Consider the following 56,265-nt stretch of genomic DNA (forward strand, 5'->3'; position numbering starts at 1 on the left):
CTGAGCACGTTTACCGCGAACTGCTCGGCTACACCGAAGAGCAGCTGGCGGAGCTGGTGTCGGAGGCGGTGATTTGAGCGCCCCGGTCGTCGCTCGGCCGGGGTGGCCGCGGCGGCGGGGCGGGCGGCCGCGGCGGCGGCCGCCAGGATCTTCTCGAGCGTGGCGGCGTCGGTGGCCTGGCTCATGTGGGGTACAGCTCCTCAGTTCTCATGGGCGGCGGCGGTGGCCGTGGCCAGGTCGCTCCAGCGACCCGGACCGGCCAGTCCGAGGTGGTACAGGTGCAGCTCCGCGGCGCCCGCCTTGGCCAGCTCGCCCGCGTACGCGGCGATGTCCGGCACCGGGGCGGCGGCGACCGCGGTGATGTAGCTGCCGATCGCGACCCGCTCGGGCAGGGCCTCCCGGGCCGCCGCGACGGCTTCGGCACCCGTGGCGGGCGCCCAGCCGAACAATACGACCGCGTCGACGTCCTCCGCGGCCGACGGCGTCAGCCCCGGCAGCGCGCCGGTGACCCACGGGTCCAGCGCGCCGTGCAGCACGATCCGGATGCCCGCCGGCAGCGTCGCCAAAACGGCGGCCCGCAAGGCATCGGTGGCGTCCTGCCGGACCCGCAGCAGCATCGAGGTCAACGACGGCGGCAGACCGTCGGCCGTGACGCCCAGGTCACCGGTGGCGACCAGCCGCCGGACCTCCTCGACGAGCTGGGCCCGGACGGTGTCCGCGTCGACGTCCCAGGCAGCAGCGCACGCGTCGCAGCAGCAGACCGAAAGCAGCCGGGCCACCGCGGGCGCCCACACGCCGTCGGTCTTCTCGTGCTGGTGCTGGTGCACCGCGCCGAGCGGCCCGCAGGCTTCGAGGATCACCGACGACAGCTCCAGCCCGGCGACGGCCTGCGCGGTCACTGTCGCCGCGTACTCGCGCACCGCGGGCTGCGACGGGCACAGCGCCCACGGGTACGGCTCGCCGAAGCAGTTGCGCACCACGACGTCCGGGTGCTCGTAGCCGAGCCGGGAGTTGTGGGTCAGCACGATCCACGCGGCGGCCGGGATCCCGGCCTCGGTGAGCAGCCGGACGGCGTCGCCCCCGGAGTCCTCCGGCGAGACCCAGTCCGGAGTGGACGGTCGCAGTGTCCCCCACCCCTCGGAAACCGGCCGGTAGAACGCCGCGTGCCGGGCGACGACCGAAGTCCGCGAAGCCGACCACGGCGTAGCCGCGCGGGCGCTGTGGTAGGACAGCGCGACGGCCACCTCGTCGACGCCCAAGTCCTGGACGCGCGAGACGAACCCGGACTCCAGGACGTCCCAGGGGTAGGCGTAGCCCGTGACCTTCACCGGGTCACCACCTCGCCGTGTTGGGCTCGAACCCGGCAACGTACTTGCGCATGTAGGTCACGTCGTCTCGTTTGGTCAGTCCACATCGGACGTAGTTCTCGTGCAGCCGCGCCAGCGCGTCCTCGTCCAGCTTCACGCCGAGACCCGGCGTCGTCGGCACCTCGACGGCCCCGCCCCGGAAGGAAAGCACGCCCGGCTCGATGACGTCCTCGACCTTCCACGGCCAGTGCGTGTCGCAGGCGTAGGTCAGGTGCGGGGTGGCCGCGGCGACCTGCACCATCGCGGCCAGGCTGATCCCGAGATGGCTGTTGGAGTGCATCGACAGGCCGACGCCGAAGCTTTCGCACGTCGTCGACAGCGACTGCGTCGCCCGCAGGCCGCCCCAGAAGTGGTGGTCGGACAGCAGGACGCCGATCGCGCGCGCCCGGAAGCCCGGCTCGATGTCGCCGAAGTTGACCACGCACATGTTGGTGGCCAGGGGCATCGACGCCTCGGCGGCCACCTGGGCCATGCCCTCGATCCCCGGCGTCGGGTCCTCGAGGTACTCGAGGACACCGTCGAGCTCGCCGGCCACCCGGATGCCGGTCTCGACCGTCCAGGCGCCGTTCGGGTCGATCCGCAGCGGGTGCCCGGGGAACGCCTCGGCCAGCGCGCGGATGCCCTCGACCTCCTGCGCCGGTTCGTAGACGCCGCCCTTGAGCTTGATCGAGCGGAAGCCGTACTCGTCGATCATCCGCTTCGCCGACCCCACCAGGGTCTCCGGTGTGGTGATCTCGCCCCAGGAGTCCTCGCGGCCGTCGACGTGCTTGCCGTACTTGTAGAACAGGTACGCGGAGAACTCGACGGCGTCGCGCGCCTTGCCGCCGAGCAGGTCGGTGATCGGGCGGCCGAGGTACTGCCCCTGCGCGTCCAGGCAGGCGACCTCGAACAGCGAGTACACGCTCGCCACGGTCTTACGGATGGAGAACCCGCCGATCAGCCCGTGCGCGTCCGTCAGGACCGTGCCCGACAACGCCTGCGCGACCAGCCGCTGCAGACCCGGCAGGTCGAAGACGTCGTGGCCGCGCAGCTGCGGCAGCACCTTGCGCACCTCGCCGAGGAACGCGGAGTCGCCGTAGGACTCCCCGAGCCCGACGATGCCGTCTTCGCACTTCACCTGGACGACGCTGCGCAGCGCGAACGGCTCGTGCACGCCCATGACGTTGAGCAGCGGCGGGTCGGCGAACGCGACCGGCGTCAGCACCACATCGAGGATCTTCATCAGCCGAGGCCCTTCAGCGTGACGAAGCCGTCCTCCACGATCTTCTCGAGCCGGTGGATCTGCTCCGGCGTCGGCTCCACCAGCGGCGGCCGGACCGGGCCGACCTTGTCGCCGCGCAGCCGGGCGGCCGCCTTCACCAGCGAGACGGCGAAGCCGGGCGTCTCGTCCCGCAGCGCCACCAGCGGCAGGTAGAAGCCGGTCAGCAACGCGTCCATCACGCGGGTGTCACCTTCGCCGAGCGCGCGGTGGAACCGGTGCGCGATTTCCGGGGCGAAGCAGTGCACCGCCGAGGAGTAGCGGGCGACGCCGATCGAGGCGTACGCCTTGGCCGAGACCTCCGCGGTCGGCAACCCGTTGAAGAACAGGAACTTCCGCGCCCGCTCGGTGTCCAGCGCGCGGATGGTGGTGACGATCCGGGTCATCACCTCGACGTCGCCGTAGCCGTCCTTGAGGCCCACGACCGAGGGGATGTCGAGCAGCGCCGCCGCGGTCTGCGCCGTGAAGACGCCGGTGCCGCGGTGGTAGACGATCACCGGCACCGACGAGTCGCCGACGGCGTACCGGACGAAGTCGACCAGTCCCGCCGGCGGCCCGGTGACCAGGTACGGCGGCAGCAGCAGGACGCCGTCCGCGCCACCGGCCTCGGCGAGGGCGACGCCCGCCCGCGCCGAGGCGGCACCGCCGCCCGCACCCACCCAGACCGGGACCCGGCCCGCGGCGACCTCACGGGTCTTCGCGAGCACCGCGGCGTGCTCGGCCGGCGACAGGGAGCTGAATTCCCCGGTGCCGCACGCGACGAACAGGGCGCCGGCGCCCGCCGCGATGTGGCTCTCCACGTTCTCCGCGAGCGCGTCGAGGTTGACCTCGAGGTCCTCGGTGAACGGGGTCAAGGGGAACGCCAGCAGGCCGTCCAGCGCGATCTCGGTCTGTGCCATCTGTTTTCTGCTCTCCGTTTGTCGGGTGCGGCCGGGGGTGGACCGGCGTCGGTCAAGCGGGCACGGTCGTGCCTTCCTTCGTGCGGTCGACGTCGTCGTCGGCGTTCACGGTGTCGACGATCTCATCGGCGGCCGCGCTGCGCTCGGGGGCGAGCAGGCCGAGACCGACGTAGAGGGCGAGCGAGACCAGGATCGGTGTCGCGATCAGCACGGTCTGGTTCGCGTTGAACACGTAGTACACGAGGGCGTAGTCGATCAGGCCGCCCGCCCAGGAGATCAGCGCCGCGCGGGGGCCGCACTTGCGGAACCACGGCAGCATGCCCAGCAGCAGCGGGATCGAGATCGGGCCCATCAGCGCGGCGACCCAGTTGACGACGATCTGCAGCACGCCGCCGAGGTTCTGCGCCTGCGTGGCCACGAGCATCGTCAGCGCCACGAAGATCACCGTGGTGATCCGGGCGGCCTTCAGGCCCTGGACGTCGGTCCAGCCGCGGGCGCGGCGGACCATCGCCGGGATCATGTCGCGGGTGATCACCGCGGAGATCGCGTTGGCGTCGGAGGAGACCATCGCCATGGTGTGCGAGAAGATGCCGGCGAGCACCAAGCCCACCAGGCCCGGCGGCAGGAACGTCGTCGTCATGATCGCGTAGGACTGCGTCGGGTCCTTGATGCCCGGGATGAGCAGCGGCGCCGCGAACATCGGGAACATCAGCACCAGCGGCCACAACAGGTACAGCGCGGACGAAAGCCGCGCGCCGCGCTTGGCCTCGTGGGTGTTCGGCGCGGCCATGTACCGCTGCGCCAGGTTCCACATGCCTCCGTTGTACTCCAGCGTTTTCACGAGCACGTAGACCAGGAGGAAGATGGTGGTGTACTTGGACGTGACCGGGTTCACGTGGCTTTCGGGCAGCTTGTCCCAGATCGTCCAGAGCGCGGAGATGCCGCCCAGCTTGCCCAGCACGACGACGATCATCACGACGGCCGCGATGGCCTGGATGACGAACTGGCCGAAGTCGGTGAGCGCGTCGGCCCAGAGCCCGCCGATGGTGCAGTAGACGAGGGTGACCGCGCCGGTGATGAGGATGCCGAGGTTGTAGTCGAGCCCGGCGAAGACGTGCAGCAGCGTCGCGACGGCGAACCACTTGGCCGCGATGTCGAAGATCTTCAGCAGGCTGCCGCTCCACGCGAGCGCCTGCTGCGTCGGCACGTTGTACCGCTTGGCCAGGTACTCCAGCGGTGAGGCGACGCCGAGCTTCGAGCGCAGCCGGTTCCAGCGCGCGGCGAACAGCCAGCTGCCGATCCCGACGCCGATGCCGATGCTGGCGAAGCCCCAGAAGTACACGGTGACGCCGCTGGTGTACGCGACGCCCGCGTACGCGACGAAGAGCACGGCGCTGTAACCGGACATGTGGTGCGAGATCCCGGCCAGCCACCACGGCATCTTCCCGCCGGCCGTGAAGAAGTCCTTCACGTCGCTGACCCGTTTGTGCGACCACCAGCCGATCACGATCATCAGCGCGAAGTACGCGCAGACCATCGTCCAGTCGAGTGCGTGCACCGCAGGCTCCCTTCCGCGTCCACGACGATGTGGTTTCACTGTTCACATCTATGAACGGAGTCTGTTATAGTGATTATGTTCATCCATAAGAACGTTGTTCGGGACGCTAATATGGCCGGAGTCACAAGTCAACGGCCGGACGGAGGAGCACAAATGCCGCAGAAGGTGGACACGGCCGAGGGTGCTCCCGCCGAATCGTCGGGCGTGAAGTCCGCGCGCCGGGCGGTCGACCTCATCGAGACGTTCGCGGCGAACGACGTCTGGCTGTCGCTGTCCGACCTGCACGCGCGCACGGGTTTCCCGCGCTCGTCGCTGCACGGCCTGCTGCGGACGCTCCTGGAAGCCGGCTGGCTGGAGGCGGACACCAACACCGCCCGCTACCGCCTCGGCGTCCGCGCGCTGATCTGCGGCACGGCGTACCTGGACCGCGACGCCGTCGTCCCGTTCGCCACCGAAGCCCTGGAGCGGATCCGGGAGAAGACCGGGTTCACCGCGCACTTCGCGCGCCGCAACGGCACCGAAGTCGTCTACCTGGAGACGCGCGAGTCGCAGCGGTCCACGCACCTCGTCTCCCGCGTCGGGCGCACGCTGCCCGCGCACGCGACCGCGCTGGGCAAGGCGCTGCTGGCCGAGCTGACGCACGACGAGATCGAGGCGCTGATGCTGCCGGCGTCGCTGACCGCGCTGACGCCGAACACCATCACCACCCTCGAAGGCCTGCACGCCGAGTGCGCCGCGACCCGCGAGCGCGGGTACGCCGCCGAGGTCGAGGAGGGCACGCTGGGCGTCCGGTGCGTCGCCGCGGTGATCCCCTACCGGATCCCGGGCACGGACGCGATCAGCTGCTCGATGCCGATCGCCCAGGTGACCGACGCCGACGCCCGTCGCGTCGGCGAGCTGCTCGCCGAAACCACCGCCGAGCTCGGGCAGCAGCTGCGCCGCGCCGGAATTCGCTGACCGCCGCCCTTACCGAGAGGAACCCCATGACGGACCAGCGTGTGCTCATCACCGGGTCGGCGGGTGTCGTCGGCACCCTGATGCGCCCCCGCTTGAAGCGCGAAGGCCGGGTGCTGCGCCTGCTCGACGTCGCCTCGCAGACGGCGTCGGACGCCTCCGAGGAGATCGTGACGGCCTCGGTGACCGACGCGGCGGCGATGGCTTCGGCGTGCGAAGGCGTCGACGCGCTGATCCACCTCGGCGGGCACAGCCGCGAAAACTCGTGGGAAGCGACCCTGGACGTCAACATCAACGGCACGCACACGGTGCTGGAGGCGGCCCGGGCGGCGGGCGTGCAGCGGGTAATCCTGGCGTCAAGCAACCACGCCGTCGGGTTCCGCCGCAACGACGAGGACCTCCCGGCGGACTCCTCGCCGCGCCCGGACACGTACTACGGCGTCTCCAAGGCGGCGATCGAGGCGCTGGGCAGCCTCTACCACTCGCGGTTCGGCATGGACGTGATCGTCATCCGGATCGGCTCGTGCTTCGAGACGCCGTTGCCGCTGGGCCCCCGGGGGCTGACGACATGGCTGTCCCCGGACGACGGCGCCCGGCTGTTCGAGGCGTGCCTTTCGGCGCCGTCGCCGGGGTACCGGCTGATCTGGGGCGTCTCGGACAACACGCGCCGGATCTACTCCCTGGCCGAGGCGGAGGCGCTGGGCTACAAGTCCCTGGACGACGCCGAGGTGTACGCGGAACAGCTGGCCGACCGCCCCGCACCGACCGGGATCGCGGCCGAGTACGTGGGCGGCCCGTTCTGCACCGCTCCCCTGGGTGTCTTCAACCCGCTGTGAGCCGCGGCCGCCGTGAAGGCGTCTCCCGACCCCGATGGGCCGGTGGGGCGCCTTCACGGCTTTCTGGGTTACGCGCGGCCGCGAAGAATCACCGAGCGCGTCCGAAAGCGGAAATCAACGCGCAGCGGAATATGACGTTTTCGGCCGGCAACGACATTGAGCCGATCGGTTGATTCATCAGAATCAACCGCCGGAACCGTAATAACGGGCACCCGCATGGACGACTTCAACCCTGCACCCCTCGAACGCCGTCGCATCGGAAGGTGATGGATCATGCCGACACCGGGTGAAGAACTGTCCAGCATCAACTTCGAGGCCATGCTCGGCGGCCCGTTGATCGCGGTCGTGAACGCTCAGGCGCAAGCCGCGATCAGTTCGGTCAACTTCATCAAAGAAGTCGGGTTCACGAAGAGAGCCTCGGAACAGGATCCGGACCGGACGGTGACCGGTGATCCCATTTACGTCAGTTTCAGATACCCGAAGGAGATCGCCCCATACCGACCGGCCGTGGGCGCGGGCGACGGCAGCATCGCCTCGATCGCGGTGACGAACGGCGGCTCCGGCTACACCGGCCCACCGACGGTCCAGATCGATCAGCCGGGAGACAGCGGCACGCAAGCGTCGGCCACGGCTGTCGTGGACGGCGGGACGGTCAAAAGCATCACGATCAACAACGGCGGGACCGGCTACACCACGAATCCCCAGGTCACTCTCAGCGGCGGAGGCGGCACCGGCGCCACGGCGGCGGCTATCGCGAACACCCCGGCCGTCGCGGCGCAGATCCAGCAGATGCAACTCGAGGTGCCGATCCTGACTCTGCTGCCCATCCCGTACATCCGGGTGGAGAGCACGACGATCGATTTCAACGCGAAAATCAACTCCGTCGAATACCGCAAGACGGATCAAAGCGTCAAGGTCGACGGGGAGCTCGAAGCCCGCGCCGGCTGGCTGTGGGGATCGGCGAGGCTGAAGGTGTCGGCGTCCTACCAGAAGACCACCCAGGAAGGAATGAACGTCGAACGAACCTACACCCTGGCCGTGCACATCTCCGCCGTTCAGGACGAGATGCCGGCGGGAATGGAACGGATGCTCGGGATCCTCGAGGACGCGATCAAGTCGCAGCCCGTCTCGGCGCCCGCACCGGTCGTGCAGTAGGAGGCGCAGCCCATGCCGTATCTGGGAGACTTCCTCGGTCGGCTGATCTCGGAGATCACGTTGGCACGGATGCACAGTGACCAGGAAGCGATCCGCGCCGCCGAGCTGTACGCCCGCGACCCGCTGCTCAAGCACTTCCCCGTGCCGCGTTTCCGGCTGCCGACCCTGACCATGCGAGTCCCAGTGGCGGTCTCCGGTTCGGAACCAGCCGGAACCGACCAGCCTCAGCGCGTCGATACGCAGCAGCTGAAGCCCCTCTTCACCGCCGTGGTGAACGATCACCTGGCGAGGAACGCCTTGACGATCAGTCAGGCCGCTCGGCGGCGGGTGGACAAGGTGCTCGACGCCAGGATCGACGCGCTCGAAGCGGCCCCGGATGCCGTGCCGTCGCCGACGGAGCTCGCCGCCGACCTCAGCAACGCCGTCACCAAAGAGCTTCCGGACGCACCCGATGCCACGATCGGCGCTTTCACCGCAGGGCTCGAGAGCAGCCTGCGGACAACCCTGAACGCCCTGCGCCCCACGCCGCCGCGGATCAACGTGCTGGTCACCGACGCCCAGTTGCAGGAGGCGACCCACATCGTCCAGATGGAACTCTCGCTGACCGAGAACGCCGTCGAGTGGGTGGTGGTCGACGAACTCGCCCCGGACTCCGCTCGCCTGCTCCCGGAGTGACGTTGTGCTCGGCATACTCCAGGTCGAGGAGCTCGAGCAGATCGTCCTCGATGCCGCCCAAGTGCTCGAGCTGCGCGAGAACGACGCCACCGCGTTCGTTCCGGCAACGCAGCAGTGGCTGCATCGGCTGCAGGTAGCGCTCGGCAACAACCGGCTGCCCGCCTCGGCGCGGGTCGCAGCGGTGCGGGCCCTGCTCGACACGGCGTCTCCCGCGAACACCACCACCGGTCCCGCCAAGCCGACCCGGCGGCTCCGCGGCATCGAACGTGCGAACACCGCGGTGCGTGCCATCAAGGAGGTCGTCGAACTGGTGCACGACCAGGTGGCCCCCACCCGGACCCGCTTGGACGAGGCCGACGTCCTCGCCCGGCGGGTGGTCGTTCTCGCCGTGCACAAGGGCATCGTCGTCCCGCGCGCGGGCCAAACCGATTCCCGTCAGGCTCAGGCGGTTTACCGGGCGGTCTTCGACGATCCCGAACTCCGGGTCGGGATCATCCAGCTCGACGCCATCCTCGGCAGCCGGGACACCGTCATCGCGCTAAGCCGGCGGTTCGCCGACCTGACACCGTAGTGCACCCGAACGGCCAGGAGATCCCATGCCCCTCAAGCGCAACCTCAGCGGCGGTGAATGGTGGAAACTCCACGCGCGTGACTACCCGAACAGCCGATCTCTCGACGACCTGAAGCCCGCTTTCGCGAGATCGGTGAGGCAATTCGTCGACGCCCTCAGGCTCGGCGGTGCCTCCGTCTCGGTTTCCAGCACGTTGCGCCACCCGGCCCGCGCCTACCTGATGCACTACAGCTGGAAGGTCGCGCACGGCATGATCGAGGCCGCCCGCGTCCCCCGACGCGGCGACGTGCCGATCGACTGGGACCACGGCGACGAGCGCGTATCCCGGGCCGCGGCCATGGAAATGGTGCAGCTCGCGAACATAGTCCACATCGCCAGCCTGACGTCGAACCACACGCGCGGCACAGCAATCGACATGACCATCGGTTGGAAAGGGGTGCTCCTCCTCCGGATTCCCGGCACGGCGAGGTTGTGGGAGATCGCCACCGCGCCTCGGACCGGGAGCGGCAACGCGGAACTGCACACGGTCGGAGCCGACTTCTTCGCGGTCCGCAAGCTGAAGACCGATCCACCGCACTGGTCGCTCGACGGTCGCTGACTTCGGTACTAGTACCTTCGCGGCTTCCCGCGTTACCGGGTCCTCGCCAGGGTGGCCGCATGATCTTGAAATCCCGCCGCGCGCGGAAGTGGGCCATCGTGGTGGCGTGCGCGCTGGTCGTCGTGCTCGCCGGCGCGGGCTCGCTGTTCGAAATCTCGAAGTCGCGGACGTTCCAGTTCTTCGGCAAGCTCGTCGACCGCGTCGAAACGACGGAGAAGGTCGTCGCGCTCACCTTCGACGACGGGCCGGACCCGGCCGGCACGCACGCCATCCTCGACACCCTGAAGAGCCGTCAGGTCCCGGCCACCTTCTTCCTCATCGGCCGGGACATCGCCGCGCACCCCGCGCTCGCGCACGACATCGCGGCCGCGGGGCACGAGATCGGCAACCACAGCTTCAGCCACGAACGGATGATCGGCGTGACACCGGCCTGGGTCGCGGACGAGGTCGAAGCCACCGACGCCCTGATCCGCACGACGGGCTACACCGGCGAGATCCTCTTCCGGCCGCCGAACGGCAAGAAGCTCTTCGCGTTGCCGCATTACCTGGCTTCGCACGGCCGGACGACGATCACGTGGGACGTCGAGCCGGACTCCGACGGCACGCCGGACGCGGCGACCGTCGTTTCGGCGACGGTGGACCGGGTCCGGCCGGGCTCGATCGTGCTGCTGCACGGGATGTACGCGAGCCGGAAGCAGACCCGGCGGGCGATCGGGCCGATCATCGACCGGCTCGCGGCGCGGGGCTACCGGTTCGTGACGGTGTCCCGGCTGATCGGCTGACGTCGGGTGGTCACTCCGGCTCGCCGCCCATCGCCAGCCGGGTGAACGCCGCGAGCGCGCCGTCGATCGGGTGCGGCTGGGGCCGGCCCGACTCGTCGAGCCGGTTCCAGCGCTGGAGGTTCACCGCCACCGCGAACTGCCGCTCGCCGTCCGCGCGGGCCGCGGCCAGCGTTCCGCCGCCCCAGACCGTGCCGCCGTGGCCCCAGAACCCCGTGGACTCCACCGGGTGCAGGCCCAGTCCGTAGTCGATCAGCTTGCCCTCCTGGGAAACGATCCGGACCGTCCGCCGCATCTGCGCCAGCGACGCCGGGGAGACGATCTCGCCCGCCAGCAACGCCGCGAAGAACCGGTTGAGATCCGAGACCGTCGAAATCAGGGAAGCCGCCGGCCCCACCCACGACATGTCGAAGACGCTGTAGTCGCGCGGCGGGTCGACCATGCCGAACCACGACTCGTAGAGCTTCGAGTGCGGCCCCTCGACGTGCGTTCCGGTGGGAAACCCCGTGTGCTGCAACCCCACGCGGTCGATGACGTCCCGGGTGATGCAGTCCTCGGCGCTGCCGCCGGTCACGTGCGCCAAGAGCCGGCCCAGCAGCAGGTAGTTGGTGTTCGAGTACACCCCGGGCGGGCCGACCGGCGGCGCGCCGACGCCCAGCCCGATCAGCTCGACCGGGTCGAACCGCGTGCACCGGTGGTCGTCGAGGCTGTCCGGCCGGGTGGACGCCAGGTCCGGGAACGCCTTGAGGCTCGGGTAGGCGTACGGGAGGTACTCGGCGAGCCCGCTCGTGTGGTCGATCAGCATCCGGACCGTGATCGCCCGCCCCCGGTCGCCGGGCACGAGCGAAGGCAGGTAGTGGCCGATCGGGGTGTCGAGCCCGATCCGGCCGGCCTCGACCTGGCGCAGCACCGCGGCGGCGGTGAACGTCTTCGTGACGCTGCCGACGCGGTGGCGCAGGCCGGCGGTGACCGGGCGGCCGGTCTCGACGTCGGCGACCCCGGCGGCGCCGCGCCAGACCCGGTCGCCGGCCCGCACCTCGGCGAACACGCCCGGCACGCCGGCGTGGTGGACCGCGGCCAGGGCGGCGTCCAGCTGCGCGTGATCCATGGGGACTCCTTTCGGAAAGGGAAGTGTCCTCATTATGCACGCACCGCGTGCAACAGCAAGTGCATAGGCTATGCTGACGGTCGGCGAAAGGACGAGATGGCGAACCGAAGGCGTTGGACGACCGAGGAGATCCTGGACACGGCGGCGGACCTGCTGCGGCGCGGCGACGCCGAGTCGTTCAGCGTGCGCAAGCTCGCCGCGGAGCTGGGGACCGACTCCTCGAGCCTGTACCGGCACTTCCGCACCAAGACCGAATTGCTGCGCGCACTCGCCGACCGGATCCTCGTGGGCGCCATGACCGGGTACCGCCCCGAAGGCGACTGGAAGCAGCGTCTGACCGCGCTGGCCCTGCGCCTGCGCGAGGCGTTCGGCGAGCAGCCGCAGATCGCCGTGGTGTGGGGCCGCTACGCCTCCAGCGGCGCGGGGTCCCGGCTGGTGATGGAGGAGGTGCTGCAGGCGCTGCGCGCGTCAGGGCTGCCCGACCAGCAGATTCCGGCGCGCTACCACCGGATCGCCATCCTCTTCGCCGCGCTGATCTCGTCCGAGGCCGGCGTCAGCACCGTCACCCCCGAGGAACACGAGCAGGGCATGGAGCTGTTCCGCGTCGCGGTGCTGGGCGCCGACCCCGAGCGCTTCCCCGCCCTGGCCCACTTCGCCCGCGACGTCCGCCCGCTCGGGGCCGACCGCCGCGCGGCCTTCGAAGAGCTCGTCGCCGCCCAGCTCGCCGACATCGAGGCCGCGGTCAGTGGGCGACCCGCAGGGCCGGCACCTCGAGACTGACCACCCACTCGCCCTCGCGCGGCCCGTGCCGCACCGCTCCCCCGGCCGCCGCGGCCTGCTCCGCGAGTCCCGCCAAGCCGTACCCCGCACCGGTGCGCGGAGTCCCCTTCAGGGTGTTGCGCGCGGTGATCGTCACCCCGTCCCCGTTTTCGACGTCCAGCCGCAGCCGGACGCCGGGGCCGTTGTGCCGCAACGCGTTCACCGCCGTCTCCGCGACGAACCGCTCGGCCAGCTCCCGCACCGGGGGCGGCAGGGCGGGCAGCACCGGGTCGCGGTCGAGGACCAGGCCCGCCGTGCGCAGCCGGGCCAGCACCTCCGCGAGGTCCGGGGGCCGGTCGGCGTCGTCGCGCAGGTCGTCGAGCGTGCGGCGGACCAGCGTGAGCGCGCCACGGCCGGCGGCCAGCAGCGTGTCGAGGCGCTCGCGGTCGGCTTCGGTCAGGTCGCCGACCGCGCGCAGCGTCTCCGCCTGCACCAGCATCACGGCGGTGGTCTGGGCGAGCGTGTCGTGCAGCCGCCGGGCGGCGCGCTCGGCCCGGTCGGCGAGCGCGCGGCGGCGTTCGGCGCCGAGCAGCCAGGCGACCGCGCAGATCGTCACGGCCAGGAGCGTGCCGTCGAACGGACCTTTCGCCGGGTAGACGACGATCCCCACCGTCAGCGCGGCCGCGGCGGCGAGCCACCGCTGCGGCGTGCTGTACAGCGCGAGCAGCACCGGCACGTACATCGTGTTGCGCGGATGGTCGAGCAGCAGGTGCCCGGCGGTGGCGAGGGTGACGACCACGAGCACGACGGCGGGCGCGCGCCGCGACCACAGCAACGGGACCAGCTGTACCGAGCTGAACAGCGCCGCGATCCACCCCTGGTGTGGTGTCCAGGCGCCACTGGCGAAGAACACCGCGCCGGCCGCGGCCGTCGTGACGGAACTCTGGCGCATGCCGCCGACAGTAGAGTGCGCCCATGATCCGGGTTCAGGTCGTCGACGACCACGCGCTGGTGCGCGAGGGCATCGCCCTGGTCCTGGGGGCGCGGCCGGACCTCGACGTCGTCGCGCAGTACGCGAGCGGCCCCGAGCTGCTCGCCTCGCCCGTCACCGCGGACGTGGTGCTGCTGGACCTGTACCTGCCCGGCATGGACGGCCTCGAAGTCCTGCGCCGCCTGCCGCCGGCGGCGCCGCGGGTGCTGATGCTGACCACGGTCGGCCGGCCCCGCGAGATCCGCGAAGCCCTGGCCGCGGGCGCGGCCGGGTTCGTGCTGAAGGACTCGAGCGGCGACGAGCTGGCCGCCGCGGTCCGGGCCGCGCACCAGGGCGTCACCGCGCTGAGCCCGGCGGCGGCGAGCGCGTTGAGCACGGGCGGCTCGCTCACGCCGCGCGAGCGGGACGTGCTGGAGCTGCTGGGCGAAGGACTGTCCAACCGGGACATCGCGAAGCGGCTGCGGCTGGCGGAGCGGACGGTCAAGGTGCACGTCGGGAACGTGCTGGCCAAGCTGGGCGTCACGAGCCGCACCCAGGCCGCGCTCGTGGCCAGGGACCGATGATCCCGGCGTGGTGCACCTCGGGAGCGTCCCGGTCGAAGTGCTTTTCGAGCGCCGTTCGCTGTCGGAGGTGGTCGGGCTGCGGCTGGCCGACGGCGGCTCGCTGGCCGTCCACGCGGAAGAATCGCGGCCCGGTGGCGAAATGCTGCTCGGCGTGCCCGCTCACGTCGTCGAGACGGCGAAGCGGGCCCGCGCGCGGTTGCTGGCCACGAACCTGCCGCGCGTGCTGGGCCACACCGACTTCGAGGCCCAGAACCTTCGCTGGCGGGAGCGGCGTCCGGGACGTTCGCCGGCGCCTCGCCGCCGACGCTCGCTCCGATCGGGAGCTCGGGGACGGCGGTTCACCGAGGAGGAGCAGGAGACCGCGTGGGCGGCGAGCCTCTGGCCCGCCGTGCACAACGCCCGCTGGGAAGCGCTGCACGGCGATCCCCCGGTGTGCGGCGCGAGGCCGTCCGCGTCCAGGCGGCCGAGCGCCTGGCTAAGTCCCGTACGCGGCCATGAACATGTCCAGCAGGGCGTCGACGGTCTTTTCGTCGGCGACGCGCGTCGACAGCAGGTAGCGGTAGTAGAGCGTGCCGCACAGGACTTCGGCCGGGAACGTCAGGTCGACGCCGCCGACGAGCTCCCCGGCCTCCTGGGCCCGGGTGATCCGGGCGAGGGTGCGTTCCTCGACGGTGTGCAGGAATCTCTCGTGCAGCGTGGCCCGCAGCGCCTCGTCGGCCTGCGCCTCGGCGATCACCGCGCGGTAGACCGGCCCGATCGGCGGGGCGGCGAGCGCGGGCGCCGACCGCAGGAACTGCTCGCGCAGATCCGCGCGGACGTCGCCGGTGTCGTGGTAGTCGAGGTCGGTGGTCCACACGCGGCTGAGCGCGTCCAGCAGGAGTGCCGCCATCGAAGGCCAGCGCCGGTAGATCGTGTGCTTCCCGACGCCGGCCCGGCGCGCCACGGCCTCGATGGTGAGACCCGCGTACCCGACCTCGGCCACCAGTTCGAGGGTCACGCGGAGCAGTTCGTCGGTCCGGGCGGCGCCGCGACGGCGCGGTTCCTCGGCCATGCCGCCGATCCTAACGGCACGCACCGTGCCATTGACAGGTCGGCCACCCCTCTCCATGATGACGCTTAACGGCACGCACCGTGTCGATGCATCGAAGGAGAGCCACCATGGGGACGTTCACGGCCGAAGAGCGCGCCGCGATGAAGGAGCACGCCAAGGAACTGAAGACCGCCGCCCGCCGCGCCTCCCAGGCGGACAAGGCGGCTCAGGCGGAGCGGGACGTGCTCGAGAAGATCGCCGAACTGGCCCCGGCGGACCGGGTGCTGGCCGAGCGCGTCCACGCGATCGTCACGGCGCACGCCCCGGTCCTGGAGCCGAAGCTCTGGTACGGCATGCCGTCCTACGCGCTCGACGGCAAAGTGGTCTGCTTCTTCCAGAGCGCGGAGAAGTTCAAGGCCCGCTACGCGACCCTCGGCTTCAGCGACCAGGCGAACCTGGACGACGGCCCGATGTGGCCGGCCGGCTTCGCCCTCACCGACGTGACGCCCGCGGTGGAGAAGAGAATCACCGAACTGGTGACCCGGGCGGTGAGCTGAGGCCGCGCCCGTCGGCTCACCTCGTGACGTAGCGGGTCAGCATCGCGACCATCTCGTCCTCGAGGCGCCGGGCGTCGATCGGGTCCGGCTCGGCCAGCAGGTCGTGGACGGCCAGCTCGACCGTCGCGATGACCAGGCGGGCCGCCGTGGCGGTGTCGGCGACGCGGACCTCGGGGTGGCCCTCCAGGAGCTCGCGGGTGTGGCCGACCATGTCCCGCTTCACCCGGCCGATCCGCTCGAGCAGCTCGTTCGAGCGCGGGGCCTGCTCGATCAGCATGCGCAGCAGGTGGGGGTCGTCGAGGTGGGCTTCGACCGCGAGCCGGACGAAGACGCGGAAGATCTCCTCGATCGACTCCGGCAGCGGGCCGGTCAGGACCTTCGCCGCGGCCGCCGTGCCGTCGTCGAGGTGGCGGGTCAGCAGCTCGGCGAGGATCGCGTCCTTGTTCGGGAAGTACTGGTACAGCGAGCCGATCGAGATCCCGGCCCGCTCGGCGATGCGGTTGGTGGTGCCGGCGGCGTAGCCGTGGTCGGCGAAAACGTGAGCAGCCGCGGTCAGGATCCGCTGCCGGGTCAGCTCGGCGCGGATCTGACGCGGCTGTTTACGTGGCTGGATGCGGCGCTGGTCCGGCGTCACGGCCCCTCCTGCGGCGAGCGTGGAAAGCGAGTAGTCAAGATCTGAGTATTTACTCATAATTGTGTCATGACCAGCATAAACACGCTGCCCCGAGTGACCATGGACGAGGTGCGGGCCCGCCTGGGCGCCCCCGACGCGATGATCGAGGCCAAGATCGGCGACCGCGTCGACCGGCACGCCCGCCGCTTCATCGCGCACTCGCCGTTCCTCACGCTGGCCACCGCCGACGCGCACGGCCGCACCGACTGCTCGCCCCGCGGCGACTACCCCGGGTTCGTGAAGGTCCTCGACGAGCGCACGCTGGCGCTGCCCGACCGGCCCGGCAACAAGATCGCCGACTCCTTCCGCAACATCGCCGAGAACGACGGCGTCGGCCTGCTGTTCTTCGTCCCCGGGATGCGGGAGACGTTGCGCGTCAACGGGAGCGCGTACGTCACCGACGACCCGGACGTGCTCGCCCGGATGCGCACCGAGGCGAAGTCGCCGATCCTCGCGATCGTCGTCGACGTCGCCGAGGTGTACTTCCACTGCGGCCGCGCGCTGATCCGGTCGCGCCTGTGGGACCCGGCGAGCCAGGCCCTCGCGGCGGAGCTGCCCTCGGTCGGCGAGATCGCCGCCGAGCAGATGGGCGCCGACCCCGAACTCTTCGAGCAGCTGCTCGAAGACGGCTACCGGAAGCTGTACTGACATGCAGAAGACGGTTCTGGACCGCGTCGAGCGCGTCGCCGACGACGTCGTCTCCCTGGTGCTGCGCGGCGACGAAGGGCTTTTGGCGCCGTGGGAGCCGGGCGCGCACATCGACCTGGAGCTCCCCAACTGGCTGACCCGGCAGTACTCGCTGTGCGGCGACCCGGCCGACCGCTCCGCGTACCGGATCGCCGTCCGGCACGACCCGCTCAGCCGGGGTGGCTCCGAGTACGTCCACCTGTTCCTGCGGCCGGGCCGGACGCTCTCGGTTTCCCTGCCGCGCAACCACTTCCCGCTCGTGCCCGCGCCCGAGTACCTGTTCCTGGCCGGCGGGATCGGGATCACGCCGATCGTGCCGATGCTGCGGGCCGCCGGCCCCGCGGCGACGCTGGTGTACGCGGGCCGCTCGCCTTCGGCCATGCCGTTCGCCGCGCAACTGCGGGCCGAGTACGGCGATCGCGTGAGGCTGTTCGACCACGGTCGCCCGGATCTCGCGGCGCTGGCGGCGGAGTTCCCGGCGGCGGAGGTCCACTGCTGCGGCCCGGCGTCCATGGTGGACGCGGCCGAAGCGCTGTTCCCGCGCGTGCACACCGAACGCTTCCAGCCCGCCCAGCGCGCCTTCCGGCCGGACACCGCGTTCGAGGTCGTGTGCGCCCGCTCCGGGCAGACCCTCCCGGTCCCCGCCGACGAGTCCCTGCTGGACGTGCTGGAGCACGCCGGGAAGCCGGTGCCCGCCGGCTGCCGCGAGGGCGTCTGCGGGAGCTGTGAACTGTCCGTTCTCGACGGCGATCCCGAGCACCGCGACGACATCGGCGCGCCGGCGGGGCGGATGTACCCGTGCGTGTCGCGCGCGCTGTCGCCCCGGCTCGTCCTGGACGTCTGATGCTCCCGAAGGTGCGTCGCCCCGCCTCACGCCGGATGCGGCGCCGCGCTCGAGGACCTCGACGTCGTGGGCGACGACCAGGCTGGATGGCCGAGGTGCTGATGATGCCGAAGTCGCGGCGGCGGTGATCCGGCGGGCGTGTTCGACCTGGGCGTGAGCTACCTGCCGCCGCCCGGGGTGTCGTGGCAGCTGCTGGCCGGCGACGAGAGCGCGCTGCCCGCGATACCGGCGATCCTCGAAGGCGCACCGTCCGACCTGGTGGCGGAGGTGTTCCTGGAGGTGCCGTCGACGGCGGACGTCCGGCCGGTGCGGGCCCCGCCGGGGGCGCGGGTGCACTGGCTGCCGCGGGACGAGCCCGGCCGCCGTCCGGGCACGCCGGCGCTCAAGACGATCGAGCCCGCGGAGCTGCCGGAGGAACGCTCGTACACGTGGGTGGCCGGGGAAAGCGCGCTGGCGACGGGCGTCCGGCGGCACCTGGTCCGCGAGCGCGGCCGGCCGAAGGGCGACATCGCGTTCTTGGGCTACTGGCGCCAGGGCCGGGCCGCGCCCGGCTGATCCGCGGCCCCGGCCGGACCGCGACCCCGGGCTGTCCCACCGGCCGAGCACCGAGCCGGGCGCGAAGCTGCCGCACGGGGCCGGCCGGCCCGCACGGCCGCCGGGTGTCCACTTTGGACGTCGTCGGCCGCCGGGGACGGCGCTGACCGGGCCGACCGGCACGGCAGGGCGCGACGCCGCGGCCAAGGTGGGCGCGGAGCTGGGCCTCGACCTGCGCGCGTACGGCGACTGGGCGCGGCTAGGCGGCATCGACGAGGACGGCTGCCTCCTGGTGCGCCCGGACGGCTACGTCGCCCGGCGCCACCGCACGACGTCCCCGGCAGCGGCGGGCTCGCTGGTCACGGCGTTGCGGACGCTGCTCGACCGGCCCTGATCACGGTGTGGTGACCCGGGTGCAGGTGACCGGGACCTTCGGGGGGCCGCTGCCGTCGCCGATGCCGGGCTTCGCCGGGTCGATGCCGCCGCGGGCGACTTCGTCCAGGACGGCGAGGCCGGCGTCGTCGATGCTGCCGAACACCGTGTACTCCGGCGAGATCCGCGTGTCGCCGAAGACGAGGAAGAACTGGGAGCCGCCCGAGTCGGGCTGAGCCGACTTCGCCATCGCGAGAACGCCGCGGCCGTACGTCAGCCCGGGGAACACCTCGTCGCGGATCGTGTAGCCGGGGCCGCCGGTGCCGTCGCCCGCCGGGTCGCCGCACTGGAGCATCTGCAGCCCGGACGTCACGGACAGCCGGTGGCAGGACGTGCCGTCGTAGAACCCCTGCTGCACCAGGCTCAGGAAGTTGACCACGGTGCACGGGGCGAGCGCACGGTCGAGCGTGAGCCCGATGGTGCCGGCGCTCGTCGCGAGCCGCACGGGGACGGTGCCGGACGACGGCGCCGGGCCGTCGGGCGGCGGGGCGACCTCCTTCGGCGCGGGTGACGTGGGATCCGGGGTGAACGCACAGGTCACCGGGTCAGCGAGCGGCTTCGGCCGCCGCGGCATCCGGGCCCGGCCGTTGGTGGGCAACGTGTACGCGGCGCTCGGGGCGGACGTGGTCGCCGACGGCGGGGACGACGACCGCGCCGGCCCGGTCCCGAGCGCGGCCTCGGGGAAGTCGTCGCGCAGGAACCCGGGAGAGCCCCAGGCCAGGAAGGCCAGCGCCATCACGATGACGACGACGACCGAACCGGTGATCAGCACGACGGCGGCGGGCGAGGTCTTCTTCGGCGGCACCGGCGGCTGCCACCGCGGATACTGGTGGGGCTGCCGCGGGTAGTGCGGCCCACCGCCGTACCCCGGACCCGGCGGCGGTGCCCCGTCCCGCCGATCCCCTGGCTCGCTCATCCGCGCTCCCCTCGTCAGCCGCCCATTGTGCCGGGCGGGTCCGCCCGCCGTGGGGGAATCCGGAAAGGAGCCGCGAATCACCTCACGGCAGCCCCCACGGTGTGCTCGCCCCGCCGGGCGCGACCGGGCGCACCGCGAAGTCCGGCCGATCGCCCTTCCGGTACACGAAGGCGTCCTCGCCGCGCCCCAGCTCGACCTGGACGTCCCCGTTCGCCAGCCGGCGCCAGCGCCGCGACCGGCCTCGCGCGTCGGTCACCGCCAGTTCGCCGTCGATGCCCGGCCGCAGCACGCACGGCGCCCCGGCTTCGCTGTGCACCTTCAGCCACCGCGTCTTCCCCGCCGCCCGGGACGCGCTGAGCAGGAACGCCCCCTCGGTCCGGAAGTCGCGCAACGCGATGTCGCCCCAGGCCGCGGGCACCGCCGGGAACAGCCGGAGCACCCCACCCCAGCTCTGGACCAGCATGTCCTGCACGGACTTCGCCGCCGACAGCGGAGTCTCGATGACCGGCCCGGACTCCTTGTACATCGTGTTGGGCTGGATGAACCGCTGCTGCAGCTCGCCGAGGTAGAACGCCGCCTGCTCACCGCGCAGCATCTGGGCGGAGATCGACGCCGCCCCGGTGAACGTGTAGCCCTGCAGCGCGCCTTCGAAGCCCACCCAGTGGTTCAGCGACGTCTCGATGATCGCCCGGTGCTCCGGCTGCTCCCACGTGATGTCGTAGAGCGGGTAGATCTGCAGCAGGTGCGAGTAGTGCCGGTGCGACTTCGCGAACGGCACGCCGGCGCCGATCATGTACCCGTTGGCGTCGGCCGGGTAGTCGACCAGGTTCGCCAGGACGTTCCGCCACTTCGGCGCCAGCGGGTCGCCGGGCGCGTGCTGCAGGAGCGTCTTGCAGCCCCAGCGGATCAGCGAGAGGTCGTAGTTGCAGTCGGGAGCGTTGACGCCGTACTCGGGCGAGAACGTCGGCGGCAGGTGGAGCCGTCCGTCCGCGCCCGGGGCGAGGAAGTGCAGGTAGTAGTTGATCGCCTTGCGCAGCAACGGGATCAGCGTGTCCGACAACAGCCGCCGGTCCATCGTGTGCCGGTAGGACAGCCACACGTTGTGCAGCGCCCACGTCAGGTTGCCGACCTCCGGGGTCGGCGTGGCCTGTCCGGGGATGCCGACCGGGAACCCGCTGGTGGCGTTCGAGAGGCCGTTGAGCAGCGTCATGTCGGTCGTGCGTGGGATGCCCGCCGAATCCACCTGGTACGGTGCGGCGACCTGGCTCGTCAGGTTGCTCCGGTACTTGTCGAGCGCGTAGCTGACGGCGTCCAGCTCCAGGTGGTTCGAGCCGTGGATCAGCCAGTATTCGAGCTGGACGTTGAGGTTCCACCACGTCGCCGGCCACGGTGTGTTCTCCAGCCACGGCCCCGACGTCGCCATCACCGGGGCTTCGCGCCGGGCGGCCGAGGCCACCTTGTACAGCTGGATCCAGTAGAAGCTCTGCAGCCTCGTGTCCGGAATGGACAGGAAGCTCGCCCGGTAGTGGTCGTGCCACCAGCGCCGGTGGTCCTGGGTCAGGGCACCGAAGGCGGGAGCCCGGCGGACGGTCGAGAGCGCCCGCGCCACCGCCGTCTTCACCGGGTGCGACCACGCCACCGACGTGTACAGCGTGCGGGCGCCACCGCGGGTGGTTTCGCGCCACGCCGTCACGTGCTCGCCGCCGGCCAGCAGCGGCTGGACGGCCAGCCGCGCGTCGCCGCTGCCGCTCAGCTGTACCGGCGGGTTCGCGGTGTAGCCGTCCGGTGGCGGCTTGTTCCACACCGGATCGGCGCGCGGGCTGACCGCGACCGCCGGGTGGAACACCCACCCGAACCCGCGTTCCCCTTCGGAAGGCCGGACTTCGACGGCGAGCAACGACTGTCCGGTGTGGACGATCGCGCGCAGGCTCAGGCTGCCCGCGGCCGTGGTGATCGTGCCGGTCAGCTCGGCGTTCCACAGGTCCATCCGCCAGTCGACCGCGGTGATCGCCCCGACCGGCTCGAGGGTGAAGTACCCGATCGGCAGCCGTGCCAGGCCGAACAGCGAGCCGAACTCCGGCCGGTGGTCCTGCACCTGGCTGTGCTGAACGGTGAACCGGATCGCGTTCGCCCCCGGCTCGGCGTAGATGCCCGAACCGAGGAACCCGTTGCCGAGGAACGGCCCTTCGTACCAGGCCTTCGGCATTCGCCGCCAGTACAGGTCGGCCGTACCGAGGAATCCGGCCCAGCCGAAGTCGTCGCCGCCGGGCGCCGCTTCGGCGAACGCGGGGGTCAAGCCGGCGGCGGCGATCCCGGCGAGGGCGCCGCCGAGCACGGTTCTGCGGGTGATGTCCATTCGACCTCCTTGTCGAAGAGCGGGTTCAGCTCGGCAGGCCCCACGCCGGAGCGGGGCCGAGCGCGGGGACGTCCCGCGGCGCGCAGTCCGGTCGCCCGCCCCTCGGGGTGACGACGGCGGTGCCGCCGCGGCGCAGCCCGATCGCGATCCGCCCGGGCCCGGCCGGGCGCCACGGCAGGCGGCGGCCGTGCTCGTCGCGGACGTCGACGTCGCCGGCGACACCGTGCTGCAGGACCAGGGGTGCACCGGCTTCGCTGTGCACGCGGACGAACTCCGTCCGGCCGTCGCGGCGGGAGGCGTCCACGAGGAACGCGCCCTCCGCCCGCAGGCCGTCGATCGAGGCGTCCCGCCAGGTCGCCGACACCGACGGGAAAACCTTGAGCACACCACCGGAACCCTGCAGCAGCATGTCCACCACGGACTGGGCGGCGGTGATCGGGCTTTCGACGGCGAAATTGGCGCCCTCGCGGTACATCGTGTTCGCGGTCAGCTCGGTGTCGGCGACGATGGTGCGGTCGAGGAAGACCTTCAGGTAACGCAACGCTTCCTCGGGCGCGTCCATCACGGACTTCATCGAGGACGCGGCCGCGTAGCTGTAGCCGTGCCAGGCGGACTGGTCGGCGGCCCAGTGGTCGAACGTCCGGGTCATGAGATCGCGGTCGGCCGGTGCGTCCCAGACCTTCTCCCGCAGCGGGTACAGCCACAGCAGGTGCGAGAAGTGCCGGTGCGACGCGGCGAGCGGGACACCGTCGCCGATCAGCACGCCGTTCGCGGGATGTTCGTGGTAGGACACGAGTTTCGCGCCGATCTCCCGCCAGGCCGGCACGCGCGGTTCGTCGAGACGCAGGATCCGCGCGGTGTCGACGAGCGTCCGGGCGGCCCACCGGATCAGCGACAGGTCGTAGGTGCAGTCGGACGCGTCGGCGTACTCCGGCGACCGGGTCAGCGGCAGGTGCAGGAGCCCGTCCGGGCCGGTGACCAGGAAGTGGCGGTAGAAGTTGAGGGCCTTCGCCAGCGTCGGGTACAGGACGTCGCGCAGGACGCGGGTGTCCAGGTGGTGGCGGTAGGCGAGCCAGACGTTGTGCAGGCCCCACAACAGGTTCCCGGTTTGGTCGGTCTTCGACGTCGTCCCGGGGACGCCGACCGAGCGCGTGCCGCCGGGCCGCAGCCGCCAGTCTCCCGGGTGGGAAAGCGCGTAGGTGCCGCCGTCGCGGTAGGCGGGCGGCACCGACGTCTCGAGATTCGCGTGGTCGCGGCGGAAGGTCTCGGTGACGGCGTCGAGCTCGGGGTGGTTGCTGCTGTTGACGATCGGATAGGTGACCTGGACGTTGAGGTTCCACCAGACCGCGGTCCAGCTGTTGCCGACCTCGGGGAACCACGGTCCCCACTCGGACACGACCGGCCCGTGCGCGCGGGTGGCGCTGGCGATCTTGTACAGCTGGATCCAGTAGAAGCGCTGGACCTGCTTGTCCGGCACCGAAACGAAGCTGCGGCGGTGGTAGTCGTTCCACCAGCGGCGGTGCCGGGCCAGCAGGGCGTCCGGGTTCGCGGCAAGCGCTTTCCCGACCGCCCCGACGGCGTCCGCGGTGTGCGTGGTGCCCGGGAAGCTGTAGGCGACGGTGGCCGCGAGCAGCCGTCTCGTGCCGATCGCCCGCTCGCGCCACGCCGTGGTGTACCCGCCGCCGGCGAGCAGGGGCTGCGCGCAGTACCCGTCGGCGGTCTCGGGGGCGGGGTTGGCGACGTACTCGGGCGGCTTGCGGACAGTCCGGGTCGTCGCGGACTCCAGCGGCCGGAAGGCCCAGGCGGCGGTGGCTTCGCCGGCGCTCGGGGTCAGCGAGACGAGCAGCACGCCGAGGTCGTTGTGCACGACGGCGGAGAAGGCGACCGAGCCGCGGGTGGTGGTGATGGTGCCGCCGAGCTCGGCGTTGTAGAGGTCGAGCGTCCAGTCGACGGCGGTGACGGCGCCGGCCAGGGTGAGCGTGAGGTAGCCGATCGGCAGGCGGGACAGGCCGATGCCGGCTTCCCACTGGATCCGCTGGTCCTGCACCTGGGTGTGGCTCAGCATGACTTTGAGGGTGCCGGGCGTGTCGCCGGCGTAGACCTGGGCGCCGAGGAAGCCGTTGGCGAGGAACGGGCCTTCCTGCCAGTTCCGGGGCAGTCGCTTCCAGACCATGCGCGCATCACCGGCGACCTCCCGGTGCGGGTTCCCGGCGGCGAGCGCGGGCGCGGCTCCGCGGGCCCAGAGCCCACCGAAGGCAGCAGCCCCCACCGCTACCGATGCCGAGCGAAGCACCGTACGCCGCGACACTGCGTCCATGAAGCATCCCTTCGGATACATACTACGTTTGACGAGATCAGCTGGCGGCGTGCGGCCATACTTGCAGAGGGGGTCCCGAAAAGCCAGGAGGATTCACCCGGAAAGCGGCAGATACATCCGATGTATGCCGTGGCTGGGCGAGGTCAGGCGCTGGGCAGCGGGGGCAGTGCCGGGGTGAAGAGCCAGCGTTCGAAGAACGGGTCCAGCGACCGGGCCGCGTAGGCCTCGGCCATCGCCACGAACTGCTCCGTCGTCACCAGCCCGTGCCGGTGGTCGCCCGTCCACGCCTTCAGCAACGCGAAGAACGCCGGATCCCCGATCTCCGCCCGCAGCGCGTGCAGCGTCAACCCGCCGCGCTTGTACACGCGCTCGTCGAACATGCGCGCCACACCGGGATCCGCGATCCGGACGTCGGCCGGCTTGGCCTTGATGCGCGTGTGCCAGCTGCGGGCCAACGCCGAAGCCGGCTGGCCGCCCGACTCCTCCGACCACAGCCACTCCGCGTACGTCGCGAAGCCCTCGTTCAGCCAGATGTGGCGCCAGTCCGCCACCGTCAGGCTGTTGCCGAACCACTGGTGGGCCAGCTCGTGCACCACCAGCCGCTCGTACGTGCGGCGGCCGTCGACGTGGTTGGCGCCGAAGATCGCCATGCCCTGTGCCTCGATCGGGTCGTCGAGGTCGTCGTCGGTGACGACGATGACGTACTCCTCGAACGGGTAGGGCCCGAACAACCGCTGCAGCATCTCGATCATCCGGCCCTGCCGCCCGAAGTCGCGCTCGAACGCCCGCCGCAGCCGCGGGGGCACGGCCGCCCGCTGCGGCACCGTCTGCAGGACCGAGTCGACGTGACCGCGGCCGAAGCCGAGCGTGAACCGGCGCGCGCCCACCCCGGTGTGGGGGAACCAGCCGCGGCCGGTCAGCTCCAGCTCGTCGTACCGGCCGATCTGGACGCTCATCAGGTACGTCGCCGTCGGCTCGGGCCGCTCGAACACCCACCGCGTGGTGCTGCCGCCGATGACCCGTTCGACCAGGTCGCCGGTGACGGCGACCTGGTACGGCGACGCCGTCGTCAGGGTCACCCGGTACGACGCCTTGTCCGACGGGTGGTCGTTGCAGGGGTACCACGACGGCGCCCCGACCGGCTGGCTCGCCACCAGCGCGCCGTCGGTCAGCTCGTCCCAGCCGACGTCGCCCCAGCGGCTGCGCACCGGGCGCGGGTTGCCGACGTAGTGCACCTCGATCGTGAACGCCGCACCCGAAGCGATCGACTTCGCCGGCCGGACGTGCAGCTTCGCGCCGCGCTTCAGGTACTTCGCGGGCTTGCCGTCGACCAGCACGCGGTTGATCCGGAACTCGCCGAAGTCCAGGCTGACGCGGGAAAGCGCCTGCGTCGCCTCGGCGGTGAGGACCGCGGACGCCGAGAGCCGGTTCGGCCCGACCTTGTAGTCGAGGTTCAGCTCGTAGTGCCGGACCCGGTAGCCGCCGTTGCCGTGCGCGGGGAGGTAGGGGTCACCCGAGGTGTCCGCGCCGGGGGCCGGTGCCGGAGCCTTCGAAATCACCCGTTGCGAACCTTTCCTCGTGCCGACGTACCAAACCAGGCTCGCACGCACGGGTGAGTCCGGCGAGCCAGGCGGGTACTTCGTGACCTTCTACTTACCCGGCCACGCGGAGATCGGGTTGCCGAGCCAGCGGGTGTCGGCCGGCACCTCGTCGCCGCGGGTCACCAGCGAGCCCGGGCCGACCGTGGTGCGCGCGCCGATGCCGGCGCCCGGCAGCACGATGCCGTGCGGGCCGAGCGTCGCGCCCTCGCCGAGCGCCACGCGCGACATGCTCATGATCCGGTCGTGGAACAGGTGGGTCTGCACGACGCAGCCGCGGTTGATCGTCGCGCCGTCGCCGAGGGAGACGAGGTCGGCCTCGGGCAGCCAGTACGTCTCCAGCCAGACGCCGCGGCCGATCTTGACACCCATCGTGCGCAGCCACGCGGTCAGCAGCGGGGTGCCGCCGACCGAGCCGATCAGCCACGGCACGGCCAGGGCCTCGACGAACGTGTCGGCCAGCTCGTTGCGCCAGACGAAGGAGCTCCACAGCGGGTGGTCGACCTCGCGGAACTTGCCGACCAGCAGCCACTTCATCGCGGTCGCGGTCAGCGCCGCGACGACACCGGCGGCCAGCAGGGCGGGCCCGGCCAGCAGCAAGGCAACCCCGAAGCCGAACGCCGTCGCCGCCCACAGCAGCCCGAAGGCGACCGAGACGGTCAGCGCGACCCCGCACATGACCGGGATGATCCGGCACAGTTCGACCAGCGCCCGCGCCGCCTTGAGGTGCAGCGCCGGGGTGTAGGTGCGGCTCGTGTCGGCCTCGCCGACCGCGCGGCGGACCGGCAGCGGCGGCATCCCGAGGTACGACGAGCCCTTCTTCGCCTTCAGCGGCGTCGAGGACAGCACGCCGACCAGGCCGCGCTTCGGCACCGACCGGCCGGGCGCGGTCATCCCCGAGTTGCCGAGGAACGCCTGCTTGCCGATCCGGGCCGGGGCGACGTGCAGCCAGCCGTGCCCGAGCTCGTAGGTGGCGACCATGGTGTCGTCGGCGAGGAACGCGCCGCTGTCGACCTTGGTCATCTTCGGCAGCGCCAGGACCGTCGACGCCTCGACGTTGCGGCCGACCTTCGCGCCGAGCAGCCGCAGCCACACCGGCGTGAACAGGCTGGCGTACAACGGGAACAGGCCTTCGCGGGCCATGCTCATCAGCCGTTCGGTGGCCCAGACCTGCCACGCGACGCGGCCGTGCACCGGGTGGTAGCCCTCGACCATGCCGATGCTCAGGCACCGGACGCCGACGAGCACGAGCAGCATGTACGCGAGGAAGTACGCGGCGGTCGCGGCCGGGACGAAGACGAGCGCCCGGAGGAACGCGTCCAGCAGCGTCGGCGCGCCGGCGATCGCGTAGCCGAGCACGGCGACCCCGGCCAGCGCGGCCACGCCGGGCAGGAAGCCCAGCGCGAGGGAGGTCGCGCCGTAGACGGCGGCCCAGAAGTGCGACCGCGGCGGGCGGCTCGACGGCCACTTCAGCGCGTCGCGTTCGTCCTTGGCGACGCGCGCGGCGGGCGAACCGGCCCACCGCTGCCCGGCCGGGACGGCGCCGCGGACGGTCGAGCCGGCCGCGATCTCCGCGCCCTTGCCGACACGGGCACCCGGGAAGAGCGTGCTGCGCGCACCGACCCGGGCCTCCGCGCCGACACGGACCTTGCCGATGTGCACGACGTCGCCGTCGACCCAGTGGCCGGACAGGTCGACCTCGGGCTCGATCGCGGCGCCGCGGCCCAGCTTGAGGAAACCGGTGACCGGCGGCGGCGAGTGCAGGTCGACGTCCTTGCCGATCCGCGCGCCGAGCGCCTTGGCGTACGTCGTCATCCAGGACGCGCCGGCGACGCTGTCCGCACCGGAGAACTCGGCGAGCTTCTCGGCCGTCCACAGTCGCAAGTGGACACTTCCACCACGCGGATAGGTGCCGGGGCGGACGCCGGACAGCAGCACGCGGGAACCGCCCGCGGCGATCGCGATCCGGCCGGCCGGGCTGAACAGCACGACCCAGGCCAGGCCGATCCAGGCCCAGCTCAGCGTCGGCGCCCAGGCGAACCCGAGCAGAGCCAGGACGTTCGACAGCGCGGCGGCGAGCGTCGCCCAGCGCAGGCCGACCAGGCCCATCAGCGGGACCATCAGCAGCGTCTGGATGACGCCCGCGCGACGCGGGGCCGGCGCGATCTCGCGGCGCTCGGTGGCCTGGCCGTCCAGCGCGTCCAGCATCGCGGCCAGCGCGCCCAGCTTCGGGTGGGCGTAGATGTCGGCGACCGACACCTGCGGGTGGCGGGTGCGGATGCGCGCGACGACCTGCGCGGCGGTGAGGCTGCCGCCGCCGTGGGTGAAGAAGTCGGCCTTCGGGTCGTCGACCGACACGCCGAGGATCTCGGCCCAGCCTTCGGCGAGCCACGTCTCGGTCGGCGACAGCCCGGTGGCGTCCACAGTGGACAGCGGCCACGGGAGCGCGGCGCGGTCGACCTTGCCGGAGGTGCGGGTCGGCAGGTCGTCGACGACGGCGAGCAGCGGCACCAGCGCGGCGGGCAGGTGCTCGCGCAGCCGGGTCGCGGCCTGGTCCTGGTCGAAGGGTTCGGTGCCGGGCACGACGTACCCGACGAGGACCTGGTTGCCCGCTTTGGTGCGGCGGATCGCGGCCGCCGCGCCCTGCACGCCCGGCAGGGCCTGCAGCGCGGCGTCGACCTCACCCAGCTCGATGCGGCGGCCGCCGAGCTTGACCTGCTCGTCAAGGCGGCCCAGGAACAGCAGGCCTTCTTCTTCGGCGCGGACCATGTCGCCGGAGCGGTAGGCGCGCTGCCAGCCCAGCGACGGCAGCGGCGCGAACTTCTCGGCGTCCTTCTCCGCGTCGAGGTAGCGGGCCAGCCCGACCCCGCCGATGACCAGTTCGCCGGTCTCGCCCATGGCGACCGGCTCGCCCTCGTCGTTGACGACGGCCAGCTGCCAGCCGACGAGCGGCAGCCCGATCCGCACCGGGCCTTCGCCGGTCAGCTGCGCGGCGCAGGCGACGACGGTGGCCTCGGTCGGGCCGTAGGTGTTCCAGACTTCGCGGCCTTCGACGGCGACGCGCTCGGCCAGCTCCGGCGGGCACGCTTCGCCGCCGAAGATGAGCAGGCGGACGTCTTCGAGGGCGTCGGCGGGCCACAGCGCGGCCAGCGTCGGCACGGTCGAGACGACGGTGATGCGCTGCGCGACCAGCCAGGGGCCGAGGTCGACCCCGGTGCGGACCAGCGCGCGCGGCGCCGGGACCAGGCAGGCGCCGTGGCGCCAGGCCAGCCACATCTCTTCGCAGGAGGCGTCGAAGGCGACGCTCAGCCCAGCCAGGACGCGGTCGCCGGGGCCGATGGGCTCGTCGGCGAGGAACAGCTCGGCCTCGGCGTCGACGAACGCGGCCGCGGAGGCGTGCGTGACCGCGACGCCCTTGGGCTTGCCGGTGGAACCGGAGGTGAAGATGATCCAGGCGTCGTCGGCGGGGCCGGGGACGCCGTCACGGCCGCCCGGCGTCGAGTGGACCTCGATCTTGCCGTCGGTGGCCACCGCGGCCACCTGGGCCTCTTCGAAGACCAGCTCGGCGCGCTCGTCGGGGTCGTCCGCGTCGACCGGCACGTAGGCGGCGCCGACGGACAGGGTGGCGAGGATCGCGACGTACAGCTCGGCGGTGCCGGAGGAGATCCGGATGCCGACGCGGTCGCCGAGGCCGACGCCGTACCCGCGCAGGCGGCGGCCGTAGGCGTCGATCTCGTCGAGGAGCGTGCGGTAGGTCAGGGTGGTGGTGCCGTCGTCGATCGCGGCGGCGTTCGGATGCCGCTCCGCGGTGGCCGAGAGGACGTCGAGGAGGGTGCGCTCACCGGCGCCGAGGCCGGACCAGAACAGCGCCCGGTCGGCGACCGGGGCGAGCGTCACCTCGGCGGCGGATCCCGTGGGTTCGATCGTGACGGTCATCGGGCGTTCGCCTCGAAGAGAACGAAGACGTGCAGGGACGAACTATGGGCGCGCAAGCCCACCACTCACCTTCCGCGAGCCTCATCGGGCTTGCACTCCTGAATGAGGCGCCCGCAACGACCCTCCACCATACTCGCTGGTGAAGGAAATATATCCGCCCGGTCACGCTTGCGTGTCGGACCTCACGATCATCGTCCTGACCAGCGTGATCCAGGTCGCAATTGACGGATCACGCCGGCCGGGACGTCAGGAAATCACCGCGTCCGGGCGGCTTTTCCGCCGATCTTCGGTTTCGCCTTCTTTTCGCGAACCCGCACATTCACCCGAACGGGGCTGCCCGCGAAACCGAACTGTTCGCGGAACTTGCGCTCGATGAACCGGCGGTAGCCCGCCTCCAGGAAACCGGTGGTGAACAGCACCAGCGTCGGCGGCCGGATCCCGGCCTGCGTCGCGAACAGCACCTTCGGCTGCTTGCCGCCGCGCACGGGCGGCGGGGTGGCCGCGATCAGGTCGGACAGCCACGCGTTGAGCTGGCCGGTCGGCACCCGCTTGTCCCACGACGCCAGGGCCGTCCGCAGCGCCGGGGCGATCTTGCGCACCGAGCGGCCGGTCAGCGCCGAGATGTTGACCTTCTCCGCCCACGGCACGCGGACCAGGCCGCGCTCCAGCTCGCGGACCATCGCGTGCCGGCGGTCCTCGTCGACCAGGTCCCACTTGTTGAAGGCGAGCACGCAGGCGCGCCCGGCCTCGACGACCATGGTCAGCACCCGCAGGTCCTGCTCCGAGATCGGCTCGGCCGCGTCCAGCAGCACGATCGCGACCTCGGCCGCGTCGATCGCGGTCTTGGTGCGCAGCGAGGCGTAGTACTCGGCGCCGGCGGCGAAGTTCACGCGCTTGCGCAGGCCGGCCGTGTCGACGAACCGCCAGGTCTCGCCGTCCAGCTCGACCAGCGAGTCGACCGGGTCGACGGTGGTGCCCGCGACCGAGTCGACGACCGAGCGCTCCTCGCCCGACAGCTTGTTCAGCAGGCTCGACTTGCCCACGTTCGGCTTGCCGACCAGCGCCACGCGCCGCGGGCCGGTCGTGACGGCGCCGCCCTCGCGCGGGGCCTCGGGCAGGGCCTTGAGGATGGCGTCGAGCAGGTCGCCGGAGCTGCGGCCGTGCAGGGCGCTGACCGGGTGCGGCTCGCCGAGGCCGAGCGACCACAGCGACGCGGTGTCGGCGAGCAGGCGGTCGTCGTCGACCTTGTTCGCGGCCAGCAGCACCGGCTTCTTCGAGCGGCGCAGGACCTTCGAGACGGCCTCGTCGGTGGCGGTGGCGCCGACGGTCGCGTCGATCACCAGCAGCACCGCGTCGGCGGTCTGCATGGCCAGCTCGGCCTGCGCGGCGACGGAGGCCTGCAGCCCGGTCGCGTCCGGTTCCCAGCCGCCCGTGTCGACCAGGGTGAACTTGCGCCCGCCCCAGTAGGCGTCGTAGGCGACGCGGTCCCGGGTCACGCCCGGCACGTCCTGCACGACGGCCTCGCGGCGGCCGAGGATGCGGTTGACCAGGGTCGACTTGCCCACGTTGGGGCGGCCGACGACGGCGAGCACCGGCTGCCCGAGCGCGGCCTCCTCGGCCGCTTCGGCCGCCTCGATCTGCGCGTCGAGCGCGGCGAACTCGGTCTCGTCGGACCAGGTGCCGTCGACTTCGCCGACGCTTTCGAACTCTTCCACGGTTACCCAATTTCCCTTATGGCGAGCCGAATCCGTTTTCGGAACGCCAATCGTCCAAAGTCTTCACGAGCGCCGCGAGCTCGCCGCGCAGCTCTTCGGTGCCCTGGTCGAGCCCGGTCTTGCCGGGGCCGACCTTCGGCGTGAACGGCTCCCCCACGAGGATGTCCACGCGCGGGCGCCAGCGCCTCTTGCCGTCGGCCGGCTTGCGTGTGCCCCGCGTCGCGACCGGGAGCACGGTCGCGCCGGAGGCCCGGACGAGCCAGGCCGCGCCGCGTTCGGCCGCGCCGACGTCGCCGGCCCCGCGGGTCCCCTCGGGGAAGATGCCCACGACACCGCCGTCCTTCAGCACGCCGACCGCGGTCATCAGCGGTTTGCGGTCGATCTCGCCGCGCTTGAGCGGGATCTGCCCGATCGCCAGCATGAACCGGCCGACGATGCCGCCGAACATCTCGGCCTTGACCAGGAACGCCGAACGCCGGGGAAGCATTCCGAAGATCAGCTGCGGTTCGATCATGGAGCTGTGGTTGGCGATCACCAGCACCGGCCCGGTGGCGGGCAGGCGCTCGCGGCCGTGCACCCGGATGCGGAAGGCCGACCGCAGATAGTACCGGGCGAAGACCCGCCCGGCGTCGTGGAGTGTGCCGACGGATCCCGCGGGGAGTCCGTCAGCGGTCATCGCGCCACCTCGGCGTTGCAGCCTTCGAGGATGCCGCGATGGCTGGCCAGCTCGCTCAGCGCGACGATCACCTGGTCGATCGACAGCTCCGAGGTGTCGACGTGCACGGCGTCGTCGGCCGCGCGCAACGGCGAGGCGGCGCGGGTCGAGTCGAGGTGGTCACGGCGTTCGACGCTGGCCAGCGCGTCGGCGACCGACGACTTCCGGCCGGCGGCGGTGTCCTGGGTGCTGCGGCGCGACGCGCGGACGTCGGCGGACGCGGTCAGGAAGACCTTGAGCGGCGACTCCGGCGCGACGACGGTGCCGATGTCCCGGCCCTCGACGACGATGCCGCCGCGGTGCCCGACGACGTCGTCGATGATCCGCCGCTGCCGGGCGACCAGCAGTTCGCGCACGTGCGGCACGGCCGACACCGGCGAAACGGCCTTGGTGACCTCGGGCCCGCGGATGTCGGCGGCGACGTCTTCGCCGGCCAGCCGGATCTCGGGCCGGTCGGGGCTGGTGCCGATGGTGAAGTCGGCCTCGTCGGCCAGCCGGGCGACGGCGTCCGCGTCGGCCGGGTCGACCCCGGCGCGCAGCACGGCGAGGGTCACCATCCGGTACATGGCGCCGGTGTCGAGGTAGCCGGCCCCGAGCCGCTGGGCGAGCTTGCGGGCGACGGTGGTCTTCCCGGTCCCCGACGGGCCGTCCAGCGCGACCACACCACGTAGGGCTCCCGTCACCGGCACTCTCCTCGCGTTCTCGTCTCGTTCGGCCGTCCCCCATTCTGCCGGTCGGGCCACGGAGGAGATCAGTCGCCCCGCGCGCCGAAGCGCGCCACCACGAGCGCGAGGCGCTCGTCACGGTGGGCCGGCGACAGCCGGTGGCCCCGGTCCAGCGTCACCAGCCCGTGCAGGGCGCTCCAGAACACCTCGGTCAACGCGCCCGCGTCCTGCGCCCCCGCCGCCGGCTCGACCACCGCGAGGAGCTCCGCGAAACACGCCTTCATCACCTCCGGGGTGTCGTCCTCGGCGAACCGCAGTTCCGAGGCGTGCGTGAACATCGCGTCGTAGAGACCGGGTTTCGCCTCGGCGAAGCCCAGGTATGCCGCCGTCACCCCGCCGAGGCCGCCGGGGCGGGCCGCCACGAGAGTCGCCGCCAGCTCGGCGAAGCCCTCCAGCGCGGCGGCCGCCATGATCGCGTCCTTGCCGCCGGGGAAGTGGCTGTAGAGCACCGGCTGGCTGTACTCGATCAGGCCCGCGAGCCGCCGGGTGGTGACCGCGTCCCAGCCCTCGGCCTCGGCGAGCTCCCTGGCCGCGGCGACGATCCGCTGCCCTCGCTCGGTCCGGTCGCGCACACGCCGCTGTCGCTGGGTCATACGTCACATGCTAGCACTGCTAGACAAACTAGCGCCGCTAGGTTAGCGTTGCTAGCAATCCTAGCGGTGCTAGAAAACTGGAGGGAACACCATGCTCGTCACCGGCTACGTCCTCGTCGCGATCGTCTCGCTCGGGATCATCTACGTGGGCCTCAACTACCTCTTCGCGCCGGCGAAGATCGCCGCGGGCTTCGGCTTCACCGAGGTCCCCGAAAACGCCGAGACATTCCTGAACGTCAAAGGCGGCCGCGACGTCGGGGCCGGCCTGGTCACGCTGGCCCTGCTGATCTACGGCGACCCGCACGCGCTGGGCTGGGTCATCCTCACCGCGGCCCTCTGGCCCGTCTTCGACATGCTGATCGTCCTGCGCCACCGGGGGAAGAAGGCCACGGCGTTCGGCGTCCACGGCGTGACCGCCGTCGTGATGGCCGTCGCCGGGCTCCTGCTCCTGCTCGGCTGAAACCCCGCGAATCGGACACCTGGGTTACGGTGGTCGGGTGAACGTCGAAGTAACTCCCCTGCCCGGCATCGGGGTCCGCAAGGACTTCAGCACCCGTACCGGCCGCCGCATCGGCGTCGTCACCCAGCGGGACGGCCACACCGAGCTGATCGTGTCCAAATCGGACGATCCCGATGCCTGCGCCGCCTCGATCCCGCTCACCGCGGACGAGGCGGGCACGCTGGCCAACCTGCTCGGCGCGCCGCAGCTGGTCGCCCAGCTGACGGAGGAGCACCAGGACCTGCCGGGGATCAGCACGAAGCAGCTGCCGATCAAGCCGTCCGGTCCGTTCGACGGCCGGACGCTCGGCGACACGGCCATGCGCACGCGCACCGGCGTCTCGGTGGTCGCGGTCGCGCGAGCCGGGCAGGTGCACCCGTCGCCGGCGCCGGACTTCGCCCTCACCGGGGGCGACCTGCTGGTCGCGGTCGGCACCAGCGAGGGCCTCGAAGCCGCCGCCAAGATCCTGAAGTACGGCTGATCGCGCGATGGACCACACCGCGCTGTCCCTGATCGAACTGGGGGCGGTCTTCTTCGTGCTGGGCGTGCTCGGACGCCTGGCCGGGAAGATCGGCCTCTCCCCCATCCCGCTCTACCTGATCGGCGGCCTCTGCTTCGGCTCGGGCGGGCTGATCCCGCTGACCGACATCGGCGGCTTCACGCACCTGGCCGGCGAAATCGGCGTCGTGCTGCTGCTCCTGCTGCTCGGCCTGGAGTACTCGGCGGCCGAGCTGTTCACCGGGCTGCGCCGGTCCTGGATCGCCGGCCTGCTCGACATCGTCCTCAACGCCGCCCCGGGCGCGGCGGTCGCGCTGCTGCTGGGCTGGGGCCCGGTCGGCGCGATGGTGATGGCGGGCGTCACGTACATCTCATCGTCCGGGATCGTCGCGAAGGTCCTCGGCGACCTGGGCCGGCTCGGCAACCGCGAAACGCCGGTGGTGCTGTCGATCCTCGTGTTCGAGGACCTGGTGATGGCGCTCTACCTGCCGATCCTCACGGCGGTGCTGGGCGGGGTGTCGCTGCTCGGCGGCATGGAGGCCGTCGGCATCTCGCTGCTGGTGATCACCGTGGTGCTGGTGATCGCGCTGAAGTTCGGCCGCTACGTCTCGGCGGCGGTCGACAGCCCCGACCGCGAGGTGTTCCTGCTGAAGGTCCTCGGCGCGGCGCTGCTGGTGGCGGGCGTGGCATCGGCGATGCAGGTGTCGGCGGCGGTCGGCGCGTTCCTGCTCGGCATCGCGATCTCGGGCTCGACGGCGGAGAACGCGACCCACCTGCTGGAGCCGTTGCGTGACCTGTTCGCGGCGGTGTTCTTCGTGGTGTTCGGCCTCAACACGAACCCGGCGTCGATCCCGCCGGTGCTCGGCTGGGCGATCGTGCTGGCGGTGGTGACGACGCTGACCAAGGTCGGCACGGGCTGGTGGGCGGCACGCCGCCAGGGCATCGGCCGCCTGGGCCGGGCCCGCGCCGGAGCGGCTTTGGTGGCCAGGGGCGAGTTCTCGATCGTGATCGCGGGGTTGGCGGTGACGGCGGGAGCGGTTTCCGGCGAACTGGCGGCCCTGGCCACGGCGTACGTGCTGCTGATGGCGATCCTCGGCCCGACGGCGGCCCGGGTGGTGGAGCCGATCGTCCGCGCGCTGCAACGGAAGACAGCCGCCCGCACGGCACCGGCGGAGGCGAACTGACCCGGCGCCGGGCTAGCGCAGGTCCGCCCGGCCCGCCGACGGCACGTGCTCACCGCCGACGGCGGCCGGGTGGGTCGCCGCCGCGGGCAGCACGCCGGCCAGCGGGACCGAAGCCGACGTCCGGGCCAGGTCCAGCGTGACCCGGCCCGGCTGGGCGGGCCCGCGGAGGAAACTCCCGTCCGTTCCCCCGATGATCAACGCCAGCGCGTGGCCGCGAGGCACCACGTGGTCGGTCGACGCCAGCCGGAACGTCATCGTGTACGCCGTCCCCGGCGTCAGCGGCCGCTCCTGCGACAGCGACGCGTAGTTCGCCAGGTCCGCCCAGCCCCGGCTGAGGATCGTGTAGTTCACCTTCTTCACGTCCGCCGACGCGATCTTGTAGCAGGCGTCGTCGCCCGAGGTCGACGAGCCCCAGCAGTTCTCCGCCGTCCCCGTCTTGATCCCCTCGCCGCTGCCGGCGAAGTTGCGGATCGTCGCCGCGCCCAGGTCGACCAGCAGCGCCGACACCCGGGCCGACGACGTGCTCGGCGTCGCCGTCACCGTGACCGTCGAAGTTCCCGAGACCTGCAGGTCCGAGGCCAGGGTCCCGGTCGAGTACGTCAACGCCGCGCTGCCCGGGTTCGTCACCCAGGTGTCCTCGCCCAGGCTGGGGTTGTCGGTGAAGGACGCCGTCCCGGACGTCGGTGCGGTGCCCAGCTTGCCGGACGCCCCGGGCCGCAACGTCGTCGCGACCGCGCCCGCCGCCGGGTACGCGCTCTGGTCCACCCACTGGTCCGGCTGCCGCTCGACGCTCGCCTGCGGCCCGTTCTGGACGCCGTTGTCGACGCCGAGCAGGTAGTGGTCGAACCACCGGTGCAGCAGGTCCACCCAGTCCGCGCGGCGGTAGTCGAACGGGTCGACGTGCCCGGTCTGCGCCAGCCAGATCTTCTTCTCGACGTTCAGCCCGGCCCACCACTGTCCGAAGTGGATGGTCTTGACATTCAGGTCGTTGACGCCGTGGGAAAGCAGCACGCTCGCCCGCACGTTGCCCGCATTCTTCGCGTAGTCCCGGTCCGCCCACAGCGGCCCGTAGTCGCCGTTCGCGGTGGCGCCGGTCGTGAGGACCTGGTTCTGCGCCGAACAGTTCTGCCCGCTGTTGCGCGCCTCGACCGTCTGCGCCAGCCCGGCCGGGTTGAAGCCGAACGTCGCGCCGTCGGAGCGGTAGTAGTCGTACCAGGAGCTGATCGCCGAGATCGGCACGATCGTCTTCAGCCCGGCGACACCGGTCGCGGCGACGCCGTTCGCGATCGTGCCGTCGTAGGACTTGCCGATCATCCCGACGTTCCCGGTGCTCCAGCCCGCCGTCACGGCGCTGCCGCCGGTCTTGGCGCTGTACCCGCTCGCGCGGCCGTTCAGCCAGTCGACGACCTTGCGCGCCGAGTCGACGTCGGAGGAACCGCCGACGTCCGCGCAGCCGGCCGAGCGGTTCGTCCCGGCCAGGTCGACCAGCACCACCGCGTACCCGCGCGGCACGAAGTAGTTGTCGTAGAACAGCGGGAACTTCACCGGTTTCCCGGCGCTGTCGTAGGACTTCAGCTCGCTCTCGTTGCCGCGCCCGCAGCACGAGTAGTACGGGCTGGCGTCCATGATCACCGGCACCCGCGCAGTGGCTTCGCTCGGCCGGACGATGTCGGCGGCGACCCGGTCGGAGCGGCCGTCGCCGTCGCCGTCGTGGCCGATGTCGACCCAGACGGTTTCGCGGATCGCTTTCGCGTAGTCGTAGACCGGTTCGCTCGCCGCGGGAGCCGCGGCCGCCGGGGCCACCGCACCGGACAGGAGCACCGCGAGGACCCCGCACACCACCCCGAGTCGCATGCCCGTCACGCTAGCGAGCCGGCGTGGTCGGCCACCACGGCGGAAAGTGGGTAGCTTGGCGGACGTGACGGACTCCCTGCCGCCCGTGAGCCGCACCGCCGTCGGCGTCGCCGCGTTGCGCGCCTACGAGAGCGGCCGCCCGGACCACCTGTTCGACGACCCGTACGCGGCCGCGTTCCACGAGGCAGGCCGCTCGGTGCTGCCGCCGCGCGGCGACGGGCTCGGAAGCCTTTTCGCCGCGCAGGTCGCGATCCGCACCCGCTTCTACGACGACTACCTGCTCGGCGCCGGGTGCGCGCAGGTGGTGCTGCTCGCGGCGGGCCTCGACGCGCGCGCGTTCCGGCTGCCCTGGCCGCCCGGGACCCGGCTGTTCGAACTCGACCTGCCCGACGTGCTGGCGTTCAAGGACCGGGTGCTCGCCGGGCGCGGCGCGGAACCGTCGTGCGACCGGATCACGGTGCCGGCGGACCTGCGCGAGGACTGGGCGAGCGCGCTGCGAGCGGCCGGGTTCGACCCGGGCGTTCCGACGGCGTGGCTGGCCGAGGGCCTGCTCGTCTACCTCTCCCGCGAAGACTCGGACCGGATGCTCACGACGGTGAGCGAGCTGTCCGCCCCGGGCAGCCGGGTCTCGTTCGAGCACCGGACGGCCGAGACGCCGGACAGCCTGCTGGCCCGGGCCAAGGCGACCCCGGGCGCCGAGCGCGTCACATCGCTGTGGAAGGGCGGGCTCGGCGATCGCGGGCCGGAGTGGCTACGGGAGCACGGGTGGGAGCCCACCACGGTCACGCGGTCCGCGGTGGCGGCGGGCTACGGCCGTGAGGACGAGCAGACCCCGGACGGCTTCGTCACCGCCGAGTATCACAGCTCCACGTTGCGGTAGAGCGCGCCGACCTCGCCCTTGGTCAGCCGCCGGATCGAGCCGACGCGCTGGTTGCCGAGCTGGACGTCGCCGACCGCGGTGCGGACCAGCTTGAGCACCGGGTGGCCGGTGTCCTTGAGCAGGCGGCGCACGATGTGCTTCTTGCCTTCGTGGATGACCAGCTCGACCAGCGACTTGCCGGAGTGCATGTCCTTGACCCGGAACTGGTCGACCTTGATGATGCCGTCCGGCAGCTCCCAGCCGTTGCGCAGCTCCTTGCCGAGCCCGCGCGGCACGAGGCCGTCGACCTCGGCGAGGTAGGTCTTGAGCACCCGGTAGGACGGGTGCATGAGCCGGTGGCCGAGGTCGCCGTCGTTGGTGAGCAGCAGCAGGCCCTCGGTGTTCTCGTCGAGCCGTCCGACGTGCACGACGCCGGGCGTCTCCTCGTAGCGGCCGCGCAGGTAGTCGCCGACGCAGGGGCGGCCGCGGTCGTCCGACATGGTCGAGTGCACGCCCTTGGGCTTGTTCAGGGCGAGGTAGACGAGGTCGTCGCGCAGGTTCACGCGGGTGCCGTCGACGTGGATGATCGCCTCGTCGGGGTGGACACGGCGGCCCAGCTCGGTGACGACCTCGCCGTCCACCTCGACCCGGCCGGCCGCGATCAGGTCCTCCGCCGCCCGCCGGGAGGCGACCCCGGCCTGCGACAGCACCTTCTGCAGGCGGATGCCGTCGGGGTGTTCACTGGATGTCATCGATGGTGTCCACTTCGGGTAGCAGCGGAGCGATCGGGGGCAGGTCGTTCAGTGACGACAGCCCCAGTCGCTCCAGGAACAGCTCGGTCGTCACGTACAGCGTGCCGGTCGTCTCGGGGTCGGTCCCCATCTCTTCGATGAGGCCGCGCGCGAGCAGCGTCCGGATCACGCCGTCCACGTTCACGCCCCGCACCGCGGCGACCCTGGCGCGGGTCACCGGCTGCCGGTACGCGATCACGGCGAGGCTCTCCAGCGCGGCCCGGGTCAGCTTCGACCGCTGGCCGTCCAGCAGGAGCTTCTCCACGAACGGGGCATGGACGTCCCTAGTGTAGAACCGCCACCCTTCGCCGACGCGGCGCAGGTCGATCCCGCTGGTCCGCTCGGTGAGCTTCTGCGCCATGGTGCGGAGCGCGACGACGATCCGCGCCTTGGGCTGCTCGAGGGTTTCGGCGAGGAGTTCTTCGCTGGCCGGCGAGTCGACGACGAGGAGAAGGGCTTCGAGCGCGGCTTCGAGGGCCTCGTCGGAGGTGACGTCGGGCAGCAGGCTGATGTCCCCGGTCGCGACGAGGTCGGACTCGGGATCATCCGGATCGAGCGCGGGACCGGCCCCGTCTCCGGAGTCCGCGGGCGCCGCACTTTCACGTGAAAGTGCGGGCTCGGGCTCGGCGGCGGCAGGCTCCTCGGCCGCCGTCTCCTCGACCAGCGGCTCGACCGGCGCGACCGGCTCCTCCGGCTCACCGTCCTCGGTGACCGGCTCGCCCGACAACGCCTCGTCGAGCACCAGCTCGGCCGCGGCCTCGTCGACCGGGTCCGGCGTCTTGTCTTCGGGGCTCACCCGTACTCCTCTTCGTCTCCGGCGGACCGGTCCAGCTCGGCCGCCGCGGAGGCCTCCTCCATCGAGCCGCCCGTCCAGCGGACGTGCAGCTCGGCCAGCGCTTCGCTCTGCTCGAACTGGACCGTCGCCTCGCGGTAGAGCTCCAGCAGCGCCAGGAAGCGCGCCACGATCTCGACCGTGTGCTCGCAGTCGTCCACCAGCTCGCCGAACGTGGCCTGCCCCCGGGAGGCCAGTTTCACCCGCAGCAGCGCCGCGTGCTCGCGCACCGACACGCGGCCCATGTGGATGTGGGCGATCGACACCGTCGGCGGCGGCTTCGGCCGGAACACCGCCACCGCGATCTCCGCGAACTTCTGCGGCGTCACGCCCAGCATCACCTCGGGCAGCAGCCCGATGAACCGCTCCTCCAACGCCACCGACCGCGGGTAGCGCCGCAACGCGCCCTGCTCCAGCTCCCCGAACAGCGCCGCCACCTGCTTGTACGCGCGGTACTGCAGCACGCGCGCGAACAGCAGGTCGCGGGCCTCCAGCAGGGCCAGGTCGTCTTCGCTCTCGACCTCGGCCGCGGGCAGCAGGCGCGCCGCCTTCAGGTCCAGCAGCGTCGCCGCGATGACCAGGAACTCCGTCGTCTCGTCGAGGTTCCAGTCGGTGCCCAGCGCGCGCGTGTACGCGATGAAGTCGTCGGTGACCTGGTGCAGCGCCACCTCGGTGACGTCGAGCTGGTGCTGCGAGATCAGCTGCAGCAGCAGGTCGAACGGTCCCTCGAAGTTGGCCAGCCGCACCTTGAACTTCGACGTGCTCAGCTCTTCGGTGTTGACGCCTTCGGGGATCATCCCGCCGTGCACCGTCTGGTGCTCTTCGGGGACCTGTTCCTCCGGAGCCGATGCCGGGGCCGGTTCCGGCTCGTCCATCAGCCCTCGGTTTCGCCGCCGTCTGAGCCGACCACCCGCAGCCGCTGCACCAAAACCGACTCGTCGCCGTTCTGGTCGAAGTCGGCCAGCAGCACCGCCACGGCCTCGCGGACCAGCCGGCCGCGGTCGACGACCAGGTCGTGCTTCGCGCGCAGCGTCAGCCGGGCCTGCTCCATGGCCAGGAGCTCGTCGCCGGAGACGTAGACGGTGATCTTCGCGTCGTGCTTGGTCCGGCCCGACCCGTGCGGGGCCGCGCTGCGGGCGAGCTGCTCGGTCCGGCCGGTGCCCGCGGGCTTCGGCTTTTCGGCGGGCTCGGACGGCGCCTGGGGCGGGAGGTCGAGAGCGGGGCTGGCGGTGCTGGTCGTGATCCTGAAGAGTTCCGACGCTCCGGGCAGGGAGGCGCGCCTGCTCACCGAGCGATCACCTCGCGGGCCAGCTGGCGGTACGCCGCCGCGCCGGCCGACTTGGGCGCCCAGGTCGTGATCGGCTCACCCGCGACCGTCGTCTCGGGGAACCGCACGGTGCGGTTGATGACCGTGTCGAACACGGTCTCGCCGAATGCCTCCACCACGCGAGCCATGACCTCCTTCGAATGCAGGGTTCTCGGGTCGTACATGGTGGCGAGAATCCCGACTATGTCCAGTTTGGGGTTGAGGCGTTCCTGGACCTTCTCGATGGTGTCGATCAGGAGGGCGACGCCTCGCAGACTGAAGAACTCGCACTCCAGCGGGATGATCACGCCGTCCGCGGCGGTCAGCGCGTTCACCGTGAGCAGGCCGAGCGAGGGCTGGCAGTCGACAAGAACATAGTCGTAGTCGTTCATGACCGGACGAAGGACCCGTAACAACGTGTGCTCGCGCCCTACCTCAGCGACGAGCTGAACCTCCGCCGCGGACAGGTCGATGTTGCTCGGCAGCAGGTCAACGCCGTCGACGCGGGTTTTCATCAGCACGTCGGTGGCGCTGACCGACCGCTCCATGATGGCGTTGTAGACCGTGTGGTCCAGTTCGTGCGGCTGGATGCCGAGCCCGACCGCGAGCGCGCCCTGCGGGTCGAAGTCGACGAGCAGCACCTTGCGCCCGTACTCGGCGAGGGCGGCACCCAGGTTGATGGTCGACGTCGTCTTGCCGACGCCGCCCTTCTGGTTGCACATCGCCATGATCTTGGCCGGGCCGTGCTTGTCCAGCGGGGCCGGGTCGGGGTGCTCGCGGATCGGGCGGCCGGTCGGCCCGATCCCCTCGAGCTTGACCTTCTTGCCGTTGCGCTCCTGCGGCTCGTCGCCGTCGTGGATCTCCGGCGTCGCGATCTTGACGTCGTTGAGGTTCGCCGCCGCCGACCCGGCGGACTCGGCCGGGTGGGCCGGCTGGTTCGGTGTCGACATGGCGAGAAGACTCCTTGTTCGTCGCGTCCGACGCAGCCTATGCGCGGAGCCGGAGCCCCGGCAAAGCAACGCGCCGGACTCGACGGGGCAATGTCACTCGAGAAGTCGGTGCAGCGTACGAAGGCCCTTGACGCTCTATACGGCCATCTAGCCCAACGCCCGCGGGTGCGCGGTCGCGTACACCTCGCGGAGGGTGTTGACCGTGACCAGCGTGTACACCTGTGTCGTCGTCACCGAGGCGTGGCCGAGCAGTTCCTGGACGACCCGGACGTCCGCGCCGCCTTCGAGCAGGTGCGTGGCGAAGGAGTGGCGGAGCGTGTGCGGCGACACCGCGGCGGCGATCCCCGCGCGTTCGGCGGTGTCTTTGAGGACCTGCCACGCGCTCTGCCGCGAAAGCCGGCTGCCGCGGGCGTTGAGGAACAGCGCCGACGTGCCGCGGCCGTGCGCGGCGAGTGCCGGCCGGGCGCGGACGGTGTAGGCGTGCAGCGCGGCGAGCGCGGGACGCCCGATCGGGACGAGCCGCTGCTTGCCGCCCTTCCCGTCGAGCAGGACGGTGCGTTCGGCGTCGTCGACGTCGTCGACGTCCAGGCCGACGGCCTCGGAGATCCGGGCGCCGGTCGAGTAGAGCAGTTCCAGCAGCGCCCGGTCGCGCAGCGGGCGCTCGCCGTCCGGCGGCGGGGTCTCGAGCAGCCGCAGGACGTCGTCGACCGGCAGCGCCTTGGGCAGCCGCTTCGCCGGGGTCGGCGGCCGGACCTCGCGGGCCGGGTTGTGCTCGGTGAGGCCCTCGGCGTGGGCGAACTTGTGCAGGCCGCGCACGGCGACGAGTGCCCGCGCGGCCGAAGACGCCGCCAGCGGCCGGTGTTCGCCGTCGCCTTCGCGCAGCGCGGCGCCGAACGACGTGACGTGCGCGGCGGTGACGTCGGCGATCTTGGCGACGCCGGCGCCGTCGAGGTGCGCGGCGTACCGGCGCAGGTCACGGGCGTAGCTGTCCAGGGTGTTGCGCGCGGTCCCGCGTTCGACGACCAGGTGGTCGAGGTACGCGGCGATCACGCCGTCCGTGCTGCCCGGGGCTGCCACGCCGTCACCTTAGGCCGCCCAGGGTCCGTGACCCGGCAGAAACCCCGTTCTCAGGTTCGCGCGGTTACCTTGGATTCATGGAGTCGGACCAGCTCCGCATCGGCACGGCCGAGCGGGAGGAAGCGGCGCGGCTGCTCGCCGACCACTTCGGCATGGGCCGCATCACGCCGGACGAGTACGAGACGCGCGTGACGGACGCGTACGCGGCGACGACCCTCGGCGACCTGCGGCCGCTGTTCCGCGACCTGCCACCGCCGCACCCGGGGTTCTTCGGGCCGCCGCCGGCGTACGCGCAGCGGACGGCGCAGCTGTCGATGTACGCGCCGGACCCGTATGCGCCGCCGCCGGCCCCGATGCCGTACGCGCCGGTGCCGTACTCCTACCGGTCCAAGACCGTGGCCGGGGTGCTCCAGATCGTGCTGCCGTTCGGCGTGGGGCGGTTCTACACCGGCCAGGTCGGGCTGGGGCTGCTCCAGCTGTTCGTGGTGCTGATGACCGGGATCGGCATCCTGTGGCCGATCATCGACGGCATCCTGCTGCTGCGCGACGGCGGTCTCGACGCCCAAGGCCGCCCGCTGCGCCCCTGATCCGGGGCGCAGCGGACTTCCTCAGGACTGCTTGCGCTTGGCGAACGCCGTCGGGCGGTCCTCCCACGGGGCGTCCGCCGGGCGGGCCGCGGCCGCGCCGGTGAGCACCGCGTGCGTGGCCAGCACGCCGGACACCGTCGCGCCGTTCAGCAGCTCGCCCGCCAGTGCCATCCGGACCGCCTCGGCGAGCGGGAACTTGCGGATGACCAGGTCCGCCTCCTCCTCGCCGAGCACCTCACGGTCCACATCGGACAGTCCGCGGGCCAGGAAGACGCGGACGACCTCGTCGGTGAAGCCGGGCGACGCCGCGACGTCGACCAGGGTCACCCAGTCCGCCGCCGCCAGCCCGACCTCCTCGACCAGCTCGCGCTTGGCCGTGCCCACCGGGTCCTCGCCGAGGTGGTCGATCAGGCCCGCCGGCAGCTCCCACAGCCGGTGCCCGATCGGGTGCCGGTACTGGTGGATGAGCGTGACCTGCTCCTCCTCGTCCAGCGCGACGATCGCGACCGCGCCGAGGTGCTCGATCACCTCGCGGACCGCGGTGTCCCCGCCCGGCATCACGACGTCGTCGATCCGCAGGCCGACGACGCGTCCGATGTGGACGTCCCGGCTGGAGGCGACGCTGAACTCGTGCTCGCCCGGCGCGGTCATCGGGCCGCCACCGGCGCCTCCGGCAGCTCGACCGGCAGCCGCTCGGCGACCTTGCGGTCGACGACGGCCTTGACGAACGCGCTGAACAGCGGGTGCGGCCGGGTCGGGCGGCTCTTCAGCTCGGGGTGCGCCTGGGTGCCGACGAAGAACGGGTGCTTGTCGGCGGGCAGCTCGACGAACTCGACCAGGCGGTCGTCCGGCGACGTACCGGAGAAGACCAGGCCCGCGTCCGAGAGCTGCTTGCGGTAGGCGTTGTTGACCTCGTAGCGGTGGCGGTGGCGCTCGGACACCTCGGTGGTGCCGTACGCCTTCGCGACCTGCGAACCCGGCTTGAGCTTCGCCGGGTAAGCGCCGAGGCGCATGGTGCCGCCCATGTCCCGCTCCCCCGCGACGACGTCGCGCTGGTCGGCCATGGTCGAGATCACCGGGTGCGTGGTGTTCTCGTCGAACTCCGACGAGCCGGCGTCCTTGATGCCGGCCAGGTGCCGGGCGGCTTCGATGACCATGCACTGCAGGCCGAGGCACAGGCCGAGCAGCGGCACGCCGCGGGTGCGGGCGTACTCGATCGCGCCGACCTTGCCCTCGATGCCGCGGATGCCGAACCCGCCCGGGATCAGCACACCGTCCACATCGGACAGCACGGACGCGGCGCCGGACGCGGTCTGCGCGTCGTCGGAGGCGACCCAGACGATCTCGACCTTGGCGCGGTGGGCGAACCCGCCCGCGCGCAGGGCCTCGGTGACCGACAGGTAGGCGTCGGGCAGGTCGATGTACTTGCCGACGACCGCGATCCGCACGACCTCGTTCGGGTTGTGCACCCGGTCGAGCAGGTCGCCCCACACCGTCCAGTCGACGTCGCGGAACGGCAGCCCGAGGCGGCGGACCACGTAGGCGTCGAGCGCCTCGCCGTGCAGCACCTTCGGGATGTCGTAGATCGACCGCGCGTCCGGGCAGGCGATGACGGCCTCGGTGTCGACGTCGCACATCAGGCCGATCTTGCGCTTGAGGTCCTCGGGGATCTCGCGGTCGGCCCGGCAGACCAGCGCGTCGGGCTGGATGCCGATGTTGCGCAGCGCGGCGACCGAGTGCTGGGTCGGCTTCGTCTTGAGCTCGCCCGACGGCGCCAGGTACGGCACCAGCGAGACGTGCAGGAAGAAGCAGTGGTCGCGGCCGACGTCGTGGCGGACCTGGCGGCAGGCCTCCAGGAACGGCAGGGACTCGATGTCGCCGACCGTGCCGCCGACCTCGGTGATGACGACGTCCGGCGTCTGACCGGCCTCGTCGGGCTCGGCCGCGGCGGTGATCCGGGCCTTGATCTCGTCGGTGATGTGCGGGATGACCTGCACGGTGTCGCCGAGGTACTCGCCGCGGCGCTCCTTGGCGATCACCTCGGAGTAGACTTGGCCGGTCGTGACGTTGGCCTTGCCGTCGAGGTCGCGGTCGAGGAAGCGCTCGTAGTGCCCGATGTCGAGGTCGGTCTCGGCGCCGTCGTCGGTGACGAACACCTCACCGTGCTGGAACGGGTTCATCGTCCCGGGGTCGACGTTGAGGTACGGATCGAGCTTCTGCATCGTGACGCGAAGCCCGCGCGCGGTAAGGAGCTGACCGAGGCTGGAAGCCGTGAGTCCCTTACCCAGAGAGGAGGCGACGCCTCCGGTGACAAAGACGTACTTGGTAGCCCGTGACTGAAGTCCCACGGGCCGCCAGCATATCCCAAGCCCGCGGATCCGCGCGCTGTGACATGCCCGAACCACCTTTTGTGCTCCTGACCACCCTTTCGGGGGGCGGATCAGGCGGCGGCCTTCGCCGGACGCAGCCGCGGCCGGCCGGTGAGCGCGCGGCTGCCGGGCAGCCGGCGCAGGGCCTCGACGATGAGGACCGTCGACGCGATCGTCGCGAGGTAGATGATCACGCTCAGCCACGGTGCGCCGAAGTGGTCCGCCACGACCGGGATCACCGGGCCGAGCAGGGCCAGGGCCAGCGGGTGGACCAGGAAGACGCTGAACGAGCGGTTCGCCGCCCAGGACACCAGGCGGGCGCCGCGGCTGCCCTCCCGGCGGCGACCCGACCACCAGGTCGCGAACGCGTAGATCGCGGCGATGACGGTGACGCACCACGGGATCAGGTACGGCTGGAACGGGTCGCTGGCCACCTGCGGGAGCGTTCCACTGTGGACGATGTGGAGGTAGATCCACTCGGTGCCGGCGAGCGCCGCGACGAGCAGGCCGCCGAGCAGCAGCCGGTGCCGGCCGACCCAGGCGTGCACGGCCTCGAAGTGCATGGCCACCACGCAGCCGAACAGTGTGTAGAACTGGTACGGCAGGACCGTGGCGTACAGGTGGGTGATCGTCTCGTAGCTCACGCCGAACGGCTGGTACGTCATGAAGAGCGTGACGCCGACCTGCAGCACGGCGCTGCCGAGCAGCAGCCACTTGTGCTTGCCCTCGGTCGCCCGCAGCAGCTTCATGATCCACGGGAACAGCAGGTACACCTGCATCGTCACGAGCAGGAAGTACAGGTGGTACCAGGCACCGCCGGTCAGGAGATCCTTCAGCAGCAAGCGCATCGACGCCTCGAGCGAGTCCGGCTGCTGCGTGCCGGTCACCAGCGAGAACGCCCAGAAGAACATCGACCAGGCCAGGTACGGCGTCGCGACCAGCGGCAGCCGCTTGCGCCAGAAGTCGCCGGGGGCGAGCTCGCGGCCGCGGTTCTGGAACACCAGCACGAACCCGGTGAGCGCGAAGAACGCCTCCCGCGTGAAGTGCAGCGGCGTCTCGACGGCGTTGGCGCCGGCGTCCTGCGGGAAGTTCGTCGCGCCCACCACGTGGATGAGGATCACGCAGGCGAACGTGACCAGCCGGAACAGGTCGATCTGGTGCAGGTACGGCGCTTTCCCGCCCGGTCTCGCGATCCGGGAGGGGGCTTCGAGAGTGGCCTGGGCAGTCGTCATCGTGCCGCCGTTCCGGCACCGTCGTCGGCGTGGTTCACGTTGTCAGACTTGCCACCCATTCTGTGAATTTCCCATGAAGGCACTGGGAAGCGCCTGTTGGCGGGCCCTCGCCGGGCTGTCGGATATGCCACTCCCGCTCACGGTGCGCGAATCCTGTGATCATGTTAGTGCTCAGCGTGAAGGGCCACCACCCGGGCGTGACGACACCCACGTGGTGGCCCTTCGAGGGGAACACATCAGAACGCGGCGGCCCCGTTCGGGGTGCCGAGCCCGGTCGGGCCGTCGTAACCGGCGACGGCGGTGCACAGGTAGCCGCCACCGCACGAGCCGTTGCTGCCGCCGCTCACGTCGTAGAGCGACGAGGTGTGCGAGTACACGGTGTTCGCGCCGGCGACCCCGCTCACGCCGCCGAGCGCGTACACGCTGCCGACCACCGGCGCCGCGACGCTCGTGCCGCCGAACACCATCCAGCCGCTGCGGCCCTGGTAGGCCGTGCTGTCGTAAACCGCCACCCCGGTGGCCGGGTCGGCGACGGCGCTGACGTCGGCGACGGTGCGCCGGGCGCACCCGCTGTCGGTCTGCCACGAGGGCTTGGCGACGTAGGCCGAGCAGCCGCTGCCCGCGCCGCTCCACGCGGTTTCGGTCCAGCCTCGGGTGGTCGACGCCCGCTTCAGGCTGGTGCCGCCGACCGCGGTGACGTAGCGCGACGCCGCCGGGAACTCGACGCCGTAGCCGGAGTCACCGGAGCTGACCGTGATGGCGACCCCGGGGTGGTTGAAGTACTTGCCCTCGTCGGTGGTCTCGCCGGAGTACTCGCCGCCGCCGTAGGAGTTGCTGACCACCTCGGCGCCGAGCCGGACGGCGGTGTTCACCGCGGTGCCGAGGTTGGCCATGCTCGCCGTGCTCGCCTCGACGAGCAGGATGTTGCACTTCGGGCAGATCGCCGAGGCCATGTCGACGTCGAGGGAGATCTCCTGGGCCCAGCCGCCGTCCTTGCGCGGGTAGGACGTGCCGCCGTTCTGGTCGGACTTGGCGAAGCAGGGGGTGGTGCTCGCGTCGATCGACGACGGCGTGCACGAGGCGAGCGCGGGGATGCCGTACTGCGCGCGGTAGACGTTGACGTCGGCGAAGGCGGTCGGGTCGTCGTTGGCGTCCACGATCGCGATGGTGCGGCCGGCGCCCGCACTGCCGGCGAGCGAGCCGAGGTTGTACGCGGAGAGCAGGTCGGCCGGGCCGAGCCCGGACGGCGTCGCGGCCGCCGCGGCGGCGACGTGGTCGGTGTCGATCCAGGCGTTGCAGGCCGCGTACCCGGCCGGGGCGGCCGAGCAGACGCGCTGGACGTGCCCGTGCTGCGCGGGCGCCGCCTCGGCGACGCCGGCGGTGGTCAGGGCCAGGGTGAAGGCCGCGGCGAATACTGTCGCTCTACGCACAGTGAACCTCCGGGAGGTGGGGACCCGGTCGGTGAGGACCGGTGAGCGGAGACAGTAAGCAGCCGTTCGGCCGGGTGACACAGACCAAAGTCGGGTACCGGTTGCTCCCAATGGTGGAAAATCCGGGCGCGCGGCGGCAATCCCCGCCAAACCGGACTCCGCCGCGGCACTACTGCGGGTAGCAGTCAGCCCGCCGGACGCTCTCCCGCGTCCTCTTCGCCGAAAAGGGACTTCAGCGTCACCTCGCGGTTGACCCGGACGTGCTCGACGGCTTCGGCGTGCGCCCGCTCGGCGTCGCCCGACGCGATCGCGTCGAAGAGCCGGCGGTGCTCGTCGAGCAGTTCGGCCCAGTGCTCGTTCTGGCTCGTGAGCCAGCGGAGCCGGCCCTGCAGGGGCTGCAGCATCGTGGTGAGCAACGCGTTGCCGGCGATGGCGACGATCTCGTCGTGGAAGCGCGAGTTGAGGCCGGCGATCCGGGCGGCGTCGCCGCGGGCGGTCGCGCGGGCGGCGTCGGAGAGCACCCGCTCGAGCCGCTTCAGCTCCGCCGCGCCCGCCCGCTCGGCGGCGCGCCCGGCGGCGAGCCCCTCGAGGGCCTCCCGGACGTCGAACAGCTCCTCGACGTCGACGCGCGCGAGCTGCCGGACGACGATCCGGCGTGCCGACTGCTCGACGAGGAAGCCTTCGGCTTCGAGGCTGCGGATCGCTTCGCGGACGGGCACCCTGGAGACACCGAGGTCCTCGGCCAGTTCGCGCTCGACCAGCCGGTCGCCCGGACGGAGGCGGCCGGTCAAGATCCGTTCGCGCAGCTCGTCGCGCACCCGCTGCCGGGTGGCCGCGAGGGGCTGCCGCTCGCTCGCCGTGGTCACCGACTCCCCTCTCACAGAAGGTCACGCAACCCTCTGTAACCCGAGTTTAACGGCCGGAGGGTTGACGGCGGCGAACCTCGGGGTGATATTTGGGATGCCAAATTTTGGTATCCCAAATCGCCGTCGCCGCACGTCGACCGGAGGCCCGCATGACCGCAGCCCCGCTCACCGAAACCCAGCAAGAGACGAGCCCGCCGGACCCCCGGCTCTGGAACGAGGACCTCGCCCCGGCGAAGGAACGCCGTTGGAAGGTCTACGACATCTTCGCGCTGTGGATGTCCGACGTGCACAACCTCGGCAACTACACCTTCGCCGCCGGGCTGTTCGTGCTCGGCCTCTCGGCCTGGCAGGTGTTCACCGCCCTGCTGTTCGGCTTCGTGATCATCTACTTCGGCATGAACCTGATGGGCCGGATCGGCCAGCGCACCGGAGTGCCGTTCCCGGTCGTCGCGCGGATCAGCTTCGGCACGTTCGGCGCCAACCTGCCCGCGCTCATCCGCGCGATCATCGCGATCTTCTGGTACGGCATCCAGACCTACCTCGCGAGCGTGGCCATCACGCTGCTCGTGCTCGCCATCGACCCGGGCCTGAAACCGTGGACCGAACACGGTTTCCTCGGCCTGCACGCGCTCGGCTGGATCTGCTTCGTCGCGCTGTGGGCGGTCCAGGCGCTCATCCTCACCCGCGGCATGGAGTCGGTGCGCAAGTTCCAGGACTGGTGCGGCCCGGCGATCTGGGTCGTGATGATCGCACTCGCCGTCTGGATCCTGGCCGCCGGCAACTGGCACATTTCCCTGACCAGCAGCCCGAAGCAGCTCTCGGCCGGCGAGCAGATCCGCCAGTGGTTCGGCGCGGCCGGGCTGATCCTGGCCACGTACGGCACGCTGATGCTGAACTTCTGCGACTTCTCCCGCAACGCCCCGGACCAGAAGACGGTCAAGCGCGGCAACTTCTGGGGCCTGCCGATCAACTCGACGGCGTTCGCGCTGCTGTCGGTGATCGTCACCGCGGGCAGCATGCAGGTGTTCGGCGAGGCCATCACCGACCCGGCCGAACTGCTGGCCAAGGTGCACAACACGCCGGTGCTCATCGTCGGCGCGCTGACCTTCGCCATCGCCACGATGGGCGTCAACATCGTCGCGAACTTCGTGTCCCCCGCCTACGACCTGGCCAACATCTGGCCGAAGCGGATCACCTTCACCGTCGGCGGGATGATCAGCGCCGTCGCCGCGCTGTGCGTGCTGCCGTGGAAGCTCTACTCCTCGCCGGCCGTGGTCAACTACTTCCTCGGCGGGCTCGGCGCCTTCCTGGGCCCGCTGTTCGGGATCATGATCGTCGACTACTACCTGATCCGCCGCGGCAAGGTCGACGTCGCCCAGCTGTTCGTCGACGGCGGCGCGTACCCGCGGGTGAACCCGCGCGCCCTGGCGACGTTCTTCCCGACCGCCGCGCTGTCCGCGGTGATCGCGCTGGTGCCGTTCTTCGCCCCGGCGTCGCCGTACTCGTGGTTCATCGGCACGGCGTCCTCGGCAGCGTTGTACTACGCGGTTTCGAGGAAGCACCGATGAGGATCGTCGTCACCAACTGCAACACCACCGAGGCGATGACGAAGGAGATCGAAGCCGGGGCCCGCGCGGCCGCGAGCCCCGGCACCGAGATCCTCGCCCGGACCCCGCGCTGGGGCCCGGAGTCGGCCGAGGGCTGGCTGGACAGCTTCCTGTCCGCCGCGGCGGTGCTGGATCTGTTGCGGGGCCTGGAAGAACCGTTCGACGCCGTCGTGCTCGCCGGGTTCGGCGAGCACGGCCGCGAAGGCGCCCGCGAACTGCTGGACGTCCCGGTCGTCGACATCACCGAGGCCGCCGCGCACCTGGCCTGCCTGCTCGGCCGCCGCTACGGCGTCGTGACCACATTGGACCGGACGTGCGGGCTGATCGAGGACAGCCTGCACGCCGCCGGGGTGGCGCAGAACTGCGTCACCGTCACCGGCGCCGGGCTCGGCGTGCTGGAGCTGACCGACGAGCGGCGCACCGAATCGGCGTTGCTCACCGCGGGCCGCCGCGCGCGGGACGCCGGGGCGGAGGTGCTGGTGCTCGGCTGCGCCGGGATGACCGGGCTGGACCGCAAGATCGCGACGATGCTGGACATCCCGGTCATCGACGGCGTCGCGGCGGCGGTCCGGCTCGCGGAATCCCTGGTGGCACTGGGGCTGAAGACGAGCCGGGCGGGTTCGTACGCGCGGCCGCTGGCCAAACGCCGCACCTGGCCCGATTGACACCCGCCGCACCAGGACGCCAGAATCCCTGCAGCCGTACCGCCGCCCGGTGACGACGTGGGGATTTCGACGTCCCCGGAAGGCGGTCGACGTGCGCAGAGTTCTCGGCGCGCTGGCGGTTTCGGTCAGCGTGCTCCTGGTCCCGATCAGCGGGACGGCGGTGGCCGCGTCGCCACCGCGCACGATCGTCACCGACGGCGCCAAGCTCGCGAAGATCAAGCAGGCGATCCGCACCGGCCACGCGAGCAAGGCCCAGCAAGACGCCCTGAAAGCCGTGCTGGCCAAGGCGGACACCGCGCTGACGGCCGGGCCGTGGTCGGTCATGGACAAGCCGTCCGCGCCGCCCAGCGGCGACAAGCACGACTACACGAGCCAGGCGCCCTACTGGTGGGCGAGCCAGCCGAAGACGCCGGAGAACCCGCAGGGCTGCCCGTACGTCAGCAAGGACGGCCAGCGCAACCCGGAGGCCGACGCGATCACCGACCACACCTACCGGATGTGGGCGTGGGACGCGATGTACTACCTCTCGCTGGCCTGGTACTACACCGGCGACGCGAAGTACGCGAAGCGGGCGGCCCTGGACATCCGGACCTGGTTCCTCGATCCGGCCACCAAGATGAACCCGAACATGACCTACTCGCAGATCATCCCGTGCAAGACCACGATCAGCGGCACCGGGATCATCGACTCGACCCAGTCGTTCAGCCAGCTGATGGACGCGTTCGCGCTGCTCGACGGCGGCGCGCCGGGCTGGACCGGCAAGGACCGGTCCGGCGTCGAAGCGTGGCTGACGCAGTATCTGACCTGGATGCAGACCAGCCCGCAGGCGAAGCTGGAACTGGCCGCCACCAACAACCACGGCACGTTCCTCGACATGCAGAACGCGACGATCTCCGCGTACCTGGGCCACCGCGACGCCGCCCGGAAGATCGTCCTCGATGCCGAGAAGACCCGGTTCCCGGTGCAGTTCGCCGCCGACGGCAGCCAGCCCCTCGAACTCTCGCGCACGATGTCGTGGCACTACGTCAACTTCAACCTCACCGCGTGGGGCCGGCTGGCGGAGGTCGGGAAGAACCTCGGCGTCGACGTCTGGAAGTACCGGGCGCCGAACGGCGTGACGCTGCGGAAGGTCGTCGACCAGCTGATCCCGGGTGCCCTGCACGGCGCGGAAGCCTGGCCGCACCAGCAGATCGGCGTGTTCGACCAGTCGATCGCGGCCGACATCTTCCACGCCGCGGCCGAAGAGGCCCACGACTCCGACGCGGCGGCCGCGCTGAAGCAGATGCCGCTGCCGGCCGGCGGCGACACGTGGCCGGCGCGCGTCTCGTGCTTCCCGCTGGACCCGCCGCTCAAGTAAATCCGGACACAACACCGCATAGCGCACCGATTCCCAGATTGGTCTAGTCCAAAGCATTGACACTCGGTGTCCGCGCGCGCACATTCGTGAACGGGACCGGACCCGCTCGTGAAGCAGCCATCGCGTACGCCCTCTCCCGCGCCGCCGCGGCCGGGAGAGGGCCGTCCGCCTGCGCGAGGAGACGCCCATGCAGCGAAGATTCGCCCTGGTCGCCGCCGCGGCCGCCGCCGTCGTCATCGGCGGGCTGACCGTCGCCGGCCCGGCCGCGCCGGGCGCGGCCGCCGCGACCTCCGGCGGGGTCCGCATCGCCTACTACGACCAGTGGAGCATCTACCAGAACGCCTACTACCCGAAGAACGTCGATGCCATCGCCGGCAACCTCGACTACCTGCTCTACGACTTCGAGAACATCGATCCCGCGAACCTGACCTGCTTCGAAGCCACGAAGGCGACGACGCCGGATCCCGGCGGGGAAACCGATCCGAACGCCGGGGACGGCGCCGAAGACCAGTTCGCCGACTACCAGAAGACGTTCGGCTCGGACATCAGCGTCGACGGCACCGCCGACACCTGGAACCAGCCGATCGCCGGCAACTTCCACCAGCTGCAGGAGCTCAAGGCCAAGCACCCGAACCTCAAGGTGCTGCTGTCGATCGGCGGCTGGACGTACTCGAAGTACTTCTCCGACGCCGCCGCGACCGACGCCTCCCGCAAGAAGTTCGTCGGCTCGTGCCTGGACATGTTCATCAAGGGCAACATCCCCGCGTCGGGCGGCTACGGCGGTCCGGGCACCGCGGCGGGCATCTTCGACGGCGTCGACATCGACTGGGAGTACCCGGGTTCGCCGACCGGGCACGTCGGCAACCACTACAGCGCCGCCGACACCGCGAACTACACGGCGTTGCTCGCCGAGTTCCGCACCGAGCTGGACGCGTTGGGCGGCAAGCACTACGCGCTCTCGGCCGCGTTGCCCGGCGGCCAGGACAAGATCGCGAAGCTGCAGACCGACCGGATCGGGCAGTACCTGGACTTCGGCAACGCGATGACCTACGACATGCACGGCGCGTGGGACGCGACCGGCCCGACGAACTTCCAGGACCCGCTGTACTCGTCACCGGGCGACCCGTCCGGCACGATCCCGCCGGGCACCGAGAAGTACACGATCGATTCGGTCGTGAAGGACTACCTGCACGGCAACAGCGCGTACGGCATCGCGGGCGGCTTCCCGGCGGGCAAGCTGACGCTGGGCATCCCGTTCTACTACCGCGGCTGGACCGGGGTGCCCGCCGGGGCGAACCACGGCCTGTACCAGCCGGCTTCGGGCCCGTCGCCCGGGCACGCGTTGAGCGGCAACGTACCCGGCGTCGCGATGTACAAGGAACTGTCCGGTGTCGTCGACAACCCGGCGGACACGTACTGGGACCCGGTCACGCAGTCGGCCTGGTTCTACGACGGGACGAACTTCTACGGCGGCTCGTCGGCGCAGTCGGTCCGGGCGCGCACGGACTACATCCACTGCACGGGTCTGGGCGGCGCGATGATGTTCTCGCTCTACGACCTGGATCCGGGTTCGACGCTGTTCCACGCGGTGGTCGACGGTCTGGCGGCCTCGACGCCGAACTGCTCGGCGCCGCCGACCACGACTCCCCCGACGACGACCACTTCCACGACCCCGACCACGCCGACCACTCCGCCAACGACGACCACCACACCGCCGTCGATCCCCGCGTGGGCACCGGACACGGCGTACGCGGTGGGCGCGAAGGTGACCTACAACGGCGTCACGTACTCGTGCCGCCAAGCCCACACCTCGCTGGTGGGCTGGGAACCGCCGAACGTCCCGGCTCTGTGGCTGGCCGGCTGAGACGCCTTGAATGACTCGTTCGGGACCACGAAGGTCCTGAACGAGTCATTCAAGACATCAGTTGCCGTTGGGGGCGCCCACACCGGGGGCGGGGGCCGTCGCGTTGCCCGCGATGCCGTAGCGCCCGGCGGCGCCGTCGAGCTGTTCCTTCAGCGCCAGGATGGTGCTGACCCGTCCGGCCGAGCTGTCCACGTTGTCCACAGTGGACAGAATCGACGTCGCCGACGTGTCCGCGCGGACCACGCCCAGCGCACCGGTGCCATCCGCGGAACCGGCGTCGCCCGCCAGGACCGTGCCTGCACCGGAGCGGTCGAGCTGCGTGGCGAACCGGGCGATCGTCGCCGCGCGGTCGCCCGCGCCGTCGCCGGTCGCCTGGGCGCCGGTCAGCACGATCGCCAGCTGCCCCGGCTTGACGTCCCCGCCCGCCTTGACGAACCCGCCGTCGGTGAGCCCGCCGATCGCGGCCGCCAGCTCCTCGCCCGAGGACTGCGGCTTCGCCGTGGTCTTGTCCAGCAGCAGCACCGAACCGAGCAACGCGCCGGCGAGCGTGCCGGAGTCGCCCGCGGTCGGGAACTTCGAGCCGGCGGGCTGCAGCCGCGTGACGACGTCGCGCAGCTGGTCGGCCTTCTCCGGGTCGGCGAACGCGGACGTCAGCTGCACTTCCCCGGTCACCGCCGCGCCGGCCTGGCCGATCAGCTGCTTCAGCGCGTCCCGGTCGGCCGGACGCGCGTCTTCGGTG

At 71.4% G+C, this 56,265-nt stretch carries 54 protein-coding genes (1 of these 54 only partly in view); 23 read left to right on the forward strand and 31 right to left on the reverse strand.

Annotation, left to right across the window (positions count from 1 at the left end; all coding sequences use genetic code 11):
- The 5 genes from ACWEVP_RS47945 to ACWEVP_RS47965 all read right to left on the reverse strand — a co-directional run.
- Positions 1–185, reverse strand: a 185-nt coding sequence (locus ACWEVP_RS47945; protein ID WP_452069288.1) for a hypothetical protein, incomplete at its 3' end; no start/stop codon positions are given.
- Between the two features lie 15 nt (positions 186–200).
- Positions 201–1,328: a hypothetical protein gene (locus tag ACWEVP_RS47950; RefSeq protein WP_452069289.1), complete on the reverse strand. Its 1,128-nt coding sequence runs from the start codon at positions 1,326–1,328 to the stop codon at positions 201–203.
- A 4-nt stretch (positions 1,329–1,332) separates the two neighbouring features.
- Positions 1,333–2,589, reverse strand: a complete 1,257-nt coding sequence (locus ACWEVP_RS47955) for a glucarate dehydratase family protein (RefSeq protein ID WP_452069290.1) — start codon at positions 2,587–2,589, stop codon at positions 1,333–1,335.
- Positions 2,589–3,524, reverse strand: coding sequence for a 5-dehydro-4-deoxyglucarate dehydratase (locus tag ACWEVP_RS47960; protein WP_452069291.1), 936 nt, complete (start codon positions 3,522–3,524; stop codon positions 2,589–2,591). Before ACWEVP_RS47960 ends, ACWEVP_RS47955 begins: the two co-directional genes overlap by 1 nt.
- A gap of 52 nt (positions 3,525–3,576) precedes the next feature.
- Positions 3,577–5,082 (reverse strand): sodium:solute symporter family protein, encoded by a 1,506-nt coding sequence (locus ACWEVP_RS47965; RefSeq protein WP_452069292.1) that lies wholly within the window; start codon positions 5,080–5,082, stop codon positions 3,577–3,579.
- Positions 5,083–5,235: 153 nt separating this feature from the next.
- On the opposite strand from ACWEVP_RS47965, the gene ACWEVP_RS47970 reads away from it, so the two are divergent.
- From ACWEVP_RS47970 to ACWEVP_RS48000, 7 genes are all read left to right on the forward strand, one after another.
- The gene (locus tag ACWEVP_RS47970; RefSeq protein WP_452069293.1) at positions 5,236–6,039 is read left to right on the forward strand and encodes an IclR family transcriptional regulator; all 804 of its coding nucleotides are present in this window, start codon (positions 5,236–5,238) and stop codon (positions 6,037–6,039) included.
- 26 nt (positions 6,040–6,065) lie between these two features.
- A complete protein-coding gene (locus ACWEVP_RS47975) occupies positions 6,066–6,872 on the forward strand; it encodes an NAD-dependent epimerase/dehydratase family protein (protein WP_452069294.1) in 807 nt (268 codons plus the stop codon).
- A 273-nt stretch (positions 6,873–7,145) separates the two neighbouring features.
- Positions 7,146–8,027 (forward strand): DUF2589 domain-containing protein, encoded by an 882-nt coding sequence (locus ACWEVP_RS47980; protein ID WP_452069295.1) that lies wholly within the window; start codon positions 7,146–7,148, stop codon positions 8,025–8,027.
- Positions 8,028–8,039: 12 nt separating this feature from the next.
- Entirely contained in the window at positions 8,040–8,702 is a 663-nt protein-coding gene (locus tag ACWEVP_RS47985; RefSeq protein ID WP_452069296.1) for a hypothetical protein, read from the forward strand.
- Between the two features lie 61 nt (positions 8,703–8,763).
- Positions 8,764–9,273, forward strand: coding sequence for a hypothetical protein (locus ACWEVP_RS47990; RefSeq protein ID WP_452069297.1), 510 nt, complete (start codon positions 8,764–8,766; stop codon positions 9,271–9,273).
- A gap of 25 nt (positions 9,274–9,298) precedes the next feature.
- Positions 9,299–9,871: a hypothetical protein gene (locus ACWEVP_RS47995; protein ID WP_452069298.1), complete on the forward strand. Its 573-nt coding sequence runs from the start codon at positions 9,299–9,301 to the stop codon at positions 9,869–9,871.
- Between the two features lie 59 nt (positions 9,872–9,930).
- Positions 9,931–10,653, forward strand: coding sequence for a polysaccharide deacetylase family protein (locus ACWEVP_RS48000; RefSeq protein WP_452069299.1), 723 nt, complete (start codon positions 9,931–9,933; stop codon positions 10,651–10,653).
- 10 nt (positions 10,654–10,663) lie between these two features.
- Here the strand turns inward: ACWEVP_RS48000 and ACWEVP_RS48005 are convergent, their stop codons facing one another.
- On the reverse strand, positions 10,664–11,758 hold the full coding sequence (locus ACWEVP_RS48005; protein ID WP_452069300.1) for a serine hydrolase domain-containing protein: 1,095 nt from the start codon (positions 11,756–11,758) through the stop codon (positions 10,664–10,666).
- 96 nt (positions 11,759–11,854) lie between these two features.
- Here ACWEVP_RS48005 and ACWEVP_RS48010 point away from each other — a divergent pair, with 96 nt between their 5' ends.
- A complete protein-coding gene (locus ACWEVP_RS48010; RefSeq protein ID WP_452069301.1) occupies positions 11,855–12,538 on the forward strand; it encodes a TetR/AcrR family transcriptional regulator in 684 nt (227 codons plus the stop codon).
- Here ACWEVP_RS48010 and ACWEVP_RS48015 read toward each other — a convergent pair.
- A complete protein-coding gene (locus tag ACWEVP_RS48015) occupies positions 12,501–13,469 on the reverse strand; it encodes a histidine kinase (RefSeq protein WP_452069302.1) in 969 nt (322 codons plus the stop codon). The two genes, ACWEVP_RS48010 and ACWEVP_RS48015, sit on opposite strands and share 38 nt — an antisense overlap.
- Positions 13,470–13,492: 23 nt before the next feature.
- On the opposite strand from ACWEVP_RS48015, the gene ACWEVP_RS48020 reads away from it, so the two are divergent.
- Positions 13,493–14,071 (forward strand): LuxR C-terminal-related transcriptional regulator, encoded by a 579-nt coding sequence (locus tag ACWEVP_RS48020; protein WP_452069303.1) that lies wholly within the window; start codon positions 13,493–13,495, stop codon positions 14,069–14,071.
- Positions 14,072–14,546: 475 nt separating this feature from the next.
- Here ACWEVP_RS48020 and ACWEVP_RS48025 read toward each other — a convergent pair whose 3' ends face one another.
- A complete protein-coding gene (locus ACWEVP_RS48025; protein ID WP_452069304.1) occupies positions 14,547–15,122 on the reverse strand; it encodes a TetR/AcrR family transcriptional regulator in 576 nt (191 codons plus the stop codon).
- 107 nt (positions 15,123–15,229) lie between these two features.
- Between ACWEVP_RS48025 and ACWEVP_RS48030 the strand changes: the two genes are divergently transcribed.
- On the forward strand, positions 15,230–15,658 hold the full coding sequence (locus ACWEVP_RS48030; RefSeq protein ID WP_452069305.1) for an iron chaperone: 429 nt from the start codon (positions 15,230–15,232) through the stop codon (positions 15,656–15,658).
- 16 nt (positions 15,659–15,674) lie between these two features.
- On the opposite strand, the gene ACWEVP_RS48035 is transcribed toward ACWEVP_RS48030, so the two are convergent.
- A complete protein-coding gene (locus ACWEVP_RS48035) occupies positions 15,675–16,292 on the reverse strand; it encodes a TetR/AcrR family transcriptional regulator (protein ID WP_452069306.1) in 618 nt (205 codons plus the stop codon).
- Between the two features lie 66 nt (positions 16,293–16,358).
- Here ACWEVP_RS48035 and ACWEVP_RS48040 point away from each other — a divergent pair, with 66 nt between their 5' ends.
- From ACWEVP_RS48040 to ACWEVP_RS48055, 4 genes are all read left to right on the forward strand, one after another.
- Entirely contained in the window at positions 16,359–16,979 is a 621-nt protein-coding gene (locus ACWEVP_RS48040) for an MSMEG_1061 family FMN-dependent PPOX-type flavoprotein (RefSeq protein ID WP_452069307.1), read from the forward strand.
- Position 16,980: 1 nt separating this feature from the next.
- A complete protein-coding gene (locus tag ACWEVP_RS48045; RefSeq protein ID WP_452069308.1) occupies positions 16,981–17,862 on the forward strand; it encodes a PDR/VanB family oxidoreductase in 882 nt (293 codons plus the stop codon).
- Between the two features lie 138 nt (positions 17,863–18,000).
- Positions 18,001–18,417 (forward strand): siderophore-interacting protein, encoded by a 417-nt coding sequence (locus ACWEVP_RS48050; protein WP_452069309.1) that lies wholly within the window; start codon positions 18,001–18,003, stop codon positions 18,415–18,417.
- A gap of 67 nt (positions 18,418–18,484) precedes the next feature.
- Positions 18,485–18,790, forward strand: coding sequence for an aromatic-ring hydroxylase C-terminal domain-containing protein (locus ACWEVP_RS48055; protein ID WP_452069348.1), 306 nt, complete (start codon positions 18,485–18,487; stop codon positions 18,788–18,790).
- Here ACWEVP_RS48055 and ACWEVP_RS48060 read toward each other — a convergent pair whose 3' ends face one another.
- The 9 genes from ACWEVP_RS48060 to ACWEVP_RS48100 all read right to left on the reverse strand — a co-directional run bounded on the left by ACWEVP_RS48060 (position 18,791) and on the right by ACWEVP_RS48100 (position 33,678).
- A complete protein-coding gene (locus ACWEVP_RS48060; RefSeq protein ID WP_452069310.1) occupies positions 18,791–19,744 on the reverse strand; it encodes a peptidylprolyl isomerase in 954 nt (317 codons plus the stop codon).
- An 82-nt stretch (positions 19,745–19,826) separates the two neighbouring features.
- On the reverse strand, positions 19,827–22,100 hold the full coding sequence (locus tag ACWEVP_RS48065; protein ID WP_452069311.1) for a glycosyl hydrolase family 95 catalytic domain-containing protein: 2,274 nt from the start codon (positions 22,098–22,100) through the stop codon (positions 19,827–19,829).
- A 25-nt stretch (positions 22,101–22,125) separates the two neighbouring features.
- Positions 22,126–24,417: a glycosyl hydrolase family 95 catalytic domain-containing protein gene (locus tag ACWEVP_RS48070; RefSeq protein ID WP_452069312.1), complete on the reverse strand. Its 2,292-nt coding sequence runs from the start codon at positions 24,415–24,417 to the stop codon at positions 22,126–22,128.
- Positions 24,418–24,560: 143 nt separating this feature from the next.
- Positions 24,561–25,976, reverse strand: a complete 1,416-nt coding sequence (locus tag ACWEVP_RS48075; RefSeq protein WP_452069313.1) for a M1 family metallopeptidase — start codon at positions 25,974–25,976, stop codon at positions 24,561–24,563.
- Between the two features lie 90 nt (positions 25,977–26,066).
- The gene (locus tag ACWEVP_RS48080) at positions 26,067–29,951 is read right to left on the reverse strand and encodes a Pls/PosA family non-ribosomal peptide synthetase (protein ID WP_452069314.1); all 3,885 of its coding nucleotides are present in this window, start codon (positions 29,949–29,951) and stop codon (positions 26,067–26,069) included.
- Between the two features lie 254 nt (positions 29,952–30,205).
- Positions 30,206–31,666, reverse strand: a complete 1,461-nt coding sequence (gene der, locus ACWEVP_RS48085; RefSeq protein WP_452069315.1) for a ribosome biogenesis GTPase Der — start codon at positions 31,664–31,666, stop codon at positions 30,206–30,208.
- A 16-nt stretch (positions 31,667–31,682) separates the two neighbouring features.
- On the reverse strand, positions 31,683–32,342 hold the full coding sequence (locus ACWEVP_RS48090; RefSeq protein ID WP_452069316.1) for a lysophospholipid acyltransferase family protein: 660 nt from the start codon (positions 32,340–32,342) through the stop codon (positions 31,683–31,685).
- Positions 32,339–33,043, reverse strand: a complete 705-nt coding sequence (gene cmk / locus ACWEVP_RS48095) for a (d)CMP kinase (protein ID WP_452069349.1) — start codon at positions 33,041–33,043, stop codon at positions 32,339–32,341. Before cmk ends, ACWEVP_RS48090 begins: the two co-directional genes overlap by 4 nt.
- A gap of 89 nt (positions 33,044–33,132) precedes the next feature.
- Entirely contained in the window at positions 33,133–33,678 is a 546-nt protein-coding gene (locus ACWEVP_RS48100) for a TetR/AcrR family transcriptional regulator (RefSeq protein ID WP_452069350.1), read from the reverse strand.
- Between the two features lie 112 nt (positions 33,679–33,790).
- Between ACWEVP_RS48100 and ACWEVP_RS48105 the strand changes: the two genes are divergently transcribed.
- From ACWEVP_RS48105 to ACWEVP_RS48115, 3 genes are read left to right on the forward strand one after another with little or no spacing between them, the layout of a single operon-like run.
- Positions 33,791–34,159 (forward strand): DUF4267 domain-containing protein, encoded by a 369-nt coding sequence (locus tag ACWEVP_RS48105; protein ID WP_452069317.1) that lies wholly within the window; start codon positions 33,791–33,793, stop codon positions 34,157–34,159.
- A 37-nt stretch (positions 34,160–34,196) separates the two neighbouring features.
- On the forward strand, positions 34,197–34,679 hold the full coding sequence (locus ACWEVP_RS48110; protein ID WP_452069318.1) for a cation:proton antiporter regulatory subunit: 483 nt from the start codon (positions 34,197–34,199) through the stop codon (positions 34,677–34,679).
- A 7-nt stretch (positions 34,680–34,686) separates the two neighbouring features.
- Complete coding sequence (locus ACWEVP_RS48115; protein ID WP_452069319.1) at positions 34,687–35,880, forward strand: cation:proton antiporter; 1,194 nt, start codon at positions 34,687–34,689, stop codon at positions 35,878–35,880.
- 12 nt (positions 35,881–35,892) lie between these two features.
- Here the strand turns inward: ACWEVP_RS48115 and ACWEVP_RS48120 are convergent, their stop codons facing one another.
- Positions 35,893–37,734 (reverse strand): Xaa-Pro dipeptidyl-peptidase, encoded by a 1,842-nt coding sequence (locus tag ACWEVP_RS48120; RefSeq protein ID WP_452069320.1) that lies wholly within the window; start codon positions 37,732–37,734, stop codon positions 35,893–35,895.
- A 64-nt stretch (positions 37,735–37,798) separates the two neighbouring features.
- On the opposite strand from ACWEVP_RS48120, the gene ACWEVP_RS48125 reads away from it, so the two are divergent.
- Entirely contained in the window at positions 37,799–38,614 is an 816-nt protein-coding gene (locus ACWEVP_RS48125) for a class I SAM-dependent methyltransferase (RefSeq protein ID WP_452069321.1), read from the forward strand.
- On the opposite strand, the gene ACWEVP_RS48130 is transcribed toward ACWEVP_RS48125, so the two are convergent.
- The 6 genes from ACWEVP_RS48130 to xerD form a co-directional block, all read right to left on the reverse strand.
- Positions 38,593–39,345, reverse strand: coding sequence for a pseudouridine synthase (locus ACWEVP_RS48130; protein ID WP_452069322.1), 753 nt, complete (start codon positions 39,343–39,345; stop codon positions 38,593–38,595). The two genes, ACWEVP_RS48125 and ACWEVP_RS48130, sit on opposite strands and share 22 nt — an antisense overlap.
- Positions 39,332–40,180, reverse strand: a complete 849-nt coding sequence (gene scpB, locus ACWEVP_RS48135; RefSeq protein WP_452069323.1) for an SMC-Scp complex subunit ScpB — start codon at positions 40,178–40,180, stop codon at positions 39,332–39,334. The genes ACWEVP_RS48130 and scpB overlap by 14 nt, the downstream gene beginning before the upstream one ends.
- Positions 40,177–41,091, reverse strand: a complete 915-nt coding sequence (locus tag ACWEVP_RS48140) for a segregation and condensation protein A (protein ID WP_452069324.1) — start codon at positions 41,089–41,091, stop codon at positions 40,177–40,179. The genes scpB and ACWEVP_RS48140 overlap by 4 nt, the downstream gene beginning before the upstream one ends.
- Positions 41,091–41,504 (reverse strand): cobyrinic acid a,c-diamide synthase, encoded by a 414-nt coding sequence (locus ACWEVP_RS48145; protein WP_452069325.1) that lies wholly within the window; start codon positions 41,502–41,504, stop codon positions 41,091–41,093. The genes ACWEVP_RS48140 and ACWEVP_RS48145 overlap by 1 nt, the downstream gene beginning before the upstream one ends.
- Complete coding sequence (locus tag ACWEVP_RS48150; RefSeq protein ID WP_452069326.1) at positions 41,501–42,472, reverse strand: ParA family protein; 972 nt, start codon at positions 42,470–42,472, stop codon at positions 41,501–41,503. Before ACWEVP_RS48150 ends, ACWEVP_RS48145 begins: the two co-directional genes overlap by 4 nt.
- A gap of 147 nt (positions 42,473–42,619) precedes the next feature.
- A complete protein-coding gene (gene xerD, locus ACWEVP_RS48155) occupies positions 42,620–43,522 on the reverse strand; it encodes a site-specific tyrosine recombinase XerD (RefSeq protein WP_452069351.1) in 903 nt (300 codons plus the stop codon).
- Positions 43,523–43,626: 104 nt separating this feature from the next.
- Here xerD and ACWEVP_RS48160 point away from each other — a divergent pair, with 104 nt between their 5' ends.
- Complete coding sequence (locus ACWEVP_RS48160; protein ID WP_452069327.1) at positions 43,627–44,136, forward strand: DUF1707 domain-containing protein; 510 nt, start codon at positions 43,627–43,629, stop codon at positions 44,134–44,136.
- Between the two features lie 21 nt (positions 44,137–44,157).
- Here ACWEVP_RS48160 and ACWEVP_RS48165 read toward each other — a convergent pair whose 3' ends face one another.
- The 5 genes from ACWEVP_RS48165 to ACWEVP_RS48185 all read right to left on the reverse strand — a co-directional run bounded on the left by ACWEVP_RS48165 (position 44,158) and on the right by ACWEVP_RS48185 (position 50,033).
- Entirely contained in the window at positions 44,158–44,787 is a 630-nt protein-coding gene (locus ACWEVP_RS48165) for an NUDIX domain-containing protein (RefSeq protein ID WP_452069328.1), read from the reverse strand.
- Positions 44,784–46,484: a CTP synthase gene (locus tag ACWEVP_RS48170; RefSeq protein ID WP_452069329.1), complete on the reverse strand. Its 1,701-nt coding sequence runs from the start codon at positions 46,482–46,484 to the stop codon at positions 44,784–44,786. The genes ACWEVP_RS48165 and ACWEVP_RS48170 overlap by 4 nt, the downstream gene beginning before the upstream one ends.
- A 92-nt stretch (positions 46,485–46,576) precedes the next feature.
- Positions 46,577–47,737, reverse strand: a complete 1,161-nt coding sequence (locus tag ACWEVP_RS48175) for an acyltransferase (protein ID WP_452069330.1) — start codon at positions 47,735–47,737, stop codon at positions 46,577–46,579.
- 236 nt (positions 47,738–47,973) lie between these two features.
- Positions 47,974–49,167, reverse strand: a complete 1,194-nt coding sequence (locus ACWEVP_RS48180; RefSeq protein WP_452069331.1) for a S53 family peptidase — start codon at positions 49,165–49,167, stop codon at positions 47,974–47,976.
- A gap of 185 nt (positions 49,168–49,352) precedes the next feature.
- Positions 49,353–50,033, reverse strand: coding sequence for a GntR family transcriptional regulator (locus ACWEVP_RS48185; protein WP_452069332.1), 681 nt, complete (start codon positions 50,031–50,033; stop codon positions 49,353–49,355).
- Positions 50,034–50,182: 149 nt separating this feature from the next.
- Here ACWEVP_RS48185 and ACWEVP_RS48190 point away from each other — a divergent pair, with 149 nt between their 5' ends.
- From ACWEVP_RS48190 to ACWEVP_RS48205, 4 genes are all read left to right on the forward strand, one after another.
- On the forward strand, positions 50,183–51,601 hold the full coding sequence (locus ACWEVP_RS48190; RefSeq protein WP_452069333.1) for an NCS1 family nucleobase:cation symporter-1: 1,419 nt from the start codon (positions 50,183–50,185) through the stop codon (positions 51,599–51,601).
- Positions 51,598–52,305 (forward strand): aspartate/glutamate racemase family protein, encoded by a 708-nt coding sequence (locus tag ACWEVP_RS48195; RefSeq protein WP_452069334.1) that lies wholly within the window; start codon positions 51,598–51,600, stop codon positions 52,303–52,305. Before ACWEVP_RS48190 ends, ACWEVP_RS48195 begins: the two co-directional genes overlap by 4 nt.
- A 91-nt stretch (positions 52,306–52,396) precedes the next feature.
- Positions 52,397–53,662: an alginate lyase family protein gene (locus ACWEVP_RS48200; RefSeq protein WP_452069335.1), complete on the forward strand. Its 1,266-nt coding sequence runs from the start codon at positions 52,397–52,399 to the stop codon at positions 53,660–53,662.
- A 187-nt stretch (positions 53,663–53,849) separates the two neighbouring features.
- A complete protein-coding gene (locus ACWEVP_RS48205; RefSeq protein WP_452069336.1) occupies positions 53,850–55,526 on the forward strand; it encodes a glycosyl hydrolase family 18 protein in 1,677 nt (558 codons plus the stop codon).
- A 57-nt stretch (positions 55,527–55,583) separates the two neighbouring features.
- Here ACWEVP_RS48205 and ACWEVP_RS48210 read toward each other — a convergent pair whose 3' ends face one another.
- Positions 55,584–56,265, reverse strand: partial view of a copper transporter gene (locus ACWEVP_RS48210; RefSeq protein ID WP_452069337.1) — the 3' portion only. Its footprint extends 269 nt past the window's final position; only the last 682 of its 951 coding nucleotides appear in the window; its start codon lies off the right edge, out of view; it ends in the stop codon at positions 55,584–55,586.

The organism is Amycolatopsis sp. NPDC003865 (genome assembly GCF_053605345.1).

Bases quoted from the DNA above. Each gene is read 5' to 3' on its own strand.
- ACWEVP_RS48115 (WP_452069319.1), top strand. From the start codon at position 34,687: ATGGACCACACCGCGCTGTCCCTGATCGAACTGGGGGCGGTCTTCTTC.
- ACWEVP_RS47985 (WP_452069296.1), top strand. From the start codon at position 8,040: ATGCCGTATCTGGGAGACTTCCTCGGTCGGCTGATCTCGGAGATCACG.
- ACWEVP_RS48025 (WP_452069304.1), bottom strand. From the start codon at position 15,122: ATGGCCGAGGAACCGCGCCGTCGCGGCGCCGCCCGGACCGACGAACTG.
- ACWEVP_RS48090 (WP_452069316.1), bottom strand. From the start codon at position 32,342: ATGACCGCTGACGGACTCCCCGCGGGATCCGTCGGCACACTCCACGAC.
- ACWEVP_RS48150 (WP_452069326.1), bottom strand. From the start codon at position 42,472: ATGTCGACACCGAACCAGCCGGCCCACCCGGCCGAGTCCGCCGGGTCG.
- ACWEVP_RS47955 (WP_452069290.1), bottom strand. From the start codon at position 2,589: ATGAAGATCCTCGATGTGGTGCTGACGCCGGTCGCGTTCGCCGACCCG.
- ACWEVP_RS48010 (WP_452069301.1), top strand. From the start codon at position 11,855: ATGGCGAACCGAAGGCGTTGGACGACCGAGGAGATCCTGGACACGGCG.
- ACWEVP_RS48190 (WP_452069333.1), top strand. From the start codon at position 50,183: ATGACCGCAGCCCCGCTCACCGAAACCCAGCAAGAGACGAGCCCGCCG.
- ACWEVP_RS48020 (WP_452069303.1), top strand. From the start codon at position 13,493: ATGATCCGGGTTCAGGTCGTCGACGACCACGCGCTGGTGCGCGAGGGC.
- ACWEVP_RS48120 (WP_452069320.1), bottom strand. From the start codon at position 37,734: ATGCGACTCGGGGTGGTGTGCGGGGTCCTCGCGGTGCTCCTGTCCGGT.
- ACWEVP_RS48005 (WP_452069300.1), bottom strand. From the start codon at position 11,758: ATGGATCACGCGCAGCTGGACGCCGCCCTGGCCGCGGTCCACCACGCC.
- ACWEVP_RS48160 (WP_452069327.1), top strand. From the start codon at position 43,627: ATGGAGTCGGACCAGCTCCGCATCGGCACGGCCGAGCGGGAGGAAGCG.
- ACWEVP_RS47960 (WP_452069291.1), bottom strand. From the start codon at position 3,524: ATGGCACAGACCGAGATCGCGCTGGACGGCCTGCTGGCGTTCCCCTTG.
- ACWEVP_RS48000 (WP_452069299.1), top strand. From the start codon at position 9,931: ATGATCTTGAAATCCCGCCGCGCGCGGAAGTGGGCCATCGTGGTGGCG.
- ACWEVP_RS47980 (WP_452069295.1), top strand. From the start codon at position 7,146: ATGCCGACACCGGGTGAAGAACTGTCCAGCATCAACTTCGAGGCCATG.
- ACWEVP_RS48140 (WP_452069324.1), bottom strand. From the start codon at position 41,091: ATGGACGAGCCGGAACCGGCCCCGGCATCGGCTCCGGAGGAACAGGTC.
- ACWEVP_RS48130 (WP_452069322.1), bottom strand. From the start codon at position 39,345: ATGACATCCAGTGAACACCCCGACGGCATCCGCCTGCAGAAGGTGCTG.
- ACWEVP_RS47970 (WP_452069293.1), top strand. From the start codon at position 5,236: ATGCCGCAGAAGGTGGACACGGCCGAGGGTGCTCCCGCCGAATCGTCG.
- ACWEVP_RS48105 (WP_452069317.1), top strand. From the start codon at position 33,791: ATGCTCGTCACCGGCTACGTCCTCGTCGCGATCGTCTCGCTCGGGATC.
- ACWEVP_RS48060 (WP_452069310.1), bottom strand. From the start codon at position 19,744: ATGAGCGAGCCAGGGGATCGGCGGGACGGGGCACCGCCGCCGGGTCCG.
- ACWEVP_RS48165 (WP_452069328.1), bottom strand. From the start codon at position 44,787: ATGACCGCGCCGGGCGAGCACGAGTTCAGCGTCGCCTCCAGCCGGGAC.
- ACWEVP_RS47995 (WP_452069298.1), top strand. From the start codon at position 9,299: ATGCCCCTCAAGCGCAACCTCAGCGGCGGTGAATGGTGGAAACTCCAC.
- ACWEVP_RS48030 (WP_452069305.1), top strand. From the start codon at position 15,230: ATGGGGACGTTCACGGCCGAAGAGCGCGCCGCGATGAAGGAGCACGCC.
- ACWEVP_RS47975 (WP_452069294.1), top strand. From the start codon at position 6,066: ATGACGGACCAGCGTGTGCTCATCACCGGGTCGGCGGGTGTCGTCGGC.
- ACWEVP_RS48195 (WP_452069334.1), top strand. From the start codon at position 51,598: ATGAGGATCGTCGTCACCAACTGCAACACCACCGAGGCGATGACGAAG.
- ACWEVP_RS48065 (WP_452069311.1), bottom strand. From the start codon at position 22,100: ATGGACATCACCCGCAGAACCGTGCTCGGCGGCGCCCTCGCCGGGATC.
- ACWEVP_RS48080 (WP_452069314.1), bottom strand. From the start codon at position 29,951: ATGACCGTCACGATCGAACCCACGGGATCCGCCGCCGAGGTGACGCTC.
- ACWEVP_RS48045 (WP_452069308.1), top strand. From the start codon at position 16,981: ATGCAGAAGACGGTTCTGGACCGCGTCGAGCGCGTCGCCGACGACGTC.
- ACWEVP_RS48070 (WP_452069312.1), bottom strand. From the start codon at position 24,417: ATGGACGCAGTGTCGCGGCGTACGGTGCTTCGCTCGGCATCGGTAGCG.
- ACWEVP_RS48015 (WP_452069302.1), bottom strand. From the start codon at position 13,469: ATGCGCCAGAGTTCCGTCACGACGGCCGCGGCCGGCGCGGTGTTCTTC.
- ACWEVP_RS48205 (WP_452069336.1), top strand. From the start codon at position 53,850: ATGCAGCGAAGATTCGCCCTGGTCGCCGCCGCGGCCGCCGCCGTCGTC.
- ACWEVP_RS48040 (WP_452069307.1), top strand. From the start codon at position 16,359: ATGACCAGCATAAACACGCTGCCCCGAGTGACCATGGACGAGGTGCGG.
- ACWEVP_RS48175 (WP_452069330.1), bottom strand. From the start codon at position 47,737: ATGACGACTGCCCAGGCCACTCTCGAAGCCCCCTCCCGGATCGCGAGA.